This window comes from Actinomadura kijaniata NBRC 14229, assembly GCF_001552175.1.
GTDB classification, from domain to species: domain Bacteria; phylum Actinomycetota; class Actinomycetes; order Streptosporangiales; family Streptosporangiaceae; genus Spirillospora; species Spirillospora kijaniata.
The window spans coordinates 1-55,910 of record NZ_BCQR01000065.1 but is presented as its reverse complement, the minus strand read 5'-3'; the positions used below and the strand labels follow the sequence as shown (position 1 = coordinate 55,910).

27 protein-coding genes and 3 pseudogenes are annotated in these 55,910 nt (G+C 73.6%); 5 read left to right on the top strand and 25 right to left on the bottom strand.

Annotated features, from left to right (window positions below):
* The 12 genes and pseudogenes from AKI01S_RS21260 to AKI01S_RS21205 all read right to left on the bottom strand — a co-directional run.
* Window positions 1-219 (bottom strand): annotated as a pseudogene (locus AKI01S_RS21260) (ABC transporter permease); the annotation flags it as partial.
* Entirely contained in the window at window positions 216-1,142 is a 927-nt protein-coding gene (locus AKI01S_RS21255) for an ABC transporter permease (RefSeq protein ID WP_067820592.1), read from the bottom strand. The gene AKI01S_RS21255 and the pseudogene AKI01S_RS21260, both read right to left, overlap by 4 nt.
* Window positions 1,139-2,653 (bottom strand): ABC transporter substrate-binding protein, encoded by a 1,515-nt coding sequence (locus AKI01S_RS21250; RefSeq protein ID WP_067820589.1) that lies wholly within the window; start codon window positions 2,651-2,653, stop codon window positions 1,139-1,141. Before AKI01S_RS21250 ends, AKI01S_RS21255 begins: the two co-directional genes overlap by 4 nt.
* 21 nt (window positions 2,654-2,674) lie before the next feature.
* On the bottom strand, window positions 2,675-9,385 hold the full coding sequence (locus AKI01S_RS21245) for a type I polyketide synthase (protein WP_067820585.1): 6,711 nt from the start codon (window positions 9,383-9,385) through the stop codon (window positions 2,675-2,677).
* Complete coding sequence (locus tag AKI01S_RS21240) at window positions 9,382-13,257, bottom strand: non-ribosomal peptide synthetase (protein WP_067820582.1); 3,876 nt, start codon at window positions 13,255-13,257, stop codon at window positions 9,382-9,384. The genes AKI01S_RS21245 and AKI01S_RS21240 overlap by 4 nt, the downstream gene beginning before the upstream one ends.
* Before the next feature lie 1,446 nt (window positions 13,258-14,703).
* Window positions 14,704-15,450, bottom strand: coding sequence for a hypothetical protein (locus AKI01S_RS21235; RefSeq protein WP_157419987.1), 747 nt, complete (start codon window positions 15,448-15,450; stop codon window positions 14,704-14,706).
* Window positions 15,451-15,537: 87 nt separating this feature from the next.
* The gene (locus AKI01S_RS21230; RefSeq protein ID WP_157419986.1) at window positions 15,538-16,266 is read right to left on the bottom strand and encodes a hypothetical protein; all 729 of its coding nucleotides are present in this window, start codon (window positions 16,264-16,266) and stop codon (window positions 15,538-15,540) included.
* A 167-nt stretch (window positions 16,267-16,433) separates the two neighbouring features.
* Window positions 16,434-17,261 (bottom strand): hypothetical protein, encoded by an 828-nt coding sequence (locus AKI01S_RS21225; RefSeq protein WP_067820574.1) that lies wholly within the window; start codon window positions 17,259-17,261, stop codon window positions 16,434-16,436.
* A gap of 1,033 nt (window positions 17,262-18,294) precedes the next feature.
* Window positions 18,295-18,480 (bottom strand): MmyB family transcriptional regulator, encoded by a 186-nt coding sequence (locus AKI01S_RS21220; RefSeq protein WP_067820571.1) that lies wholly within the window; start codon window positions 18,478-18,480, stop codon window positions 18,295-18,297.
* A gap of 339 nt (window positions 18,481-18,819) precedes the next feature.
* The gene (locus AKI01S_RS21215; protein WP_281186088.1) at window positions 18,820-19,317 is read right to left on the bottom strand and encodes a chorismate-binding protein; all 498 of its coding nucleotides are present in this window, start codon (window positions 19,315-19,317) and stop codon (window positions 18,820-18,822) included.
* Between the two features lie 1,126 nt (window positions 19,318-20,443).
* Window positions 20,444-20,890 carry a hypothetical protein gene (locus tag AKI01S_RS21210; RefSeq protein WP_067820564.1) on the bottom strand — a complete coding sequence of 149 codons (447 nt, stop codon included), beginning with the start codon at window positions 20,888-20,890 and terminating at the stop codon, window positions 20,444-20,446.
* A 532-nt stretch (window positions 20,891-21,422) separates the two neighbouring features.
* Entirely contained in the window at window positions 21,423-22,805 is a 1,383-nt protein-coding gene (locus tag AKI01S_RS21205; protein ID WP_067820561.1) for an FAD-binding oxidoreductase, read from the bottom strand.
* A 1,352-nt stretch (window positions 22,806-24,157) separates the two neighbouring features.
* On the opposite strand from AKI01S_RS21205, the pseudogene AKI01S_RS54690 reads away from it, so the two are divergent.
* Window positions 24,158-24,754: pseudogene (locus tag AKI01S_RS54690) on the top strand (transposase); the annotation flags it as partial.
* A 118-nt stretch (window positions 24,755-24,872) separates the two neighbouring features.
* On the opposite strand, the gene AKI01S_RS53585 reads toward AKI01S_RS54690, so the two are convergent.
* Window positions 24,873-25,037, bottom strand: coding sequence for a hypothetical protein (locus tag AKI01S_RS53585; protein WP_245681714.1), 165 nt, complete (start codon window positions 25,035-25,037; stop codon window positions 24,873-24,875).
* Window positions 25,038-25,258: 221 nt separating this feature from the next.
* On the opposite strand from AKI01S_RS53585, the gene AKI01S_RS21200 reads away from it, so the two are divergent.
* Entirely contained in the window at window positions 25,259-26,203 is a 945-nt protein-coding gene (locus AKI01S_RS21200; protein ID WP_067820558.1) for a MerR family transcriptional regulator, read from the top strand.
* Entirely contained in the window at window positions 26,200-27,705 is a 1,506-nt protein-coding gene (locus AKI01S_RS21195) for an aldehyde dehydrogenase family protein (protein WP_083999968.1), read from the top strand. The genes AKI01S_RS21200 and AKI01S_RS21195 overlap by 4 nt, the downstream gene beginning before the upstream one ends.
* Here the strand turns inward: AKI01S_RS21195 and AKI01S_RS21190 are convergent.
* The 5 genes and pseudogenes from AKI01S_RS21190 to AKI01S_RS21170 all read right to left on the bottom strand — a co-directional run bounded on the left by AKI01S_RS21190 (window position 27,675) and on the right by AKI01S_RS21170 (window position 31,239).
* The gene (locus AKI01S_RS21190; RefSeq protein ID WP_157419984.1) at window positions 27,675-28,058 is read right to left on the bottom strand and encodes a hypothetical protein; all 384 of its coding nucleotides are present in this window, start codon (window positions 28,056-28,058) and stop codon (window positions 27,675-27,677) included. The genes AKI01S_RS21195 and AKI01S_RS21190 overlap by 31 nt on opposite strands.
* A gap of 104 nt (window positions 28,059-28,162) precedes the next feature.
* A pseudogene (locus tag AKI01S_RS54850) lies at window positions 28,163-28,258 on the bottom strand (IS982 family transposase); the annotation flags it as partial.
* Between the two features lie 178 nt (window positions 28,259-28,436).
* Window positions 28,437-28,592: a hypothetical protein gene (locus tag AKI01S_RS50765; RefSeq protein WP_157419983.1), complete on the bottom strand. Its 156-nt coding sequence runs from the start codon at window positions 28,590-28,592 to the stop codon at window positions 28,437-28,439.
* 101 nt (window positions 28,593-28,693) lie between these two features.
* On the bottom strand, window positions 28,694-29,578 hold the full coding sequence (locus tag AKI01S_RS21180; protein WP_157419982.1) for a serine/threonine-protein kinase: 885 nt from the start codon (window positions 29,576-29,578) through the stop codon (window positions 28,694-28,696).
* A 692-nt stretch (window positions 29,579-30,270) separates the two neighbouring features.
* Window positions 30,271-31,239 carry a Clp protease N-terminal domain-containing protein gene (locus AKI01S_RS21170; RefSeq protein ID WP_169813989.1) on the bottom strand — a complete coding sequence of 323 codons (969 nt, stop codon included), beginning with the start codon at window positions 31,237-31,239 and terminating at the stop codon, window positions 30,271-30,273.
* Between the two features lie 973 nt (window positions 31,240-32,212).
* Here AKI01S_RS21170 and AKI01S_RS21165 point away from each other — a divergent pair.
* Window positions 32,213-35,074, top strand: a complete 2,862-nt coding sequence (locus AKI01S_RS21165; protein WP_169813988.1) for an ATP-binding protein — start codon at window positions 32,213-32,215, stop codon at window positions 35,072-35,074.
* Here AKI01S_RS21165 and AKI01S_RS50760 read toward each other — a convergent pair.
* From AKI01S_RS50760 to AKI01S_RS50755, 6 genes are all read right to left on the bottom strand, one after another.
* Window positions 35,050-36,846 (bottom strand): hypothetical protein, encoded by a 1,797-nt coding sequence (locus AKI01S_RS50760; protein ID WP_067820533.1) that lies wholly within the window; start codon window positions 36,844-36,846, stop codon window positions 35,050-35,052. The genes AKI01S_RS21165 and AKI01S_RS50760 overlap by 25 nt on opposite strands.
* The gene (locus AKI01S_RS21155) at window positions 36,843-41,348 is read right to left on the bottom strand and encodes a hypothetical protein (protein WP_067820529.1); all 4,506 of its coding nucleotides are present in this window, start codon (window positions 41,346-41,348) and stop codon (window positions 36,843-36,845) included. Before AKI01S_RS21155 ends, AKI01S_RS50760 begins: the two co-directional genes overlap by 4 nt.
* A complete protein-coding gene (locus AKI01S_RS21150; protein ID WP_067820526.1) occupies window positions 41,345-46,297 on the bottom strand; it encodes a hypothetical protein in 4,953 nt (1,650 codons plus the stop codon). Before AKI01S_RS21150 ends, AKI01S_RS21155 begins: the two co-directional genes overlap by 4 nt.
* A 1-nt stretch (window position 46,298) precedes the next feature.
* Window positions 46,299-49,730: a DUF6603 domain-containing protein gene (locus AKI01S_RS21145; RefSeq protein ID WP_369688733.1), complete on the bottom strand. Its 3,432-nt coding sequence runs from the start codon at window positions 49,728-49,730 to the stop codon at window positions 46,299-46,301.
* A 5-nt stretch (window positions 49,731-49,735) separates the two neighbouring features.
* Entirely contained in the window at window positions 49,736-53,926 is a 4,191-nt protein-coding gene (locus tag AKI01S_RS21140) for a peptidoglycan-binding protein (protein ID WP_067820520.1), read from the bottom strand.
* 275 nt (window positions 53,927-54,201) lie between these two features.
* Window positions 54,202-54,483 (bottom strand): hypothetical protein, encoded by a 282-nt coding sequence (locus AKI01S_RS50755; RefSeq protein ID WP_157419981.1) that lies wholly within the window; start codon window positions 54,481-54,483, stop codon window positions 54,202-54,204.
* Between the two features lie 278 nt (window positions 54,484-54,761).
* Here AKI01S_RS50755 and AKI01S_RS21135 point away from each other — a divergent pair, with 278 nt between their 5' ends.
* Window positions 54,762-54,989 carry a hypothetical protein gene (locus tag AKI01S_RS21135; protein ID WP_067820518.1) on the top strand — a complete coding sequence of 76 codons (228 nt, stop codon included), beginning with the start codon at window positions 54,762-54,764 and terminating at the stop codon, window positions 54,987-54,989.
* A gap of 356 nt (window positions 54,990-55,345) precedes the next feature.
* Here AKI01S_RS21135 and AKI01S_RS21130 read toward each other — a convergent pair.
* Window positions 55,346-55,910 (bottom strand): pentapeptide repeat-containing protein (locus AKI01S_RS21130; RefSeq protein WP_218009759.1); only part of this gene is annotated, 565 nt, incomplete at its 5' end.

Here is a 55,910-nt window from a genome sequence, read left to right as displayed (position 1 = left end):
CAGCGCGGCGACCAGCGCCACCGCCGTGAGCGACCGCCCGCCCGCCAGCACCCGCGACAGCACGTCCCGCCCGGCGTCGTCGGTGCCCAGCGGCGAGCCGCCGCCGGGCGGGGCCCACGGCGTCCCGACCGAGGCGGCCGGATCGTGCGGGACCAGGAACCCGCCGAGGAACACCCCGGCGAGCAGCACGGCCGTCCAGACGGCGAGGGCCCTCCTCATGCCGCCCGCCGCCGTTCGGTCAGCGCGGCGAGGACGTCGGCGGCGAACAGCCCGGCCAGCACGACGGCCGCCGCGGGCAGCGCCACGGCCTGCACGACCGGCACGTCCCGCACCCCGATCGCGCTGACCAGCAACTCACCGAGGCCGCTGTAGCCGAACAGCGTCTCCACGACGGTCGTGGCGGCCAGCATCCCGCCGGACATGACGGCGAGCACGCGGACCACCGGGGCGGCCAGGTACGGCAGGACGTGCCGCGCCGCCACCCGGACGCGCGGCACGCCGCGCTCCGCCGCCGACGTCACATGGGGCGCGCGGACCGCGTCGGCGACCGCGCCGCCGAGCACGCCCGCGCCGAACGCGGCCGACGGCACCGCCAGCGCCAGCGCCGGCAGCACGAGGATCTCCGGCCGTTCCAGCGGGGATCCGTCCGCCGGGACCAGCGACACCGGCGGCAGCCAGGCCAGCATCCCGGCGAACACCGCCACCAGCCCCGCGGCGAACACCGCCTGCGGCACCGCCGCCAGTACCGTGACCAGCGTGATGACCGGGCCGCGCCGCCGCGACGCCGTGCCGGCCGCCCAGGCCAGCGCCAGCGTCAGCGGGACGGCGACGGCCAGGGCGCAGCCCGCCAGGGTGAGCGTGGCGGGCAGCCGCTCGGCGACCGTCCGCGCGACGGGCCGGTCGGTGACCAGCGAACTGCCCGCGTCGCCGCGCGCGAGTCCGGCCAGCCAGATCCCGTACCGCTGCCAGGCCGGGCGGTCGAGGCCCAGCCGCTCCCGGATCTCGGCGGCGGGCACCCCGCCGGAACGGACCTGCGCCGCGTCCGACGGGAGGAGTTCGGTGGCGGCGAACACCGCCACCGACACCGCGAACAGCACCGCCACGGCACGGACGGCCGCGGCGAACACCCGGACGGCCGTCACCGCGCCAGCCGCACCCGCTCGACGAAGTTGCTCTCGAACCCGGGACCGGTGGGCAGGTCGGCCACGCGGGCGGAGGTCAGGTCCAGACCGTCGCCGAGGCCCCAGACGACGTAGCCGCCCTCGTCGCGCAGCCGCCGCTGGAGCGCGCCGAACGCCGTGCGCCGCCCGCCCTCGTCCCGGGTGGCCAGCGCCCGCGCGAACGCGGCGTCCCATTCGGGACGCTTCCAGGCCGTCTCGTTGGTGGGCGCGTCGGCCAGCAGTGAGACCCGCGCCACGTCCAGGAACGGGATGCCGCCGAAGAACCCGACGTAGAAGTCCCGCTTGGCGAAGACCTTCGTCCAGTAGGTGTCCGGTGGCTCCGTCGTGACGCGGACGTTGACTCCGACCTCGCGGAGCTGCCGGGCGACCAGGGTGGCGGTGGTGTCCATCCCCGGGTAGGAGGTGGTGGTGGCCAGGGTGAGGTCCAGGCCGTCGCCGTGTCCGGCCTGCCGCAGCAGCTCCCTGGCCCGGTCGAGGTCGCGGGGGCGCTGGGGGACGTCGCGGGGGCTGGACGGGTCGGCGGGGGTGAGCAGGTCGTTGCCGATGCCGCCGTAGCCGAGGAACACCTTGTCGAGCAGTTCCCGGCGGTCGGTGGCGAGCTTGACGGCCTCGCGCACGCGCGGGTCGTCGAACGGCTTCCGGTCCAGCCGCATCACCAGCGGGTACATGACGACGCCCGACCGGCGCACGACCCGGACGCCGGTCCCGACCTGGCGGGCGGAGGCGGGGGCGACGCTGGCGGCGACGTCGGCCTGGCCGGACACGACCGCCCGGGCGCGGGCCTGCGGGTCGGCCACGGCGCGGATCTCGATGCGGCGGGTCGGCGGGGCCGGGCCCCACCAGCGGTCGTTGCGTTCCAGCACCGCGTGCTGCGGGGTGCCGCCGGCCATGCGGTACGGGCCCGAGCCGGCCGGGGGCCGGTCGAACGCGGTGGTGCCCTCCGGCACGACGAACGTCACCGACTCCAGGGCGCGCGGGACCTCCGCGTAGGGCTCGGTGGTGACGAGTTCCAGGGTCCGGTCGTCGACGACGCGCGCCCCCTTCATGTCGAACATCTGCAGGCGTCCGAAGTTCTCGGCGGCCTTGGTGTGGATGCGGCGCAGCGAGAACAGCACGTCGGCGGCCCGGACCGGGCGGCCGTCGGTGAAGCGCGCCTCCCGCAGCCGCACGGTCCAGCGGGTCAGCGAGCCGTCGGGGGTGATGGCGGAGGCGAGCCGGTACTCGGTGGCGCCGTCGGCCCCGGGTTTGGTCAGCACGTCGTACAGCAGCGCGAACCTGACCAGGTCGGACTGGTTGCCGATGCCGCCGTGTGGGTCGTTGATCGCGGCGGCCGGGGCTCCGACGGCGACGTAGCGCAACGTGTCGCCGTCGGACGCGGGGTTCGCGGTGCCCTTGCCGCCGCCGCACGCGGGCAGCAGCAGGACGAGCCCGGCTCCCAGCGCGGCGGCGGGCCTTCGGGGAAGGGGGGTCATGGTGGGGTTCTTCCGTTCCGGTCAGAGACGGGCGAGGACCTGGTTGATCAGTTCGGCGACGCGGCTGACGACGGGCGGGCGCAGCAGGCCGTAGTGGTCGGCGTCGACGCCGTGGACGTCGGGCGGGGCGGCCAGGTGCCGTCCCCAGCCGAGGTCGGGCAGGCCGGGCGGGGTGTCGTCCACGCCCATGCCGATGCCGGAGTTGCGGGAGGCGGGGCGGTCGGCGCGCACCAGCAGCGTGCGGGTCCGGTCGTCGCCGAGCCGCTGCGGCGCGTGCCCGGCCAGGCCGCGCAGGTGCCGGGCGAACACCGCGACGCGGTCGCGCACGTCGTCGCGGCGGCCCATCAGGCCGTGCTCGCGCAACCGTGCCGCGACCTCCGCGTACCGGCGGTCGGCCGGCAGCGCGAGCAGGTCCGCGCGCCGCCGCGGGGCGCCGACGCCCAGGTCGACGTTCCGGTACGCCTCAAACGCGCCCAGCAGCCGTGCCATCGCCTCGGCGTCGGCGTCGGCGGCCTCGATCGGGGTGATGTGGGTGGGGTCGTTGGAGTCCAGCATCAGCAGCAGATCGACCCTCTCGCCCGCGTCGCGCAGGTGGCAGGCGACCTCCTGGCCGAGGCTGCCGCCCATCGACCAGCCGCCGAGCAGGTACGGACCGGGGGTCCGGCTCCGCAGCAGCTCGCCGTAGCCGCGGGCCAGGTCGGCGAGGGCGTCCGGCGCGTCGCCGCCGACCAGACCCGGGTCGGTGACGGCGACGACGGAGAAGCGTTCGTCCAGCAGGCGGGACAGCTCGGCGTAGCACATGACGTCGCCGCCCGAGGGATGCAGCAGGTACAGCGTCCGGCCGCCGCCAGCCGTGCCGTCGCGGAGCGGGACGAGCACGTCCTCGGTGATCGCGTTCGGGGTGACCGTCTCCCGAGTGGGCGCGCCCCTGCTCGGCACGTCCCTGCTCGGCGCGCCCCTGCTCGGCGCGCTTGGGGTCGGCGCACTCGGGGTCGGCGCACTCGGGGTCGGCGCGTCCCTGCTCGGCGCGTTCCAGGTGGGCGCGTTCCAGGTGGGCGCGTTCCAGGTGGGCGCGTTCCAGGTGGGCGCGTTCCAGGTGGGCGCGTCGCCGCTGGGCGTGGCGGCGGGCGGGCGCTCGTCCCAGGCGTCCGGGTCGGTGGCCAGGCGCCGCAGCCGTGCCGCGTACCGGGCGAAGACGCGGTCGACCTCGTCGGCGGGCAGGACGTCCTCGACGAAGTCCCACTGGACGAGCAGTTCGCCGCGCTGCACGAGCACCTGGTGGTCCAGCCAGGTCTGCGGCGTCTGGCTGAGCGCGTACACCTGCTCCCCCACCCACTGCAGGTCGGGTTCGCCGCCCACCAGGTCCTCCAGCCCGAGCGCGCTGGTGAACACCACCGGCACGGAGGCGACCCGGCCGGTGCGCGCCGCGCTCTCCGCGAACAGGTCCAGCGCCGAGTACGCGCGGTGGTCCAGGTCGGAGAACAGCCGTTCGTGCGTGGCGCGGACGTGCTCGGCGAACGAGCCGGGGCGGCGCCGGTCCGCCTCGTGCACCAGCAGCGAGGTGAAGTCACCGACCACCGCGTCCACGTCCGGATGCAGCGGCGGCCGGTCGAACAGCGTCAGCGTGACCGCGAAGTGGCGGCCGCCCGACCACTCCGCCAGGGCCTCGGCGTAGGCGGTCAGCAGCACGGCCGTCGGGGTCGTGCCCCGCCGGGCGGCCTCGGCGCGCAGCCGGTCCCACTCGGTCGCGCCGAGCCGCGCGGTGCGGCGCGCGAACCTCGGCGGCCCCTGCGGGTCGGAGACGGGCAGCGGGGGCGGCCCGGGAACGGTGTCGAGGCGGTCCCGCCAGTACGCCGCGGCGCGCCGCCGGTCGTCGCCGTCACGCGCGGTCTCGGCCGCGCGGACGCAGGCGGCGAAGTCGACGCCGGGTTCGGGCAGCGGAACGCCGGGGTTCTCGTAGAAGTGGCGGACCTCCCGGTCGATGATCCAGTAGCTTCCGGCGTCACAGACCAGCACGTCCACGCCGATGAACAGCCGGACGCGCCCCTCGGGCAGCCGGGCGGCCCGGATCTGCACCAGCGGCCAGCGGTCGGGCGGGCCGGGGTCGCGGGACACGCGTTCGCGCAGGCGCCGCAGCCGTTCGGCGCGGACGTCCTCGGAGACCTCGGCGAGGTCGTGGACGCGGATCCGGTACGGCGGCACGTGGTCGAGGGTCCGCAGGCGGCCCTCCCCGGTCACGATCGTGCGGAGCATCGGGTGCCGCGCGATGACCTGCCGCCACGCCGCCTCGTACCGGGCGACGTCGAGGCCGTCGCAGTCGTATTCCAGGTAGAAGTGGCAGGCGATGTCGCCGAGCGCGTACCCGCCGCCGCGCCCCACCCAGTAGGCGTGCTGGACACGCGTCATCGGGAACGTGCCGTCCTCGGCCGCACCGCCGCCGGGCGCGCGCGTGGCGGGCGGCGGCTCCCCGGCGCCCGGCCGGTCCAGCAGTTCGGCGAGCCCGGCGACGGTGGGCCGGTCGAACAGGTCGCGCAACCGCAGCTCGACCCCGCAGGCGCCGCGCAGGGCGGTGAGCATGCGGGTGGCGAGCAGCGAGTGGCCGCCGAGCGCGAAGAAGTCGGCGTCCGGCGAGGTGACCGGGACGCCGAGGACGTCCGACCACAGGTCGGCGACGGTCCGCTGCGCGTCCGTCAGCTCCGTGGAGCGGTCGCCTTCCTCCGTCGGCCGGGGCGGGGTGTAGGAGGCGGCGGGCATCCGTTCGCGCAGGTCGGTGATCGACACCGCGACGACCGGGGGGACGTTCGGGACCGCCAGGATCCGGTCGAGGGCGGCCATGCCGGTGGCGGCGTCCAGGGCGTAGGCGAGGCGGACCTCGCGTTCCCCGCCCAGCGGGCCGACCTTCCAGGCGTCCCACACGACGCTGGTCCACCGCGTGGACCGGTCGGCCGGCCCGTCGGTGGACAGGGACTCGGCGAACGCGTCCAGGTAGCGGTTGGCGGCGCAGTACGGGCCCATGCCGACGCCGCCGACCAGCGTCCCGGCCGAGGACATCAGCACGGCCGCGCGCGGGCGGCGGTCGTCCGGCAGCCCCTCCACCGCCGCCCGCAGCGCCAGCGCGCCTTCGATCTTCGCGTGGACGTGTCCGGTGACGTGTTCGTCGGTGACCTGCCGCAGGGGGCTCAGGTCGGCCGTCGCGACCACTCCGGCGGCGTGGACGACCAGCGCGAGCGGCGCGCGTTCGGCGAGGTCGGCCAGGAGCGCGGCGGTCGCCTCCGCGTCGGCGGCGTCGACCTGCCGGACCTCGATGTCCAGTCCCTCGTCGGCGAGCGCCCGCAGCCACCGCGCGCGGTCACCGCCCGCGGGCGGCGCGGAGCGGGAGGTGACCACGACGCGCATCCCCCGGCGGGCCAGGTGCGCGGCGGTGGTCAGCCCGACGTCGCCGAGTCCGCCGATGATGAGCGCGAGGTCGCCGCGCCGGATCCCGGGGTCGCGCGGGGCGGGCCGCCACGGGCGGACACCGCGGATCCAGCGGGTGCCGCCGCGCAGGGCGATCTCCGTGCCGGACTCCGCGCCGGATCCGAAGGCGTCGCCGAGTTCGGTGAGGACGGCGGGGGCGAGGTCGGTGCGGTCGTCGAGGTCCAGCGTGCGCCAGCGCAGTCCCGGCCGTTCCTGGGCGAGGACGCGGGGCAGCGCCTGCGACGCCGCCGCGACCGGGTCGGGCCGGTCGGCGCTCTCGACGCGCTGGGCCGAGCGGGTCACGTGCAGCAGCACGGCGGGCGGTTCCCCGGCGGCGACGACCTCGGCGAGCCGTGCGTACAGCAGGATCTCCGGGGTGACGTCGTCGCCGTGGGCGAGCGTGACGACGCCGTCCCACGTCCCGGCGTCCGCCTCGCCCAGGGGGACGGCCTCGGCACCGGCGCGTTCCAGGGCGGCCCGGATCTCGTCGGTGTCGGGGGCGTGACGTCCGGCGACCAGCCAGCGGCCGCGCAGGCGTGCGGCCGGGTCGAGGGGCGTGACCTGCCGCCACACCGGGACCTGCAACGGTTCGGTCTCGTCGGGCGGCTCGCCGTCGGTGGCGTGGACGGCGGAGCGGTCGGGCGGGTCGATCCAGAGACGCCGCCGCTGGAAGGCGTAGCCGGGGGCGGCGACGCGGCGGCGGCCCGTGCGGTGCATGGCGGGGAAGTCGACGTCCACGCCGTGCGCCCACAGGCGTCCGGCGGCGGCCCGCACGGCGGACAGATCGTCGTACGGGTCGTCGACGGCGAACGTGCCCAGCGCCTCGCGCAGCGCGGGCAGGCCGTGGCCGCGCGCGAGCGTGGCCAGCGCCGCGCCCGGTCCCGCCTGCACCAGCACCACCGGAACGCCGTCCGGGCCCTCGACGGCCGTGCGCAGCGCCGCGGAGAACCGGACGGTCCGCCGGAGCTGGCGGGCCCAGTGCTCGGCCGTCGCGAGCTCGTCGCCGGCCGCCGCGCCCGTCACCGTGCTGATCAGCGGGACGGCGGGGGCGGTCGCCTTCACTCCCTCGGCCGCCTCGCGCATCCGGGGCAGCGCGGGCTCGACGAGGCGGGAGTGCGCCGCTCCGTCGAAGCGCAGCCGCGTCGGGGCGAGACCGGCGGCGCGCAACTCGGACTCCAGGGCGTTCACGTCGGCGCGCGGCCCCGAGACCACGCAGCTCCCCGGGCCGTTCACGGCGGCCAGGCCGACCCCGGGATGCCGGTCGAGGACGGCGCGCGTGTCGCGTTCGGGCAGCGGGACGGCGAGCATGGCGCCGTCACCGGCCGTCTCCGCCATCAGCGTCGAGCGGACGGCGATGAGGCGGGCCGCCTCCGCCGTCGGCAGGGCCCCGGCGACCACCGCCGCCGTGTACTCACCGAGGCTGTGCCCGAGAACGGCGTGCGGGGCGATCCCCCAGGAGCCCAGCAGCCGCGCCGTCGCCAGCGACACGGCGAACAGGGCGGGCAGGCCGTGCACCGGGCCGTGCGCGGCGTCCGGTCCCGCGTCGCCCGTGACGACCGCCCGGATGTCGAGCGACAGCAGGCCGGCGAACAGCTCGGCGCACTCGTCCACGCAGTCGGCGAACACCGGCTCGGCCGCGTACAGCCCCGCCCCCATCCCGGGGCGCGCGCTGCCGCCACCGGGGAACGCGAGGACCACGCGCGGAGAGGTGGAGACCGGGGCCGTGGGAGCGGCCTCACGGAGCGCCGACGCCAGGGAACCGCCGTCCGCGACCACGGCGAGCCGGTGCGGAAGGTGCTCGCGGCCGGTCTGCAACGTGTACGCAAGGTCGGCGGGGCCGGTCCCGAGGCCCGTGTCGACCGCCTCGGCCAGGTCGGCGGCGGTGGCGCGCAGCGCCTCGGGCGTGTGCGCGGACAGCACGATCGGGTGGGGGCGCGGGTCGGGCGGGGAGGCGGGCCGGTCGGGCGGAGGCCCGACGACGACGTGCGCGTTCGTGCCGCCGATGCCGAAGGAGCTGACGCCCGCCAGCGGCGGGCCGTCCCAGGGCCTGGTCTCGGTGACGACCTCGAACGGGGAGCCGTCGAGCCCCAGCAGCTCGTTCACGGGACTCGCGTGCAGCGAGGCCGGGAGCGTCCCGTGGCGCACCGCCAGCACGGTCTTGATGAACGAGGCGATCCCGGCGGCGGAGTTGGCGTGGCCGATGTTGCTCTTGACCGAGCCGAGCCCGCACCAGGCCGGTCCGGTGTCGCCGAACACGCGCCGCAGCGCCGCCACCTCGATGGGGTCGCCGATGCGGGTGGCGGTGCCGTGCGCCTCGACGTAGCCGATCCCCCGCGGCTCCACCCCGGCGACGGCGTGCGCTTCGGCGATCACCGCCGCCTGCCCCTGGAGGGAGGGGGCGGTGAAGCCCGCCTTGGCCGCGCCGTCGTTGTTGACCGCCGAGCCGAGCACCACGGCCAGGACCGGGTCGCCGTCGTCGAGCGCGTCGCGCAGCCGCCGCAGCGCGACCACGCCGACGCCCTGGGTGTAGACGATGCCGGTGCCCCGCGCGGAGAACGGGCGGATCCGGCCGTCGCGGGAGTAGATCCCGTCCGCCATGGCCAGGTAGCCGCGGCCCTGCGGCACGATGAGCGAGACCCCGCCCGCCAGGGCCGTGTCGCACTCGCCGTTCAGCAGCGACTGCGCCGCCAGGTGCACCGCGACCAGCGACGTCGAGCAGGTGGTGTTCACCGCGACGGCCGGGCCGGTGAGGTCGAGGCGGTAGGCCGTCTGCAACGGCAGGTAGTCGGTCTGGGTGGCGATGGCGGTCTGCAGGCTCCCGGCCGGGTCGGCGCCGCCGCCGGTCGGGTCCCACCGGTCGGCCAGGTTGCCGGCCAGGTAGGCGCTCTGCGCGGCCCCGGCGAACACCCCGACCGCGCCCGCGCCGCGCCCGCCGCCGTGACCGGCCTGCTCCAGCGCCCGCCAGGCGCACTCCAGGAACAGCCGGTGCTGCGGGTCCATCAGCGCGGCCTCGGCGTCGGCGAGCCCGAACGGCCGGGGGTCGAACGCGTCCTGCCCGTCGATCAGGCCCGCGACCGGCACGTAGGCGGGGTCGCGGCGCAGCCTTCGGGGCACGCCGCGTTCGGCGAGCCGGTCGTCGGTGAGCCGGGTCAGCCCTTCGCGGCCCTCGACGAGCATCCGCCAGAACGCGTCGGCGTCGGGCGCTCCGGGAAAGCGGCAGGCGAGCCCGGTGACGGCGATGGCGGAGTCGGGGTCGAGGCGGTCGTCATGGTTCATCGGGCCACCTCGGCGGCCCTCTGCCGGGCGAGACGCCGGTTGCGGGCCCGCCGGGCGGCGGGCCCCTCGGCGGACAACTCGGAGGGCGGCTCCGGAGGCGCGTCCGGTTCCTGCCGCGTCCCGTCGCGCCGGGAGGTGATCCAGGCCGCGAGCCGCCGCACGGTCGGCCGGGTGAACAGGTCCACGACCGACAGGTCCGGGTCGAGCCGTTCGACCAGCCTGGCGTGGGCCCGCACGAGCGTGAGCGAGGTGGCGCCGAGCCGCAGGAAGGGCGTGTCCACGTCGATCGGGGCGCCGCCGAGCAGCTCGCTCAGCGTCTCGGACACCACCCGTTCCACCTCGGGGTCGGTCTCGTCACGTGGCTCGGGGGCGGGCCGCGCGGTCTCAGCGGGCGTCGGTTCCGGCGAAGGAGTCAAGACCGGTGCCGGTGCCGTGACGACGCTGAGCTCGATCAGACCGTCAGCGGGCAGGCGCGCGTGCAGTGTGACGCCCTGGTCGACGGCCTCGGCCGACAGCCGCCCGGCCCACTCGCCCGCCGCCGTCAGCGCCCGCGCCGGGGCGAGCGTGCCGCCGGAGATCCGCAGCGACACGTCCAGTCCCTGTTCGGCCGCCTGCCGGAGCAGCGCCGCGAGGGGGTCGGCGCGTTCCGGCGGCCGGGGCGCGGGCTCCGGTTCGGCCCGCGCCGCCCGGCGGTCGTAGGGGTTGGGCAGAGCCTTGTAGTCGACCTTGCCGTTGGCGGTGACCGGAAACGACTCCAGCCACAGCAGGCGGCTCGGCACCATGAAGTCGGGGACGCGGGCGCGCAGGTGGTCGACCAGGTCGTCGTCGGACGGGCGGCCCCGCGGGTCGGCGGCGACCAGGTAGGCGACCAGCCGGGGCCGGTCGTCGGGACCGCGCACCGACAGCGCCACCGCGTGCCGCACGCCGGGCGCCCGGTCCAGCGCCGCCTCCACCTCGCCCAGCTCGATGCGATGCCCGCGGATCTTGACCTGGCGGTCGAGTCGGCCGAGGAACTCGATGGTGCCGTCGTACCGCCATCGGCCGAGGTCACCGGTGCGGTAGAGACGGCGGCGCAGCACCGGATGGAAGACGAAGCGCTCGCACGTCTGCCGGTCGTCGCCGATGTAGCCGCGCGCGAGTCCGTCGCCGCCGATGTTCAGCTCGCCCGGTTCCCCGACGGGGCACGGCCGCCCCTCCTTGTCGAGGATGTGGAACGACTGGCCGCGCAGCGCCCGCCCGTACGGGATGCTCGGCCACGCCGGGTCCACCTCGCCGATCGGGTGGCAGATCGACCAGATGGACGCCTCCGTGGCGCCGCCGAGGCTGACCACCTGCGCGCCGGGGGCCAGCTCGCGGATCCGGTCGGGCAGGGTCACCGGGATCCAGTCGGCCGACAGGAACACCAGCCGCAGCGACGCCAGCACCTCCCGCGCCCGTTCCGGCTCGATCTCGGCGTACTCGACGAGCATCTCCATCAGCGCGGGGGCGGTGTTCCAGACGGTGACGCGGTGGCGTTCCATCAGGTCGAGCCAGTGGCCGGGGTCGCGCTGGCGGTCGGCGTCGGGCAGCACGAGCGCGGCGCCGGTGCCCATCACGCCGAAGACGTCGTGCACCGACAGGTCGAAGCTGAACGCCGACAGGCCCAGCACCCGGTCGTCGGGGCCGACGGGGAACCGGTCGATCAGGTCGTCGATCGTCGTGCGGGCGGCGCGGTGCTCGATCGCCACGCCCTTGGGGCGTCCGGTGGAACCCGACGTGAAGATCACGTAGGCGAGGTCGTCGGGGGCGGGGCGCACCGGGGACGCCGCTCCGTCGGAGGTCCCGTCCGCGGCCCCGTCCAGGGGGAGCGTGCGCGCGTCGACGTGGTCGGGCCACACGACGTTCGAGCCCTCGGGGACGAGCGCCGTGGTGACGCCCGCCTGCGCGCAGACGGAGGCGATGCGTTCGGCGGGCCAGGACGGCTCGACCGGGACGTACCCGGCGCCGCCGGCGCACACGCCGAGCATGGCGACCACCTGGTCGATCCCCTTGTCGAACGCCACCGCGACCAGGTCGCCCGGCCCGATGCCGCCGGCGGCCAGGGCCGCGCCGACGCGTGCGGTCCGTTCGGCCAGCTCCCCGTGCGTGAGACCGCGGGTGGAGCCGAGCAGGGCAGCGTTGCCCGGAAGGTCTCGGGCGGCGGCGCGCAGTGGGTCGTCCAGCAGCGGCCCCGCGTCGCCGAACGGACGGCGGTCCAGGGGCTGGTCCGGCAGGAAGGACGGGTCCCAGCCCAGAGCGGGGTCGTCCCAGGCGTCCGGCTCGGCGGCGAGGCGGCGCAGCAGCCGCAGGTGCGCGTCGCGCATGCCCGCCACGAACCCGTCGGGGAACGCGCCGTCGACCGCGTCCCACGCGACGCGCAGCCGCCCGCCCTCGTCGTGCACGATGTGGTCGAGCGCCACCTGCGGGGTCTGTGAGATCCCGTGGACCTCCTCCCCCAGCCACGCGGCCGGGTCGCGTTCGGGGTCGGACAGGCCGAGGCCGCTGGTGAACACGACCGGGTGCGCGGGGGTCAGGTCCGTGGTCCCGGCGTCCCGCAGCACCTCGACGCCGGACACCGCGCGGTGCTCCATGTCGGTCCAGAACCGCCGGTTCAGCCGCGCCGCGAACTCCCCGAATCCGGTCGGCTCCGGCTCCGGCACCTCCACCAGGATCGTCGAGGTGAAGTCACCGACCAGATGGGTCAGCTCCGGCTCGTCGGGCCGGTCGAACAGCGTGGTGTTGAGGCAGAACGGGGCGGGCGCGCCCCACCGGTGCAGCACCAGCCCGAACGCCGCCAGCAGCACCCCGGTCGGGCTCAGCCCGCGTTCGGCCGCCCGGTCCCGCAGAGCCCGCCACTGCTCGGCGGTCAGCTCGGCCGACCAGCGGCTGAACCGGTGCCCGCGGAGCCCGGCAAGGTCGGTCGCCCAGGGCAGGCGGGGCCCCGACGGCAGCGTCTCGGCCCGCCGCCGCCAGTACGCCAGGTCGCGGTCGCGCCGCCGGGCCTCCTCCGGATCGGCGGCGCGGCGTTGGACCAGCTCGGCGAAGGTGAGCGGAGCGGCCGGCAGCTCGGCCGCCGGATCGGCGACCAGCTCGCCCCACTCGCCGAGGATCTGCATCCATCCGGCCAGGTCCAGGGCCAGCACGTCGATGCCGAGGAAGATCCGGGTGCGGCCGCCGGGCAGGAACGCGGCGCGCACGTCGAACAGCGGCCAGCGTCCCGGGTCCCGCACCTGGTGGGACCGCTCGTGCCGCAGCTCGGCCAGCCGCGTCCGCGTCTCCTCCGACGTGGCGGACCGAAGGTCCTCGACCTCGATCTCATAGGGCTCGACCCGGCGCAGGATGCGTTGCCGCCCGTCGCCGTCCACGACCATGCGGAGCATCGGATGGTGCTCGACCAGACGGTTCCAGGCGACGGTGAGCCGCTGGAGGTCCTTCTCCGGCCCGTCCGGTCCGGGCGCCCGGTCGTACTCGCGGTAGTAGAACGTCGCCACCCCGCCGAGCGGGAAGGCGGGATCGCGGCCGATCCAGTACGCGGTCTGCAGGGGCGTAAGCGGAGCGCCCTCGCCCTGCTCCTCCGCCTCCTCGTTGGAGACCTCACCGGGATCGACGACCCCGGCGGCGACGCCGCGCACGGTCGCCGCGCCCAGGAACGCGGTCATCGGCAGGTCGAGCCCGAGGTCGCGCAGCCTGCGACGCAACCGCACGGCGGTGAACGAGTCCAGGCCCAGGACGGTCAGCCGCACGTCCGGGTCCACGGCGTCGACCGCCAGACCGAGCACTTCGGCAACGACCTGCGCGACCTGCTCGACGGACACCGGGGCGGACGGGGACACCTGCTCATCGGGGACACGCATGAGTCTCCTTCGGGGGGCACGGAGAAACCCAGTGAACATGATAATGATTATCATATTCTTCCATGCGAAGCCGGACAGGAGCCGCGTTGCCCCACGGCCCACCTCACACGCGGCCAGGAGTCCGCAGCGGTTCGCACCTGAGCGGCAACCGACCCCATCGGCCTGCCGGACGCAGGCTGCCCAGAACGCCCGCTCCGGCGTTGACCGACCAGCGCCCTGCCACGTTCACCGGGTCACACGTCGACGCCGGCGTCCCGATGGAACGCCAAACGATCAAAGGCTCTTGGCCCAGCTGACGGCTTGGTCGACTGCGTGGCAGGTGAGACCGGTTGTCCCGATCGATGGGGATGAGCACGGTGGGTTCGGGGCGGCCAGCCCAGATGCGAGCTTCGGGAGTGCGGGCGTCGTCAATCCAGGCGGTGAACCGCATCGGACGAAGTCAGTGATGAGTGGAACCTTGGCACTGGGACGAAGGAAACCGGCGGCACGGCGACGACCGACAGTGGGGTCATGTCGAGCGTGGGAACCAGAAGGCGGTTCGCGTCCCGGTCCCATGTGGTCACCTAGATGACGTCGCAGACGAAGGCGCGTTCAGTGATCCAAGTGCCGTGTTCTGGATTGATCAGGACGGTTTCTTCGCGGGGAACAGTTGGCGTTCGGCGAAGCCGAGAGGGCGGCGGACAGCGGTTCGGGCTGCGGCTCTGGTTTCGGTTCACCCGTTTTGATCTCCCCAGAGCGCCTCGCGCATCCCGTGCCCAACGTCCTGTATGAGCTCTCCGGCGACCACGATGTACAGCCGGGTGATGGCCACCCGAGCGCCCGAAGGTCTCTTGGATCACCCGTATGGGAACACCTGTGCGACCAGCGGCGTGACGGGCGCCGCGAAGGCGGCCGTCGTGGACTCCGGCGTGCCGGAGAAGCGCCTTCCGCGCCTTCCCACTGCTCCGCCGGTTGAGCGGCGCCCGTTACGCTGGCAGAACATCCCAGTGCTCGTACTCGGCCTTCTGGCGCTCGTGGTGCTCGCGCAACTGCAGAAGCAGCTCGGGCGGATGCATCAGAACAAGCTTGCCCCTGCCCTGCACTCATGGAAGACCGGCTCGCCGCCCTGCCTATTGGGACAGCGGTGCGCGTGGCTGGTGCAACCTTCCCAACAGGCCCGCTCGGGCAGACGTGCCCCCTCTTCGTACAGCCTTCCTTGCAGCTGGCCAGACCTTGGAGAAGGCATCAGAGGAAAGATCTGTGGGGTCCGGCCGCCCGGGACCTGCTGTGCGCGCTCTTCCTGGCCGCCGCCACGTCCGGCCGTCACCTCCACCACGCCGCCCAGTGGCTGGACGAGCCGCCGTCCCCACCCCGATCGAGCTGCTGTTTCCGCCAGCGGATGTGCCGGCTGGTGAAGCGAGGGCAGAGGCGGGAGAGGCACAGGCGGTGGGTGGCGGAGCTGTCGCGTTAGTGCACCTCGGCGCGTTGCCCACCGAGTTTGGTCTTGACCTGCTGGCGCAGGGGGCCTTTGGCGGGTTGGGAGTGGGCGTACTCCTTGGTGATGTGCTCCAACTCGGCGGTGGAGACCTTGACGGTGTGCTCATCGGGGTCCAGCGAGGTGGTGAGCAGGTTTTCGTCAGGTGCGGGGTGGGCGTGCCCTGCGGCGATGATCATGCGGGGTCCGGACCGGCCGGTGGTGACATAGGCAACGATGACGCTGCCGTGGGTGAAGCGTTCGGGGTCGGTCGGATCGGGCTGTTCGTCTTCGCCGTCGGTGGAGGTGTCGGGTGGGCCGGCCAGGGTTTGGGTGAGCTGGTCCAGCTGGCCATCGCTCAGCCGGCCGGTCAGCATGTTGATTACTTCGTCCCGCAGTTCGGCGGTCGGGGAGTCGCCGGTGGTGAAGGCGAACGATTCCTGGGTGCGCCACATCCCCGGCTTGTTCAGGACGTGCGCCCAGGCGGTGAACCATTTGGTGTCGGCGGCTGGGAGCGGTGTCTTCTTGGTGATGGCGCGGGTGGCCAGCAGCACAGTGTTGTAGGTGTCCTCCCACTGCTGGTCGGTGATCTCGGGGTCGAACACCAGCAGCACGGCGTCGGCCATGATCACCAGCGGTGCGGTTTCTCGCACCGCCGGAGCCGTCGGTCCGGTGCTGGGAGCTGTGCCGGTTGCGGGCACAGCACCGATGGTGGCGCTGGTAGGTGGATGTGTGGACATGGTCGTCCCCTTCTTCGTGGGTTGCGCTGGCGCTGACAAGACGGCGACAGCGGTGATGACAGACAGCGGTGGCGGCGCGCAGGGGTGTCAGATCTGCAGGTCCTGCAGCCCCTGCTCGCCGCTGGTGGCCAGGGCCTGCTCCACTCGCTGGCGCTGGGTGTCGTACTCGCGGCGGTCCAGGCGGCGGATGCCGTAGGAGGTCGACACCACGGTGGTGGCGTCCCGGATGGTGTGGAACAGCCCGTTGGTGAGGTGCTCTTGGGTGTCGTACCAGAAGTTCACCATGTGGAAGACCGGGCCGTTGGCCTGGTGATCGACGTGGGTGAGGTAGAAGCAGCCTCGATGGGCGCCGCTGGGCGCGGTGCCGAATCTGGCCAGGGCCGGGGTGCCGGAGGTGCGGGCCTGGCCGAGCCTGGCCAGGGCCCGGTCGACCAGATCGTGCATCTGCGGCGCCGATCCGGGGATGGCGGCGAACCGTTGCCGGATGATCTGGTGGACCTCCAGCGGTCCGGCCGGCCGGTCCCACTTGGCGTTGCCGCTGAGGTACTCCCAGCCGACCTGGTCCAGGTACTGGCTGTGGTTCTCGAACCACTGCCGCGGGTCGCCGAAGATGTCACCGTAGGTGTCGGCGGTGTTTTGGGCGTACAGCAGGCTGGCGTCCACGTCGTGGCGGTCGCGGGCCTCGGCGGCCAGCCGCGCGGTGGTCACCACCGCGCCGGTGCGTCCCAGCACGCGCAACCGCGCGGTGGCCGCGCCAGCCGCGGCGGTGCCGGGCATCGGGCGGCCCGGCCGACGTCGGGTGTGGGGCGGGTTCATGGGCACCTCATCTCACCAGGGGATGGAACCGGCCAACGCCGGCAGTCGATGCTGCTCGACCACAGCGTCAGCTATGGGAAAGGACCCGCAGGCCAACCCTGACCGGTGGGTGGTGCGGTGCCGGTCGCCGCGGTGGAGGCCCGGCACCGCACCTGCCGGCGGGCCGGTCAGATCTCCAGGTTCTTCAGCTCGTCCTCGGCGGACTTGCCGAGCATCTCCCGCACCAGCTCGCGCTGGGGCCTGCCGCTCTTGGGCTGCGGCCTGGTGAACAGGTCGGTGGACTGCTCCATCTCGGCGCTGGAGTACCACACCCGGGTCTCCTGGGTACGCCACTTGGCCACCAGCAGGTTGGTGACGTCCTTGGTGGCCTTGAAGTAGAACGCCGACATCACGATCCGCGGCCCCGACTGGCCGGGGTAGGCGTACCCGATCGCGAGCTTGGCCGCCTGGTCGCCGTCGTGCCCCCTGCCGAAGATGTTGGCCTTGGGGTCGCCCTTCTCGGCCAGCTTGACCAGCTTGTTGATGGCGTCGGCCACCGTGGTCCTGATGCTCGCGGCGTTGGGCAGGTTGCGGACGATCTGCTCCAGCACCTCCAGGGCGACCGAGTTCAGCGAGAAGGTCGCCTCGCTGCTCTTGTACTCCTTGAACTCCAGCCCGTGGATCGACCAGTAGCAGACCCTGCCCATCACCTTCTTGTAGTTGGTGTACCACTCGGGCATCTGCGTTTCCTGGTTGTACAGCTTGTCGGAGTTGGCCTGCGCCAGCAGGGTGGACAGGTCCACATCGCTTTGCTGCTGGGCCGTCAGCTGCGGGTCGTTGACCAGGAGCATCCGGTTCTTGACCACCGTGGCGGTCTTGGCCTGGCCCTCGCCGGAGTAGACGACCGCCCCCTCATCGTCGAAACGCCCGCCCGGCCAGCCGGTGAACTCCGGCAGCTCCAGCGTCTGCAGCAGGCTCTCGGCCTCACTCGCCGACGTGACATCGCTTTGGGTCATGTCTTTTCTCTCTTTCGACGGTTTCCCGGCGCCTTGCAGCCGGGCTTCCGCGCCCACTCCTGCCCCGGCCGCAACATCACCTAACCGCCAAAAGAGCTCCTGGTGGCGAAGTTTGCCCAGATGACGCCATTTCCCGTCGAAGGGCCCGGCACGAAGATAATCCTTGGAACGGCGTTATCAACACGGTGGCGAGGTTGGCCCGCCACGATCCTCCCCCCAGAAGATCCGATGCCGACATCTGATTCCGCAGGGGCATCGAAGTGGCTTTCGACCGCGCTCGCCTGATCCACCACCTCATGCAGCCGGTCAACCTGAGGTGGTGGATCAGGCGGCCGAGCATGTGGTTGAAGATGCCGGCGCAGTGCTGGAGCGCCTGTCGTCGACCGCGCCTGCAGTCACAGCAGGCACGGACTTCAAGGGGGTCTGCGGCGAGGCGAAGACCCAGCGTCCGCCCGCCGCCCGCCAAAGACGCCCTCGATCAGCGGGAACCCGTCGCAGGCGCACCTTGCTCACGATGGCGCGGCTCGTTGGCCGAAAAGGAGGAACTTGGCCAAGCCCCTGGCACCGACTTTTGAACGGTGGCCTCAAACCCTTGACGGCACATGGATATTTCATATGGTGAAAAAACAATGATGCCGACCGGGTTGAAATGGCAGAGGACGAAGCCCATGCCTAGATGGCCGCCCCTGCCTTGATCAGGAAGATACTGAGCAGACAGAGCCACATTGGAACGCCTTTAAGCTTCATTCGGCAATCAGGGCAAAACTCAAGACCAGGGTGGCGAACCTGGCGATCACTGGTTTCACGAGGCAATCGGGCCGACCGGGAAAGGCAATGGGCAGCCCATGGAGAACACCGGCGCCGGCCAGTTCGGCCCTCTGCCCCCGAAGGTGTCCCCAGACATCCGAGCACGTTGTGGTGTCAAGCAGCAGCTGCCATTCGGGATGGGAACGCGATGGGTGCAGCTCGTTGCGAGGGACGCTGCGGGCTGGGCGCTCGTCGCAGGTGAACACAGCGGCCCGGAACAAGATCGTCAGTGTCGGAGCAGCCGGGCGAGGGCGGACTCGGAGGGGCTTCCCGGCGCCGCCTGGTAGACGATGATCACTTGCTGTTCCACGCCGCCGACGGTGAGTGCCTGCCGCCGCAGGGCGAGCTCCCCGACGATCGGGTGGGCGAACCGTTTGAGCTCGTCGCGGGAGGGGCGCGCGTCGTGCCACACCCACAGGCGGCAGCCTGTTCGCCGGGAACCGCACCTCCACCGGCTGGAGCCAAGCCCACCAGGCCGACAACCGGAGCCCCTACCCGCAGGATCGGCGACCTGGCGGGCAGGGCATTTAGGCCAGCCGGTAAGGAAGCGACGACCTCGGCGGCGAACCGCCGTTGGCGGCCGTCAGGGACACCGTGCCGGTCCGGCCGAATCCCACTCCGATGACTTCCAGCATCGGCTGCCCCCAGAATCTCCCTAACGCGGCCAGATGGCTACTGATAGTAGTTGCCGATGGGATGCGGGTTCGATCGGCCTCCGGCGGCCTGTTGCATCGCTGTCGTCTGGCGACCTTTACCTGGTGGCTCTGTGGCGGGCTGAAGGTCGGGGAGCGGACGGCCCGGCCAGGTCCGCTGCGGCTGGACTCAGGGCGCTCAGCGCGGTGCGGAACTTGGCGCAGGTCTCGGCCGGTTCGGCGTGCGGGTCGCTGTCGGCGACGATGCCCGCTCCAGCGTAGAACGTGAGGGCTTGGTCGTCGGCGACGGCACAGCGCAGGGCGATCGCCCACACGCCGTCGCCGGCGACATCCTGCCCACCGACCAGGCCGGTATAGAAACCGCGGTCGAACGGCTCCAACTCGGCGATCAGCCGCCGGGCCACGCTGGTAGGTGCGCCGCAGGCGGCCGGGGTGGGATGGAGGGCGGCAGCCAGTCGCAGGGAGGTGGTGGCCAGGTCGGTCAGCTCGCCAGTGATCTGGGTGGACAGATGCCACACGGATCCGGCTGCCACCGGAGTGGGATGCGTCGGCACCGGCACCGGACACCGCACCGGTGACTGTGCCGGAAGCCGCATGGGCCGTGATGCCGAAGTCCGCGCCACCGCCATTACGCCCCCGTCCCGGCGCGGGACCAAAGCACACGTGTTGAGGGACGAACAGGTAGGGGGCCGCATCACCAGCGAACGGAATCGCTCCCACCACAATCGGCGCCGAGTGCCCGGACGCCAGCGCAGCGCTCAACGCGTCGCCAACCCGTTCCGGGAGGTCCTCCAACCCCACCGCGCCTTGTTTCGCGCTTCCAAGTTCAGCCCGAGGTGGAACGGCGACCGCCACCCCGGCTGCCCTCAGCGTGCCGCGCGGGGAGGCGAGCAAGAACTCTTCCGCCCTCACAGCCCGACACCTGGCCATGCCGTAACCGGTCCCCGCTCAGAAGTGCCGTTCAGCATGAGACCGGTTTCCAGGTCCATGCTGTCGGCTGGACGCCTTCGGCCTTGAACGCCGCCACCAGGGGTCCTTTGACGCTGCGTTCCCTCGCGGCTGTGTCCTGGGCATCTCGGTCGCTTGCGCAGACGCTCCCGCGTGAGCCCGGACTCCGCCTGTCGGCCGTGTGCGGCGGCTCCACCGGCTCACCCGCCACGGCGCGGGCCGCAGGTCCCGATACGGCGGCGGCTGGAGGTACGGCTGTCGAGATCGCGGATACGACGGTGATGGTGGCATCGATCGCTGGAACCTCTTGACGGGCAACGCCCCTCGAAGGGACGACCGATCGTGACCATCCAGGGCCCTGTCCGCCTTCCGGTGATGACCACCGCTGATCAAGTTCCATGCCTTCCCAGCCATGGCAGATCACCCTGGGAATTCAGGGGCGTGGCGCGTGTCGATCCAGCGCCCGGCTTGAAGGAGGGCGTGCATCAGGTGTGGCACCGAGATAAAGAAGGGCCGTTTTGCCCGACTTTCGCCGGGAGGCCGCTTTCCATCCCTTTTATGATCACGCAGGGATGGAAAACAGCCTCCTGAACGGGCTTCGGCTGTCACCGGAGCGCTCCCGTCGGCTCCCCGTCGTCTCCGGCTTGATCGCCAGCATCGAAGGCCACGCCAGTCGAACCCAAGAGCTCGGGACCGGCGCTCTCGCTCTCAGCGCGTTGCGGCCGCCGGGCGAACCGAACGTCGGCTCATCGCCTGGCGGTGGGCTGGCGGGGATCAGCTCAGTGTCATTGAGTTGTTGACGTCGCCGACGAGCAGGTAGCTGCATTGTCCTTCGACCAGCAGCAGGTTGGCGCCGACGGTGGCGGCGGCGTTGCGCTGCCAGGTGCCGGTGAAGGGCTTTCGGGGCGAGGCGATGATGTCAGCGGTGTGGGAGGTGCCGTCGCAGTCGGGGGTGGTGACGCCCGCGCCGATGCGCTCGTATTTGGGGGCGGTCCCGGTGCGCGGCGGTTGCGCCGCCGCCACCGCCAGCTGAGTGCCCTTGGTGCAGATGTAGGTGAGGTTGACGGTCAACTGCCGGCCATCGGATCCCACCGTGGCGGTGTTGACCTTCACGCTGGCCTTGGGGTCCCTGTCCACGGGCTTGCAGGGCGGCGGCGCGGTGCCGGGCGCGCCCGCGAGCAGCGCCGCCAGCGCGGTGGCGGCCAGAGCGGTGTTGATCATCGCCGGTTTCCTTTCGCGCAGAAAGACCGACCCAGGCGAATGCCGCCATCACCGACGCGGTCACCGCCACCCTCACCCCTCCGTCACTGGTGCTGTCACTGGCGTGCCACGGGCGGCTCCGCGGTCGGCGGGATGCCGATCCGCCGGTCGGGCTGCGGTGGGTCGCCGCAAGCACACTTACAACTACCCAGTGGAGTGAATTGATTACTCTTCGTGAGTAGATTGTTGGGAGATTCCCGGTTCGGAGCCAGGACGCATGCGGTCGAAGTCGGCCACCGGTCATGGCGACCTCAGAACCCCCTCCCAGAACGCCGAGTTCGGGAGAGGGCTCCGCGAACGGCGACCCGGATGACTTCGGCATACGCCTCATCGTCCGTACCGCTCTCCCTCAGGAACCTCCCTGACGGTGCGCTGCTAGAGACCGTCCAAGCGGTAGCTCACCCGGGTCCTGAAAACCGGATAGGTCTGGCCTGCGCGGGTTCCGGCGGCCCGCGGTCTTCGCTGTCTGCCCGGTGCGGGGGTGGTGCTGGGTTCAGGCCGGGTGGATGCCCTGCGGGTAGCGGAACACCCAGTCGGGGTCGTAGTGGCGTTTGACGTGGGTGAGCCGTGTGTAGTTGTCGGCGTAGTAGGCGGTGGGCCAGTCGTGCAGGTCGGGATCGGTGAAGTTGACGTAGGCGGCGCGGGTGCGCAGTGCGTCGCTGAGGGCGTGGTGGGTGGTGTGGGTCTGTGCCAGTAGGGCGTTGACGACATGGTCGGGGGTGCCGGGCTTCCAGGAGGTGCCGATGTCGATCACGAATGTGGCGCGGCGGTGCGGGTAGGCGGTGTCGGCCGGGTCGAGGCGGGCGATGGCGCCGCCCATGGCGAACAGGGTGACGAAAGCGCTGTTGCCCCGCCGTCCGGGGCGCCAGCCGCTGATCTGGTGGGTGATGAGGTGAACGGCGTCGTCCTCGAGCCACCGGTCGGGCACCAGGGAACGGGACGCCATGGCCTCGTGTTCGGACTTCATCGACAGCCGCTGTTGCGCGGTCCAGAAGCCGCTGTGGCGCAGGCGGTGCTTGGAGGGGCGCAGCCGCAGCAGCGGTTTCAGTTCGCGGCGCAGGGCGTCGATGTCGCCGAGGTACTGGCCCAGGACGGCGATGTGGGCATGACCGGCTCCGGTGCCGGGGTTGCCGAACCCCACTCGCACGTCCAGGTTGTGGCGGGTGTCGCGGGCCAGCAGGTGATGCTGCAGGATCCGCATGACCTTCGTACCCTGGTTCAGCCGGAAGGTCAGGGCGAAGACGGTGGCGGCGGTACGGGACACATCGACGGTGTCGAACTCGAAGCCGGTGTTGATCCCGAAGTTGCCGCCGGCGCCGCCGCGGCAGGCCCACCACAGGTCCTGGTCGTGCTTGCGGCTGGCGCGCACCAGCGTGCCATCGGCCAGCACGACGTCGGTGGCGACAAGGTGGTCGCAGGTCAGGCCCCATTTACGGTCGTTGAAGCCGAGCCCTCCCCCCAGCGTCAGGCCGGCCACCCCGACCCCGAGGCAGCGTCCGCCGGGCACGTACAGTCCGGTTTTGTGCTCTCCAGCGTCGAACACATCGGCGTTGGTGGCTCCGCCGCCGACCCACAGGCGGTCGCCGCGCCGGGTGATCCGGCGCATCGGGGCCAGGCTGATGAGCAGGCCCGGAGTGGTGGAGTATCCGGCATAGCTGTGGCCGCCCGACCGCGGCATCAGCGGCATGCCGGTGCGGCGCGCCCACCGCACCGCGACCTGGACGTCCTTGGGCGTGGCGCACACGACGATGCCGGCCGGCCTGCGGTCGGCGTAACGCAGGTTCCACGGTGGCGCCAGGCGCCCGAACTGCGGATCCCCCGGCCGGTACAGGCGGCCTCTGGCACTCAGCTCGCGCCGCAGGTGCCGCCAGTCCATCTCACCAGCCGACCCACCGTCCGCCGGGCCGCTCCCCGACCGGGCAGGCGGTCTCGCCGCAACGGACTTGGTGCTGTCGGTCGCGGCGTCGGCCGGTTGCCGACCCACCACACCGGTCACCAGCCCTGCCGCCGACAGTTGAGCCCCCACTCGAAGGAAGCCACGCCGATCCTGCATGTTCGTCCCCTTCTGCACCGCCATGGTCGTCACTCGCGCACCCCAGCACGAGGACAGAGCCGACCGGCGGACATCCCGAGACCGCAGTCGCCGACACCGGCGATCACGAAAGCGGGAACCCGTCAGATGTGAACGAGCGGCGGCTCCGAAGGAGATATGGCCGACCGGCGGAACCGAAAATCACCGCGAACGGTAAAACTCGGGCCCGGGCGGTGAGGGACTACCCGGCCGTCAGCGAGGAACGGCCGAACCCTTACGGGGTCGCGGTCGCCGGGCGGACCGGGATGGTCGCCCCTCGGCTCTTGACAGCACCGGTTCCATCTGTGACCGTGCGTGATCTTGGCGGATTCCGGCCACCTGACCAGCACCCCAGCGGACCCGCGCGGCGCCGGTTGGACATGGCCGCGACATGATCATTACCGGGCGACTCCCGGCCCACTGTTCTTCAGGACGTCTCTTCATACCGGTCCGTTGGTCACGTCTCGCCTCCGCCGGTTAAGCATCCCGCTGGATCCGGAGCACCATATGGCGCTTATCTGTCGACAGTAACGAATACGGCACAAACCTTGGCTTCGACCAAGGGTCGCAGCGGGTCCGACCCTGGAGGCTCCACAGGGCCAACGCGGACCACCCACCCGTCCAGCGAGAATATGTTGCGCTCTATTGATGGACGTCACAGCTACGCGATATGAACGGCGCACCCGCCTGCACCCCGCGACCATCAGGGAGTCTTCATGACGAGTCGGGCCGGATTCTTGGGACTGCTCACCACCCGCACAGGGCTTTCACTGATCACGGCGTGCGGCGGGGCGAGCCTCGGCGGCGACGCGGACGCCGCACGCACGGGACCGGTCAAGCTGGGGCTCCTCGTACCCCGGTCGGGCATCCACAAGGCGCTCCGGCCCGTTGTCGCTCAGGGTCCTCTTCGTCGTCGCCGTCTACGCCCTGCCCAAGGGGCTGGCGGGTGTACGGCGGTCACCCCTGCCGACCAGGGGGGAGGACGACACGGACAGGAGTACGGGCGGATGCGGTGCGCATGCAGATCCTCCTGATGCTCAACGAACCAACACCCCTTCTCTGACTGTCTGCTACTGGTCGATGACGGTGAGTAGGTAGTTTGTCGGGAGAACACCCCAGGCAGCGGGTGCCGGCCGGCGCACGAGGGTGATGGCGGCCACGGCGCGTTGTCTGCGGGTTCGAACCAAGGTCACATCGACGTGATCAGACTCCGCAGGCCGCTGGCGACGTTGCCGTTGCCGCGAGCTGCCGACGGCCGCCTGGTGCTGGCCGTCGACGTCTCACCCTGGCTACGCCCGGACGCCGCGCCCTGCCCGGACCGGTCGTTCTGCCACACCTACGGACGTGGTGAGGGACGGCACCAGATGGTGCCGGGCCGGCCGTATTCGTTCGTGGCCGCTTTTGGAGGCCGGGCCGACGTCCTGGACGGCGTTGCTGGATGCGGTCCGGTTGGGCCGGGCGCCGACGTCACCGCCGTCACCGCCGCCCGGTTGCGCGAGGTGGTGGAACGGCTGATCCGCGCCGGACAGTACCGGAACGGCGACCTGCCCATCATGATCGTGGCTGATGCCGGTTACGACCTGCCGCGCCCGGTGTTCCTGCTGGAGGACCTGCCGATCGAGGTGTTGGAAAGGATGCGCCCGGATCGGGTGCTGAGCCGCACCGGCCCGACGCGGACTGATTTCCTGCCGGCCAACCCGCTGGGCGGACGTCCACCCAAGCACGGCGGCGAGTTCGTCTTCGGCGACCCCACCACCTGCGGCACTTCTCCAGTGACATCCTGGTCGGGGACGGCGGTGTGGCCATGCGACCCCTCGGTTCGGACGTGCCCACTTGCCGCGTCGGGTACGTCATCACCCCGAGATACCCAACTCATCGGCCGTTCGCGCGCCGATCGCCGAACTTCTCGTACAGATTGCGAAGGGCACCGCCCGACCAGCAACTCGTCGAGTCGGTCGCGCCAGAGCGGCAGTGAGCGTCGCGTACGACGAGCCAGGTGTCCTCGCCGTGCTCGGTGTCCTCCAGCAGCGTCTCCATCGCGGCCGTCGGCGTCGCCGAATGCCGAGCCGGATCGGGATGCGGGCGGGCGGGTTCCTGCCCTTCCGCCCCTCCATGCCGGATTCGGGGTACTGCGCGATCGCGTGCGGCGGGGCGGGAGGCTTGCAGGTCAGAAGCGGGTTGTACCGATTTCCGAGATTCGGTGTTGACCTGGCCCTGCGGGGCCAGGTTTACGGTCGGTCACGTGCGAGGGAGTGAACATGCGGGCTAGTGAGGCGGCCAAGGCCGCGGGCGTCACCAGGAAGGCCTTGCGGTACTACGAGGAAGCCGGGCTGCTCACGCCCGGCCGTCTGGCCAACGGCTACCGGGAGTACTCACCGACCGACGTCAGGCTCGCAGCCGAGATTCGCAGCCTGACGGCGATCGGGCTCACCCCCAAGGAGACCAGACCCTTCCTGGACTGCCTGCGCGGTGGGCACGACAGCGGTGACGCCTGCCCGGAGTCGCTGGCGGTCTACCACCAGAAAGTCCGCGCGCTCGACCGCCTGATCACCCGTCTCGCCCACACCCGCCAACAACTGGCCGAGCAGCTGCGCGCCGCAGCCGGCCGACCCATCACCGACGAGCAGGAGGACTCCATGCTGCCCAAAGCCGACCCCCTACCCGGCGACCTGCCCGCACCGACCGACGACGGAGCCGCCGATCACCTGCCCGGCCGGCAGCTGCCGCCGCTGACGTTCCTCGCGACCGACGGCTCCCAGATCCGTCTGGACGCGGTCAGCGCCGGCCGGTGGATCCTGTTCATCTACCCGCTCACCGGTGATCCGGCGGCCGACATCCCCCAGGGATGGAACGAGATTCCCGGCGCCCGCGGATGCAGTCAGGAGGCGTGCGGTTTCCGCGACAACCTCGCCGAGCTGCGCGAGTGCGGCGTCGACCAGGTGGTCGCGCTGTCGTCCGACCGCGCGGAGTACCAGCAGGCGCTCGTGCGGCGCCTGCACCTGCCCTATCCGCTGCTGTCGGACCCCGACCACTACCTGAGCCGGATCCTGGACCTGCCGACGTTCGAGGCGAACGGCACGACCCTCTACAAGAGGATCACCCTGGTCATGCTCGGCACGACGATCGAGCACGTGTTCTACCCGATCTTCCCGCCGGACACCCACGCGCAAGAGGTCGTGCAATGGCTGCGTGAGCGGGCATGAGCGGGGTGCGCCCATTGCTGTGCGGCGGCCGGTGGGTGGTCGGCAGCCGCAGCACGCTCGTGCTCGACCCCGACACCGCGGACGTCGTCGCGGAGGTGGCGATGGCCGGGCCGGGCGAGGTCGAGCGGGCGCTCGGCGCCGCCGCGGCCGCCGGGCGTCGCGACTGGCCGCCCGACGCGCGTGCCGCGGCGCTGGACGCCGCGGCCATGTCGGTGGCGGAGTCCGCAGAGCACTTCGCCGTGACGATCGCCACCGAGGGGATCAAGACCATCCGGGAGGCCCGGCGGGAGGTCGCGCGGACGATCGGCACGCTGCGGCTCAGCGCCGACGCGGCCGACGGCACCGCGGCAAGCGATCCTGGTGCCGGGTGGCGGGGGTTCGTGCGTCGCGATCCGGTGGGGGTCGTCGTGGCGGTCACCCCCTACAACGACCCGCTGAACCTGGTCGCGCACAAGGTCGGGCCCGCGCTGGCCGCGGGCAACCCGGTCGTCGTCAAACCCGATCCCCGGACACCGCTGTCGGCGTTGCTGCTGGCCGCCACGCTGCTCGACGCGGGTGTTCCGCAGGATCGGCTCAGTGTCCTGCCCGCCGACGGCGCGGTCTCCGAGCTGCTGGTCGGCGATCGTCGCGTCCGGTTGGTCAGCTTCACCGGCGGACGCGCCACCGGCGCGCTCGTGCGCCGTGCGGCGGGCGGCAAGCGGCTGGTCATGGAACTGGGCGGCATCTGCCCCACGCTGCTGCTGGCCGGCACCGACCTCGACCGGGCGGTGCCGGCTCTGGTGGACGGCGCGTTCGCCGCGGCCGGGCAGAACTGCTTGCACGTCCAGCGGATCCTCATCCACGATTCACTGTACGAGCAGGCCAGGGCGATGCTCACGGACGCGACACGACAGGTGCGTTCCGGCCCGAAGGCCGACCCCACCACGGACATGGGGCCGATGATCGATCTGGCGAGCCGCGAACGAATCGGCCGCATCGTCGACGAGGCGCGCTCGGCCGGGGCCCGCATCCTCACCGGCGGCGCCCCGGATGGTCCCCGCTTCCGCCCGACCCTGATCGAGGGTCTGCCGCCTGGGACCAGGCTCGCCGAGGAGGAGGTCTTCGGTCCGGTCACCGTACTGGAACGCTTCCAGACCACCAGGGAGGCCGTCGCGATGGCCAACCAGGGCGACGGCGGCCTTCAGGCGGGCGTCTTCGCCGCCGACCCCCAGGCCGCCATGGTCCTCGCCCGCGAACTCGATGTCGGAACGGTCGTGATGGGCGGGACCAGCGACAACCGCTCCGACGCGATGCCGTTCGGAGGCACCGGCGCCGCCGGTATCGGGCGCGAGGGCGTACCGTACGCCGTCGACGCCATGACCGAGCCCAAGACCGTCCTGTTCGCAGAGCCGTCCTGGGCGTCGCCGACCAGCGACCCGGACTGGATCATCGACGCATCTGTCAACGGGCAGGGCGAAGACCTCCGGTCCGTTCACCCGCAAGGAATCCCGTCGCGCAACTGATGGCTGGTCGGCAGTAGTGCCTTGCTGAGGATTACCCGGATGTGGTTCGGGTCGGCCTCGTAGCCGTCCAGGAGGGTGGCCGTGCACAGGCCGTCGGCCAGGGCGACGAACGCTTCGGCCGCGTCCGGGTCGTCGGTCCGCGTTCGGACGAGCTCCTCGACGTTGTCGTGCCACAGGCCGTAGCGCGGGCTGGCGGGCCGCCAAGGTCGCCAGCCCGCGTTCGGCGAGCGCACGCTCACGGCCCCGGATCCGGCGGATTCGGCGATGAGCCGGGCGAGTCCGCCGAGCGGGCCGTCGTCCTCAGCGTCGATGAGCTGACGGATGCGCTGGGTATGGGCGAAAGCCGGCCGCATGAACCTCTGGTGCAACACATGTTCCCCTGGTTCCGCACTAACGGGTCTGAACGTCCGGACGGTGGGAGCGGCGCGCGCCCCGGGCAGCGGCCGGAGCGCGTCGAAGGCCGTCCCCGCCGAAGCTGTTGTCGCGAGGGCAGGACGTGATCGTCCAGGCGGACGTGGAGTGCGGTCAAAAGGGCGTCCAAGTCAGTCTTCACACACCGGCCACGGGCGTCCTTCCCCATGCCCGCACCCGGTTCAGCGATCTTCCATCAACGATCCGGCTGCCCACGCGTGTCTCTCCGGCCCATAGCGTGGACGTCGAGGTCGGACCCGCCAGGCTCGACGGTGACGGCCGGTGTCTCCCGCACCCGGTCATCAATGCCGGATCGTCGGTCACCGGCCGGTGAAGACCGATGGTTTTCCCGCGGCGAGGTCCCAGACTTCCAAGATCTTGTCTCCACCGCCGTGGATGCTGGTGGCGCCGTAGGTGACGGCGATGGCCTTGCCGTGCGGCTGACCGACGGCCATCGCCGTGGTGCCGTCGGGCAAGGGAAGCATTCCGTCCGGGGCTCCCCACAGGGAGGTCAGGGCGGTGCCACCACCGATCGCCGCCGTGGCCGTCGCCGCGGGGACCAGCACCCGGCGCCGGGTCAGGCGGGGTGGCGAGGTGATCTCGCGGAAGGGGGCGGCGGGGTCGGCTCCGCCGAGGCCGTCCCCGGCGGTTCGGGGCTCGGGGGCCGGGTCGTCGTCCTGGGCCGGTGGTGGGCCGCCGGGAGCGCAGGTGCTGGGAGCGGGGGGCATCGTGACGTTGCGGGCCGGGCGTGGCGGCGTCCATTCCGGGCGATCGGATGTGGTGTCCGCCGGGGTGCCGGGATCACCCAGCTTGGCGACCAGGGCTGAAGGGGTGTGGGGCGGTCCTGGGGCTGCTGGGCCAGGCAGGCGGCGATCACGTCCCGCAGGGAGGAGGGGACCCGTTCCAGGTCGGGTGGTTCGGTGATGCGGCGGGCGATGAGGGAGTCGGAGGGAGCGTCGAACGGGCTGCGGCCGGTGGCCGCGTAGGCCAGGACGGCGCCGAGGGAGAACACGTCGCCGGCCGGCGTGAACGCCTGGCCGTTGAGATGCTCGGGGGACATGTGGGGGTAAGTGCCCAGCAGGGCTCCGTGCCGGGTCATGGTGGTGCCGTCGAGGTCACGCACCGCCTCCTCGCCCAAGGGCCCATGTTCGGTCACGGCCTGGTGCAGGGAAGGCCCCGGGGTGTAGGCGGTGACCATCCAGGGCGGGTCGGCGTCGGGGTCGCCGTCGATGACCCGCGCCGCGTGTATTCCGCCGACCCGCCCGGCCGCCTTCACCTCCCGGGCAAATCGGGTGCGGAATTCCGGCCTGTGGGCGTGGTCGAGCCGGATGATCTTCACCACGACCAGGTGCCGTCCGGGCGAGCGGCCCAAAAACACCTGTCCCATCCCGCCCGCGCCCAATCGGCCCTCCAGGCGGTAGTCACCGACCCGCCTGGGATCATCGGGCTGCAAGGGATCCATCCAACGCCCACCCAACGTCGAAGAGAGAACCGACAGGCCCCAGGTGCCGCCTCGGCCCGCATCGTGTCAGGAAACAGACCTTCCATGAAGTGATTTGGTTCCATGCCCGGTCCGGGTCCTGCCGGCCACCCGCGACGGCGCGATCGCCCCTGCACCGCGGCCGTCAACCATCAGGCCCTGGTCGCCTACCGCGCCCGGCCGACTTCGGATCCAGGCGCTGCGCGCCGAGGTCAAGGCGCGGGAGGAGGACCTCGCCCTGCTGGTCCAACAGATCGAGCCCCAACCGCTGGGACTCCCCGGAACCGGTGGGCTGAGCGCCGCCCAGATCCTGGTCATGCGGCAGCCCTCCCCGCTTCCTCCGGTCTGACCGGCGAACATCGCCTCGACCACGCTGGAGACCGCCGACTCAACCGGGCCCTGCACACCATCGGGCCGGTCCGCATCCGCGTCGCCGCCGCCAGGCAACTGTTCAAGGTCCTTGAACGACCAACCGGGTCCTCAACCGGCACAGCACAACCAGATGCCCGAGTGACTTGACGGGATGGAGCAACCCCGGTCAACGGCGATAGCGGCCCGGGAGAGGGCCGGTTACCGCCACCCAGCGTTCTGATGTGGATGGTGCCGTGGCCCTCGGTCATCAGCGCGGAGTCGGCAGGTGTCGGCAGGTGTCGGCTGTCGGGGATCAGTAGCGGTCAGGATGCGGTGGGGCGTTGTAGAGCGGCCGGTTGTACGCCCAGTGCCGCCAGCAGCCGGACGCTGCGGTTGTCCGGCTCGCTGAGCAGCCGCTCCAGCAGGTCGAAGGTATCGCCGGTCATCGTGTCCTTGAGTAGTTCGCGCGGCGGTACCGTGTCCTGCCCCAGGTCGGTACTGGCCATCACCGCCCGCACCACCTGGTGGTCCACCCCGGCCTGGACCAGGGCCCGGCCCCCGTCGTAGTGGGCCTGGGTCTCTTTGATCAGATGCGGATAGGCCTGCGCGACCGCGTAGGTGCGCAGCATGCCCAGCAGGACATCGTCGGTACGGACCTTGCCGCCATGCCGGCGGGCCAGTTCCCCGGCCTCCAGGCGCGCCCACAGCACCGGATGGGCGGCGGCGTTGATCGGCATCGCCCTGACCAGCAGCGTCGTCCAGAACTGTCCCAGCTCACGGGGCTTGTAGCGGCGCCGGCCCACCAGGGCGTCGCGGGTGGAGCGCAGCTCCGGCGGGACGGCGTCCTGCACGGCGGGGGCCTGTCCCGACCGCACGGCGCGCTGCAGCGCCGCCACCTCCACCCCGCAGTCGTGCAGGTAGTGCACCGCGCCGCACGACGGGTCGTCCAGGATGGCCACCAGCAGATCGGTCGGTGAGCGCTCGGCGCCCGAGCTGGTCACCGACGGTTGCTCCTGGCACCGGACCAGCGCAGCCGCCCCAGCCGTGCTGAGCGCAAGCGAGCGGTCCTGCTTCCCGGCCACCAGGACCTCGACCGTTCCAGATTCCTGCTCCATCTCCCCGACGCCCCGGCGGATCACCTGCGGCGTCAGGTCGTAGGGGGCCAGGAACCGCTGAACATCCTGGTCCCCGCTCAGGCAGGCCAGCAGGATGTGGGTGCTGGCATGACGCATTGCGTAGATCGGGCCGAAGACAGAGCGCAGGGCCTGGTCAGCGCAGAAAACTGAGGTCATGCGGAAGATCATGGCCAAGGGCGCGGAAACGCCGCATCATCCCATGGTCGAGACCAGCACGCCGAAAGGAGGTATCGACCCTGGGGAAAGTCGACACAGCAATGAGGGGTAATGAGGGGCAGAGCAGGTGACCTGCGGCGATATCATCTCCCGACCCTCCTCAAGGGCCGGGACGAGCGGGTGTGGAACCACGGCCCCGCCCACGGCATGCACACCTTCCGCGCCCCGCCTCACCGGAAAGCGCGTGCTGCGGCCGGAGCCGGCGGGCCCGCGGGAAGAATCCGAGCGGATCTTGATGGCAAAGGCTGCTGCCTGCGGCAACGCAGAGCCTCACATCGGACGGGGTGGACTTTCTATCCGGTGCAAGAGGAGGGCGACCGAAACCTTCTCTGCACGGACGATGCGGTGCGACATCGCACGGTCGTGCGAGGGGACGCCTTGCGACTCCGGTACGACCGCGAGGCCGGCCCCGGCCGCGCGCCGAGGCGCGCACGGAGCGCCCAAAGGCGAAAAATCTTACGCCACGGGGCGTTCAACGCGACGTGACGCCAGGTGCCGGTGAGTGGTCGCAGCACGTGCCGCCTCGATGCGCCGGTTGCGCAAGCCGGCTCGACGTGAGGCCAGCCCGTCGCGCCGCCCGCGTCCAGGGTGACGGCCGGGGTTTCCGGCGGCGAGGTCCCGTCAACGGTGATCAAGGCGATGACGTGGCGCTGCCGGGGAGGGGCCCCGCCGTCCTGCCAGGACGCGGCCGTGGATCCGCTCGGCGGGGCCGCCGCACCGCTCGTGGCGGGTGCGGGCCCGTGCCCGGCTCCTGGTCCCTGGCCTTGCGCCGGTTCCGGACGGTGTGCTTCGCGCGGGGCACGGCGTCGGGGTCTCCGTCCGGGATCGGCCAGAGGCGCTCGGTGGCCGGGAGAACCCAGGCATGATCCTTTCGTCCTGGAGATCGATTGTGGCGGATTGCGAAGAGGTGACCGTGCAGGAGCCTTCGCTCATCGGGCGCGCCGCCGAGTTCGGCAGGCTGACCGAGTTGCTGGACCGCAGTGCCGAGGGGGCTCGGCAGATCGTCTTTCTGGAGGGGGAACCCGGGATCGGCAAGACGCACCTGCTGGAGGCACTGCTGGCCCGGGCGGGACGGCGGGGCGCCCGGACGCTGTCGGGGGCGGCTGACGCGATGGGCGGGAGCCGGCCGTTCGGCACGCTCGCCACCGCGTTGGGCGAGGAGGGTCTGCTCTCGCCGGCCGGCGCGCCGGCGGAGAGGGGCCTGCGGGGTCTGCAGGTGATCGAGGGGTTGCTGGCCGGGCTGGAGCGGCTCGCCGCGCGCGGGCCGGTGGTGTTCGCCCTGGAGGACCTGCACTGGGCCGACCGGGAGACGCTCCGGGCGTTCGACGCCGTCGTCCGTCACCTCGGTGCGCTGCCGCTGCTGCTCGTCGGCACCTTCCGCACGCAGCCGCGGAGCTCGGACCTGGCGGCCCTGCTGGACCGGGTGACCTCGCGGGGGGCGGAGGTCCTGCGGCTGGAGGGACTCGGCGAGGAGGCGGTCGGGGCGCTGGGCGAGCGGGTTCTCGGGGCGCCGCCGTCGGCGGAGCTGCGGCGCCGGCTGGCCGCCGCGGGTGGCAACCCCCTGTTCGCCGTCCAGCTCCTGCGCGCCTTCCAGGAGGAGGCTTCGGTGACCGTGGCCGACGGTGTCGCGGATGTCGCCGAAGGGCCCTTGCCGCCGGGACTGCGCGAGGTCATCGTCCGGCGTTTCGGGCATCTGCCGAGGGCGACGACGGAGCTGCTGCAGGTGGCGTCGGTGCTCGGGGCGTCGTTCGCGCCGGGCGACCTGGCCTGCGTGCTGGGCAGGCCGCTGGCGGGGTTGCTGCCGCAGCTCAACGACGCCGTGGCGCACGGGCTGATCGGGGAACGCGGGGACGCGCTCGCGTTCCGCCACCCGATGATGCGGGACGCGCTCTATGAGAGCCTTCCGTCGGCGATCCGGCGCCGGCTGCACCACGAGGCCGGTCAGGCGCTCGCCGCGGCGGGCGCCCCCACCGCGCAGGTCGCCGCGCACCTGGCGGAGGGCGGCGAGCCGGGCGACCCGCAGGTCGTCGGCTGGCTGCGCAGGGCCGCCGAGGAGGTCTCGGCCTACTCGGTGGGAATGGCCATCCGGCATCTCGAACGGAGCCTGGAGCTGGCGGGCACGGACGAGGCCCGTGCCGCCGCGGTCCGCGCCGACCTGGTGCCGCTGCTGGCGCTGGAGGGCCGGTTCGCGGAGGCGCGCGAGGTCGCCGCGGCGATCCCGGCCGGGCGACTGGCTCCGCAGGACGAGATCAGGCTGCGCAGCGGCCAGGCCCGTGCCCTGTCCCGGCAGGGCCGCTGGGCGGAGGCCGCGTGCGCCTTCGAGTCCATCGCGGAGCTGCTGCCCGCCGGTCCGCTGCGGGCCCTGTTCGAGGCTCGGGCCGCATACGCGCTCATCTACGCCGGGGACGTCGCGGCCGGGCGGCGACGTGCGGAGGGGGTGCGGGCCGAGATCCGGGGCCGGGAGTACGAGCAGGCGCTCGGGGCCGCGCTGACCACCCTGAGCCTGGCGCTGGCCGCGGCGGGTGACCTCCGGGAGGCGCTGGTGCTCGGCGAGCGGGGGCTGGCCGCCGTCGGGAACTCGCGTCCCGCGCCCGGAGCGTTCCTCTTTCCGCACATCCCCGTCGGGTTCGTGCTGCTGGACGCCGACCGGCCGGCCGACGCCGAGCGCGTCCTGCAGGACGGCCACACGCTGATGGAGGAGGTCGGCGCGCTCAGCTTCCGGCCGTACTTTCCCGGCGTGCGGGCGCTCGGCGGGTTCCATTTCGGGGACTGGGAGTCCGCCCTGTCGCAGGCCGAGTCCGGCCTCGTTCTGGACGAGGAGATCGGCACCCGTTGGCTGTTCTTCGCCGAGACCGTGATCGGGCGGATCGCGCTCGCCCGGGACGACCTCCGGACGGCCGGGCGGATGGCGGCGGAGACCAGGCGGGCGCTGGAGGCGTCCGACGCCCCCGAGTTCGCGACCGGCCGGGGGTGGTCGTTGTGGATCGAGTCCCTGCTCCGGGAGGCCGGGGGCGAGGCGGACGCGGCGGCGCGGACGGCGGCGCGCGCCTGGCGGGCGCTGGCCGGCTGCGGGATGCTCGGCAACCGGCTGCCCGCCGTGGACGCGGTGCGGCTCGCGGTGGTGGCCGGCGACACGGGGTCCGCCTCGGCGATCGCCGAGGCGGCCGCGGTGTACGGCGGACGCGCCGGCACTCCCACCGCCGAGGCCCTGGGCCTGCACTGCGTCGGCCTGGCCCGCGGGGACACCGGCACGCTGGTGGCGTCGGTCGAGGCGTATCGGAAGGGGTCCCGCGGCTTCGAGCACGGGCTGGCGGCCGAGAGCGCGGCGGTGGCGCTGGCGCGCGATGGCCGTCCGGCGGACGCGCGGCGGATGCTAGCCGAGGCGCTGGAACGTTTCGAGCCGCTGGGCGCGAAGCGGGACGCCGCCCGCGCCACCGCCGCGCTCCGGGCGCTCGGCGTGCGGCCGGGGGCGCGGCGGCGCCGCCCGGACCGTCCCGCGCACGGCTGGCAGGCGCTGACGCCGACCGAACGGAACATCGCCGCGCTCATCGCCGAGGGCCTCACCAACCCGCAGATCGCCGAGCGGGCGTTCATCTCCAGGTACACCGTGGAGACGCACCTGAAGCGCGTCTTCACCAAGATGCGCGTCCGCAGCCGTACCGAACTCGCCGCGCTGCTGCTCTCCGGTGCCGCCTCCCCGGATCCCGACCGGCGCGCGGCCCGCTTCCCGCCTGCCGCCGAGCGGAGGGGTCAGCGTGGTCCGACGGCGTCGTAACGCAGGCCGCTGGAGGCGGTGCCGCCTCCGGTGCGCTTGGCGCGGGCGAGCCACAGGCGCACCGAGCCGTCCGTCCAGCGGGCGAGCCGCCACTCGCGGACGACGCGGACCCCGGCACGGCCGACCTCCTCCTCCGGGATCTCCAGCCTCACCACCCGCCCGGTGGCGGGGTCGATCGTCCAGTCGAGGACGCGGCTGTGCCCGATCACCGGTGCCGGGGTCCCGTCCCGGGTGGGCTGCCGCAGAGGGAGGCGGCGCAGCCGGACGTCACCGGGCCGCCCGTCGTGCGGCGCCGGGACGAGCGGCACCCAGTTCTCCGGCACCGTGGTCGCGAAGGTGTAGGTGAGGTCGGGCAGGCCGGGGACCTCGGCGCGCGGGGGGATCCCGGCGCGCGGGGTCTGGCCGTCCCGGTCGATCGGCTCGCCGGTGACGCCGGTGACGGTCCGTTCGACGGCCCAGGCGAGGTTGGCGGTCTCGTCGCGGAGGAACCTCACCTCCTCGACGGGCGCGGACCGCTGCGCCGAGAAGGCGGCCGGCGGCAGCACGAGCAGGGGCACCGGCGGCCCGTCGTGCGCCGACGCGGGCCGGAACAGCCCCCAGCCGCGCCCGGGGACGGTGTCGCCGTAGGGCGCCGGGGGCACGAGGGTGCGGATGCCGAAGCTGTCGGTCACCACGAGCGAGCGGACGCGGGTGAGGGAACCGCCGGGCACCTCCACCGGAACGACGAAGTGGTCGTTGGCGTAGACGGTGGCGTACTCCAGCAGGATCATCCGGGCCAGGTCGGTGGTGCCCGCGCCGACCTGACCGAGGTTGACGTCGGCGTCCTCCATCTGCCAGAACCGCGTCGCCGGCATCCCGGGATAGGCGGCCACGGTCGGGACGACGACGTGGGTGCGGCGCTCGGTGGCGGCGGGGGCGCCGAGCGACACGCCGGGATCGTGGTCGAGCTGGTACCAGTCGAGCCGGTCGCCGTCGTACTCGGGAGCGGTGAGCACCGTCTCGCCTCCGGAGTCCGAGGCGGCGGCCGCGAAGGCGTACTCCATCCGTTCGCGCCGCCAGGCGCCGGCGTCCGCGCCCGGGGTGTCGACCAGCGGCAGGAACCCGTCCGGCACGGGGCCCTCCCCCACCCGGAGCCAGGCCAGCCAGTCGGCGACCGCGGCGGCGACGGCCGCCGACAGCTCGGGCGGGACACCCACCGTCCCCGGGAAGCGGCCCCTGGCGTGGTCGCGCAGGACGTCCGTGCCGTGGGGCACCCGGCCCGCCATGATCCGCAGGTAGCCGGCCGTCGTCTCGTCGACCGCGGACGGCCCGGCGGCGGGCGCGCCCGGGACCGGGTAGCGCGCGACGACGCTCGCGCGCACCGCGCCGGCGCCGTGCTCGGCCAGGAACCGCAGCAGCTCCTGCCCGGTCTCGGCGGCCCAGCGCAGGTCGTGGGCCCCGAACGCGTCCTCGGCCTCGACGGCCGACTCCAGCGGACGGTCGGCGGGCAGCGGCGCCACCGGCGCGCCCGAGGGCCCGTACCGTACCGCGGTGAACCGTGCGGACTCGACGTCGAGTCTGGCCAGCACCGGCGTTCCGGCGTCCTCGCCCTGGAACTCGCCGAGCTGCCACTGCCGGGCCAGCAGCCAGAGCGGGTCGGCGGTGCGGGCCTCCAGCGCCGGGCTGAGGTCCTCCGCGCGGGTGCGCGGCTCCAGTCGGCTCCAGGTGGTGATCGACGGGACGTGCTCGGGCTGGGCGGGCTGAACGGCGTCCCGGGTGTCGGGGGCGGTCATCTGGTTCCCTCCGTGGTGGCCGGCTCCGTGGTGGCCGATGCCGTGGTGGCGGCGGGGTCCGGCGCGTCCGGGACGAAGTCGGTCGACGTCTGCGGTTCGGCCATGTTCACCGGGAAGTAGGCGGCGGGCAGGATCTGCCCGGCCGCGCCGAGCGAGTCGAGGTCGGCGGCGCGGGTCCGGGTCAGGGCGAAGGCCCAGTTGAGCGTCTGCAGGATGGCGTCCGGATCCCAGGTGGGCGCGTCGTCGGCGGGCACGGCGACCAGCACGGCCTGTGGCGCGGCGGCGCCGGGGGCGTCATGCTCGAAGGCCAGCCCGGTCGTCTGCCGGGCGGCCGGGACGGCCTCGGTCCACTCGTCCACGACGAGACCCGACACGGGCCGGGTGAGGTCCAGGTCCCCGAGCGTGACGACCACCATGGAGACGACGTCCCCGTCGGGCGGGTTCTCCCCGGCCCACCGGTCGCCCGGTTTCCAGGGGAGCTGGACGGCGCGGACCGTGGCGGGCACGGCGGTCGCGCCGACCCCGGTCAGGGCCTCGGTGTAGATCAGCGCCTTGTGGAGGTTCGCCAGCTTCGGCCGCACCCGGCCGTACTTGGCCAGCCAGCGCCGGACGGCGCGCGCGGAGCCGCCCTCCAACCCGGCCGCGAGCGCGGCGGCGAGCGGGAGCGGGCCGGGCACCGCGACGGACTGCAGGACGGGAAGGTCCTGGCCGAACAGCGCCCTGAGCCGGGCGGCCTGGAACTCGCGGCGCCGCGCCGGTGGGCCCGCCGGGAGGTCGAAGTCGGCGATGGCGCAGCCGCACGCCTCCGCCGTGCAGGTCAGCGGGCGTTCCCGGAACTCGGCGACCAGCCGGCAGTGCGCCAGCCTGCGCTGCCGGAGCTCCGTCCGCGCCGACGCGGCCTGCTCCAGGACCTGCTGCGCGGTGCCGGCGCGCGGCGGCGGGGCGACCGCGCCGAGCACGCCGAACCCGGCGGCGGTCCGCAGGGCCGGGCGCACCGCGGTGTCGTTGGCCCCGGCCAGGCCGGTGATGGCCGTGCCGACGAGCTGCCAGGCGAAGTCGGCGCGGTTGCGGGTGGCCTGGTCGAACCCGGTCTCGGCGGCGGAGTCGGGACCGAGGAGGTCGGCGGCCTCCAGCTGCCGGGACTGCGTGAGCAGCCGGCGCACCGCCGAGGCGGCCTCCAGGAACTCGGCGAGCGACACCTGGTCGTACGGCCATCCGGGATCCCGCTCGAAGCCGGGCTCCAGCGTCCAGTCCGCGCCGATCCTCGCCGTGTCGCGGCGCGCCCAGGCGGCCGCCTCGATGCGCCGCTCCAGCTCGGCCCCGGTGTCCGGACGCGCGCCCCGGACCGGGGCGGCGATGTGGTCGATGGCGGGGATCTGCAGGTAGTCGAGGCTGAGCGGCGGCTGGACGAGGCTGGTCGTCCCGTCCGGGGACCGCCAGGTGTTGCGCCACCTGACCCGCCAGTTCGGCGGCAGCAGAGCGGTGGCGACCGCGTCGGCGGGGGCCGCCGCGACGACCCGTGGCTGGTCGGTGACGCCGGCCCCCCAGCGCAGCTTGTCGAACCGGGCGTCGTGGTTGAACAGCAGGAGCACCCGGTGGGTGACCGCCGCGCCGTTGTCGGCCGTGCGGCAGAACTGGAGCTCCGGCGGGGTGCTCGCGCCGTGCGCGGAGGCGTCGAGGGCGGCGGCGGCCCGCGTGGCGTTGCCCTGGGCGATCTGGTGGACGCCTTCGGCGAGCAGCGCGTCCCCGACCGCGTCGAGCGCGCCGGCGACGTCGGCCAGGATCTCCTCGACCGCCGTCCGGTCGCCGGAGGGAAGCGACGCGAGCTCGGCCGTCAGGTCGCCCGCGCGGTACAGCCGGTGCAGTTCCAGCCCGTCGGTCACCGCGGTCGACTCGACGGCCGGTTCCGCGGTCCCGTCGGGGGTGACGGTGTGCGCGCGGACGGGCGCGGCGGCCCGGAACAGCGGCAGGTGCTGGTCGAGGGGCCCGTCGGGGTGCTCGTGCAGGCCGCGTTCGAACCGGTAGCCGAGCAGCAGGCCGAGGGGCTGCCCGGCGCGGACGCCGGCGATGAGCTGCTCGGCCAGCCGCACCCGCCGCGACGTCAGGTCGATGGCCAGCGGATTGCCCGCTTCCTCGGCGGGAGCGGCGCCCCCGGGGACGGCGTTCCCGCCGCCGTGGGAGCGCCAGCCGCTGCGCAGCACGGCCGCCGTGACGGCCTGGGCGAGCGAGGGCGCGTGCACGTGCCCGGCGCCGTCGGGCGCCGGGTGGAGCGCCCCCTCCGGAACCCCGTCGGGCAGCGGCACCTGGTCCCTCGTGCCCGAGGGCGGCGTCAGGTCGCAGACCCACCCGTAGCCACCGATGTGCGTCCCGGCGGCCTCCCCGGCGGGGCGCTCCCGGACGAGCCGTTCCAGCCGGCGCGCGGGGAACGAGGTGATCCAGGCGTCCAGCCGGTGCGCGGTCAGGGCCAGTGTCCCCGCCACCTCGCGTTCCAGGCGTTCGGGAGCGACGTCGAGCCGCACCAGCCGGTCGAGGGCGGCGCGGAACTCCCGGATCCCGGCGGTGACGGTCGCGTGCCGCCCGTCGTCCGGCCGCCGGGCGGCGGCGAGGTAGTCACCGACCGTCAGCGCCGGGTCGGTTCCGCCGCCGGGCAGCGGGAACGGCTGGGCGAGGCGCCTCGCCAGCGTCGAGGTCACCTCGCGGGGGAAGATGTCCACCAGCTCGGGGTCGGGGATCTGCCCGACGCCCTCGATCAGCCCGGCGGCGTTGGAGTGCTCCCCCAGCAGCGCCGCCCGCAGCAGCCGCCGGAAGAGCGGCACCGGGCCGGGCGGCACGGGGACCTGGTCGGCGCGCAGCCCCGGCGCGGCCAGTTCCGTCAGGTACGCCCGGATCGCCGCCCGGTCGGCGCCCGCCACCGGCGTGCCCAGCCGGATCGACTTGTCGGCGAAGACCGCCGTGGCCAGCCGCGGATCGTCGGCCGTCGCGAGTTCGAGGTCGGTGAACAGCTCCCGGGACGGTCCGGCCACCTGCTCGCGCCAGCCGCCGCCGAGTTCCAGGCGGGCGAACCGCCACAGCCAGGCGATGTACTCGTTGCCCAGCATGCCGCGCACCCGCATCTCGCGCGGGAGCGCGTCGGTGGCCAGGATGTCGAGCATGACGCCGTCGGGGTCGTCGAGGCCGGGGCGGACGCGCGGCACCGGCGACCGCGCCCACACCCGGTTCAGCAGCCGGACGAGCAGGCCGACCGCCCTCGCCTCGCCCGGGCCGCCGGGCTTCCACCGGGCCATCGCCGCGACGGGCAGCATCCCGTAGACCTGGGCGCCCACGCGCAGCGTCGGCAGCGGCCCGTCGGGGTGGACGTGGGAGACGAAGTGCGAGCGGATGGCGGGAAGGTCGGCGGTCCAGCCCACCTGCGCGCCGTCCATCAGGTGGCGGACGAGGTAGTCGAGCCCGACCGGCCAGAGCAGCCGCCGCACCTCGGCTCCGGGAAGACGCAGGTCGTCGGAGCCGTTCGGGGCGCGGCCGAGCGCGGTGGCCGCCCCGGACGGGACGGGGCCGCACCGCGTCCGTGCCAGGACGTCGCCGTCCGGAGGGGTCAGCGGGAGGCCCAGTGCGTCCGCGAGCAGCGCCGCCGCGCTCTCCGGGCGGGCCGCCGTCGCGGGCGTCCCGGTCACCCGCGCCGAGAGCGCCGCCTCGCGCGACCGGGGCGCGTAGCCGCTGGACGCGGTCTCGGTGTTGTTGGTCGGGGTGCCGGGCGGGACGAAGCCGAGCCCGGCCGTCGCGGCCTGCGCCTCCAGCAGCTCCGACAGGATGGTGGCGCCCCGCGCCGGGGTGGCGCCCTCGTCCACGCCATACACGGCGAGGAACTCGACGTGCTCGGTGACGCCCTCGATGACGGCCGCCATCCCGGCGTCCACCGCGGCCGGGAAGTCGACCAGCCACCGCATGCCCTCGTCGACCGGAGGGTCCTCGTCGGTGAGCGGGCGGGCCGCGCCGTCCTCCGCGCCGTCCTGGGACCCGGTGGGCGACGGGCCGACCGCCAGGTCCGCCCGCACCTCGTGGGGGAAGTCCGCCTCGATGGCCCGTCCCCCGGCGAAACGGGCGAAGAACCTCCAGCGGGTGGGCATCGCCCGGGCGAGCGGTGCCCGCGTCCAGGTGCCGGTGCGATCGAGGGGGTCGGGGAAGTCGCCGGTGGCGTCCGGCTGCATCACCCGGGCGATCCAGGTCGCGCGGGGCGCGCCGTGGTACCGGACGAGCTCCTCCCATGCCTCGGACGTGCCGGCGCCCTCCCAGTAACGGCGGCCCGCCTGCCGTTCCGCGGCGGTCAGCTCGGCCTCGTGCGAGTCGACGTGGATCTGGTCGGGGTAGACCCGGACGAGCAGCCGGGTGCCGTCGAACCTGGTCTCCAGGCGGACGGGCAGCAGCGTCACCGGGTACCGCGTGGACAGCGACCAGCCCGCGGCCTGGTCGGTCGCCGGGGCCTGGTCGGTCAGTGATCGGGTCATCCGAGGGCTCCAGGGGCTCGCAGGGTTCCGGCGGCTCCGGCGAGGGCGGCCGGCTCCGGCTCGGCGGGCAGCAGGTCGCTCGCGTGCCGGGCGACGAGCGCGGGACGTTGCAGGGCGACGCGGGCCATGTCGGCGGCGTTGCGGCCGAACACCGCGCCGTCCAGCGGCTCGGTGCCGAAGCCCCCCGCGCCCGGCGACAGGAACAGCGCGTCCGCCGGGAGATGGCCCCAGTGCAGGTCGTCCCAGTGGGCTCCCGACCAGGGCGTGCCCGGCACCCAGTCGCCGGGTGGGCCGTCCACGCCGAAGCGCGGCGCGGTGGGCTGCTCGCGCAGCAGGAAGAAGTGGCCGGGCCTCCCGGCGTCCGGGTCGGCGTCGCCGCGGGCCTGCTCGGCCGTCAGCGGAAAGCCGAACAGCAGCAGGTCGGGCTCCAGCCGGGCGTGGAAGATCGGCAGCACGTCCGGACCCGTGACGTCGCGCCGCCCGGCCGCCGTCCAGGTCGCCGCGCGCATCGTGACGGCGGTGGCGGGGTAGCGGCGCAGCACCTCGCCGCGGACGACGAGGATCAGCGACCGCTCCCCCGGCGCGCCGACCGCGGTGAGGTGGGAGCCGAGCGGCCCGGTGCCCCACGCGGGGTCGGTGAGCGGCGGGATGTCGGTCAGCGGCGCGCCGGCCGAGACCGCGTTCCGCACGTCCCAGAACTGCCGGAACCAGGTGTTGCGCGGGTCGGCGGGGAACTCCCGCCAGAGCATCTCCCGGCTCGTCTCGTGGTTCAGGCCCACCATGAACGCCTCGATGAAGCGCGGGTTCGCCGCCAGCGCGGTCAGCGTCTCGGGCGTCACCTCCGACAGGCCGGGGACGACGTTCTCCTGCGACAGGCCGCGCAGCAGCTCGTAGGCGGGCACGGCGAACGACACGCCCGCGAGCAGCCGCCGCAGCGGGTCGCCGGTGTCGGGGATCGCCTCGGCGAGCGGCCCGTCCCCGAGCGTCAGGCCGGCCAGCACCTTGCGCGGCACCGTCCGCTCCGGCCGGAGCCGGTCGCGGACGGCCGCCGCCGTGGCGCCGACCGGCACGGTCGCGCCGCGCGCGTCCCGGGCGAGGGCCTGGGCGGGGGCGAGGTACCGCTGGTGCCGCAGCGCCGCCTTCATGAAGTCGTCGCCCATGGCGGCGCGGTCGGCGACCAGGCTCGGCCGCAGGTCGGCGAGCGCGACGCCGCCGCCGCGGACCGACGCGCCGGGCAGCCGCTCGACCGGGCGCGACTCGCTCCAGCCGGTGGCGGACCCGTCGGGATCGAGGTCGAATCCGATGCGGTAGGCGGCGTCGTTGCCGTCGGCGGTCGCCCCGACGCGGTAGACCAGCAGGTCGGGGCGGCGGGTTCCGCTGAAGTCGGCGACGACGATCCCCGCTCCGTGCTCCCAGCCGGCCTCCCGGTCCTCCGGGACGGTGACGGGCTCGCTCCAGCCGCCGAGGACGACGCCGCGGCGGTTCAGCGTCCGGCCGAAGCCGTACCTGGCGACGACGCGGCCCCACTCGTTCCAGCCGGTCCACAGCACCACCAGGTCGGGCCGCAGGTCCTGGCCGAGGTCGGCGACGTCGACCGCCACGTCGCCGAGCCCGCCGACGGTGTAGGGCAGCGTCACCGTGTCGCCCCAGCCGCCGGTGACGGCGCCGTCGTCGGACAGCCGCCAGCCGATCCGGTAGCAGATCCTGTCGCCGGAGGTGTAGACGAGGACCAGTTCGGCCCGGCCGTCGCCGTCCAGGTCGGCCAGCGCGATGTCGGCGCCGCTCATGACGGTGCCGAACGGGTCGTGCACGGGGCGCGGCGGGCCCCAGCGGGCGGGCACGCCCTCGGCGTCCAGGTCGAAGCCGACCTGGTAGGTGACGCCGCCGAGATCGGTGCCCAGCACCACCATGGCCTGCGGACCGGACGCGGTGATCCGTCCCACCGCCACCGCCATCACCCCCACCTGCATGCCGCCGAAGTCGGGGCCGGTGCGGGCGGCGGAGAACCCGCCGAGCCGCCCGTCGGCGTCGAAGCCGTGCGCGACCCGGTGCCGGACGCGCCCGGCGCCGCCCTCTCGGGAGAAGTCGGCGACGATCAGGGACGAGAACAGGCCGACGCGGGCCGCCCACCGCGTCTCGGCCGGAGGGACGGCGTCGGGGGCGCCGGTGCCCCGCACGTCCCGGGGGAAACCGTGATCTGTCCACTGGGCGTTGTGGTCGACCGACACCATCCGTCCGTCGGTCGTGACGGCGAACAGCTCGGTGTCGCGCCCCGCCCGCTGAACGACCGGGCCGGGCTGCCACAGCGACAGCCCGCCGGCCGGCGGGCGCAGCCGCGTGCCGCTCCAGTTCCACTGGTCGTCGATGGCGTGGTCGAGCCGGCACAGCGACACGTCGTCGGGGTCGTTGCCGGGGACCACGAGCACGCCGATGGTGGAACGGCCGTGGGAGTCCTTGCCGCTCTGCCGCGCCACCGACACCACCGACGTGCCGTCGTAGGGCGTCCAGAAGTTCCGGATCGGACGCAGGTCGCCGCGGGTGAGGATCAGGTGGCCGTCCGTGGAGGCGTAGGCCATGCCCCGGAAGCCGGCGTAGCCCGGATGGGCGGCCGAGAGGTTGCCGTTGATCAGCGGCACGGCGCCGTCCCCGACCTTGAGGTCGAGCCAGATCGGGGGGCTCGACTGCCGGACGCACGCGTGGAGCCCCCCGAGGTTGGTCTTCACGTAGATGAAGTCGCGGCTGCGGGTCGCGAGCGGGCCAACGGCCAGCTCCTTGGGGCTGATGGTGGAGGGCTTGCCGAGCTCCCGCCACGTCCAGGTGGAGGTCGCGGGATCGAAGTCGCAGGCGTGCAGGCCACGGTCGCCGCCGATCACGTAGACGCTGGTGCCGTGGGCGTGCGGGTCGCTGCGCAGGCCGCCCGGCGGGGATCCGCGGTCCTCCCACACCCAGATCCCCGGCAGCCGGTCCCAGCGCCGCTCCCACAGCCTCCCGTCGGCCACGCGGACCAGCACACCGAGCCGCCCGCCGTCGCCCAGCGCCACGCCGTGGGAGATCACGGCCGCGCCGCTCGGCGGCCGGCCGTGGTCCAGCCACAGCCAGCGGCCCTCGATCCACCGGCGCTCGAACAGGTGGCCGTCGTCGGTGGCGATGAAGAACCGGCCCTGCACCATGTCCCCGCCCGACGAGGCGACCGTCCGCGCCACGTCGTCCGACACCGCGGGGGACTCATCGTCGGACGCGGCCGTGGGGTCACTCGCGGAGGCCGTCGCGCCGGTCCGGGTGACGTCCCACCAGGGGTCGGCCATCGCTGCCCGGAGGGACGCCTCGTCCAGTGTGCCGAGGGGGCGGCCGGTCACCTGCTCGAACGGGGCGCCCCCGGCGGGGACGTCGGCGGGCGGGACGGCCGTCTCGCCGGTGGCGAGCCGTTCCACCGCGGCGGGCGCGGCGCCAGCGCGCGTCGCCAGGGGGCCGCGGGGCCGCAGCAGCCGGCGCATCGGCACCGAGGTGGCCGCCCGCAGCCCCGCGTTGTCGGCCAGCTCGTCTCCCACCGACGGTCCTTCTCCGGCGGGAGCGGCGCTCGCGGAAGGGGCCTCCACCGCGCCGAGGACCGGGCCTGTGACGGCGAGCAGCTGCGGATCGCCGAGGGCCCGGCCGGGCCGCTCCGGGTCGAGCCGCTTGGCGTGCAGCTCGGCCGACACCTCCCGCGCCGCCTGCCCGGGCAGCAGCCGCTCGTTCAGGTCCCGCACGGCCGCCGCCGCCTCCCACGCGGCCGCGGCCAGTTCCTCCTGGTGGCGCTGCACGACCTCGGTGCCGAGCGCGGCGGCGGCCCGGTGGCGCGGATCGAGGTTCAGCTCGCGCAGCCACGCCGGCTCGCCCGCGGGCAGGCCGGTGGCGTCCGCGTGGACGGCGCCGTACAGCGGCGGGGTGAGCCACTCGTCGGTGTCCTGGAGCAACAGTTCGATGACCTGCCGCCAGGACGCCCGGACCTGCTCGTCCCAGACGGTGGGTTCCATCGACGGTGCGGCCAGGGCGCCCTCGAAGCCGAGCACCGAGGTGCCCTCCCGGCCCGGGGGTGCGGTGACGGGCAGGCCGCCGCCGGGGGCGGAGACGTCCACGGGCCGCTTGCCGGCCTCCGGCGGCAGCGGCCGGGCGCGGAGCCGGCGGACCAGGGACTCGAAGTCGCCGGCCGGGCCGGTGGTGAACGACCAGTGGTGGTAGGCGGGCAGCACGACGACGTCCTGCGCGCCGGGCCTGGGCGATTCGGGGCCCCAGGCGGGCACCAGCGTTCCGGTTTGGGGAGGCCGACCCCCGGTACCCGCCAGCCGGCCCGCCTCGAAGGCGGGGACCACGGCCGCGTGGTAGCGGGTACCGGCGCGGAGCCGGCGCGGGCAGACCAGCCGCGACAGGGACCGCTCGGGGTGGTCGCGCAGGACGGCCGCGACGTCGTCGCCGTCCCCGGTGAGCAGCACCTGGGCGTGTGCCCACGCCCACGACTCGGCCAGCGGCGGCAGCTCGCCGACCTTGCAGGTGAGGGTCGGCAGCGCTCCGGCGGGCGTGGCCATCTCGGCGTCCTCGGCCGGGACGGCGACCAGGACCAGCCAGGGACGCAGCCGTCCCTGGCCGTCGGCCTGGGCCGGGGTGAACGCCCAGGGCAGGTCGGGACGGTCGAACTCCACCGCGGCGAACAGGGTGTCCTCCGCGCCGTCGGTGCCGGGCGCGGGGAAGCTCCGGATGATCTGCCGCTCGTCCAGGCCGGTGACGTCGCCGGGGCCGTGGACCACCGCGGTGGTGTCGGCGGGGATCACCCGCCCGTCGTCGGCGGTGAACTCCACGTGCAGCGGGACCTCGCCGCGCACGCGCGGCAGGGACCCGGTCCGCGGATCGGTCCCGGTGACGGCGCGGGCCACACCGTCGCGGACCCAGGGCAGAAAGCGCAGTCCGGCCGCCATGTCAGGACACCTCCGAGTGGTCGATCCGGGCGGCCGGCGGCCGCGCGGCGAAGCGGGCGGAACCGGTGCTCCGCGTCCGGGCGTTGGCGGCCGGGCCGTGGCCGGCCAGGGCGGCGAGCAGGGCGCCCTCGCGCGCGGCGGAGCGGTGCCCGCCGGTCGTCGCGGCGGCGGTGTCCGGCATGGGCCGGCCCGCGGCGTCGGGGTCGTCGATGACGATCCGGTCGTAGGACTCGTCGCCTCCGGCGGCGGCGAACACGGTGAGCCCGGCGTCCGGCAGGTCCGTCCCGGCCGGGACCACGAGTCGCCGGCCGGCCTCGCGGCGCTCGGACTGCGGCCGCTGGACCATCTCCGGCATCGTCAGGTCGAAGAACTGGCCCGGCGCGTAGTAGTCGTGGATCGGGTCGCCGAGAGCGCCGGGCCGTCCGCCGAAGCGGAACGAGGTGATCTCGAAGCGGTGGGCGCCCCGGACGCGGCTGGTGCCCAGGCGGTCCAGGTCCACGCCGAGCGGCAGCAGGTTCTGCCGGACGCCCAGGACGGTGCCGGGGTGCATGACTACCTGCCCGGCGGGCGGCTCGGGAGTGCTGAGCGAGGCCATCTCGGCGCCGGTGTCGGGAGTCGTGACGTCCCAGGTCGCCGGCTGCTTCAGCGTCTCCAGCAGGAGGAGCGCCGCGTTGACGGACGCCGGCTGCTCCTTCTCGGTGGGGTCGCCGAGCACCTTGTCGATGCGCTTGCTGATCTCCCAGCACAGCAGGTGGACGGTGACCTCGCCGTGCGCCCGCCACGGGCCGGGCCCGCTGATGCCGGCGCGCAGGGTGAGGGCGAGCAGGGTCCGGTCGCCCCATTTGACCGACGCGGTCACGCCGAGCTCGGCGGTCAGCCAGAACGGTTTGAACTGGATGAGCGCGTCCAGCCAGGCGCGGCCGTCCACGGTCAGTTCCGAGAACTCGAAGTGCAGGATCAGCGCCCCGCCGAACTGGACGTTGTTACTGGTGACGGCCAGGTACGCCTCGACGCGCAGCAGGTCGCCGCTCTTCTTGAGGTTGATGGAGAAGCGTTTGAGCTCCGGGAAGCCCACCGGCCGGGGGAAGGACGGATGGAAGCCTCCGATGGAGATCGCGAAGTTCTTCTCGCCCTTCCACCGCAGCCGCAGCGCCATGTCGCCGCTGACCGGGCGGCCGAACAGCTTGGAGTCGACGAGGCTGCCGTCGAGGGACACCTCTCCCGCGGCGGGGTCGAGCGTGCCGACCACGTCGAGCTGGAACCGCCCCGCCTCCCGGAAGTTGATCACCAGTCGGCCCAGCGTGATCAGCCGGACCGGCTCCGGGAACTCGACCATGATGCCGAGATCGGCGCGGACGACCCCGGCCAGCCATTCCAGCCGGGCCATGATCCCGACGAGCGTGCCGGTGGGATCGGGCGGGAACATCCGCCCCAGCGTGGCGATGACGGCCGGCGCGTTGCCCACCGGATCGGCTGGGAACAGCACCGCGTCCAGGCTCCGCGACCGCGTCGCGTTGCGCAGCTCCTCCAGGTTGGCGCGCCGGTTGAGGCCGAGGACGGCGCCGAGCCCGGTGAGGGTGATGCCGGCCGGCAGCACCAGGCCGGGACGCCACTGGAACGATCCGGACACCAGCAGCGAGTAGCTCTCGCCCCCGTCGCGCCCGGTGAGCGGTTTCCCGTCCGGGGTCCTGGTGTTGAGGACGGCGACCGCCTGGAGGCGGAACCCGCTCGAACCGGGCGCGACGCCGCCGGCCATCCCGAACTGGAAGGCCCCCGAGTACATCCCGCGCGGCTCGTCGATGGACAGGTACCCGCCGCCGTCCACCACGCCGAGCAGCAGGTGGAGCCCGAGGCCGGACGGCGCCTTGAACCGCGGTGCCAGGTTCGCCCCGCCGAGGTTGCCGCCGTCGTCGGGGAAGGTGAGGTCGGCGGCGATGCCGACGTCCTCGACGACCGCGGTGAGCCTGCCCACCCGCACCGAGACGGTGGCGGTCGCCCACGCGGTGACCGCCTCCTCGGCGAGGGACGCCTCAACGCCGATCCGGACCAGCTCCGGGCTGATCCCGAGCACCGAGCCGTGCACCGGGAACTCCGCGATCAGGCCGGCGGCTCCGGTGAGGTGCAGGCCGGCGCGGTGCGACCACGCCACCCCCAGCTCGAACGGGATCGACACCTTGCGGTGCGGCAGGACCCGCTTGACGAAACCGTCGCCGTCGCCGCCGGCGAGGACGACCTCCGCCCGGCCGGCCCGCACGCCGATCTCGATGTCGTCGCGCCCGAGGCCGAGCGCGGCGCGCAGCGCGAGCACCAGCTCGCCGACCGCCAGGTGCACGCCGTCGGGCGCGCCCACCACCCAGGCCGGTTCGTCGGGCGCCGAGATCCGCGCCACCTCCGCCGCGATCCGCACCCCGGGGTCCGGGCCCGCCACCGTGACACCACCGGGGCCGAACGCGAACGCGTCGGCGGACACCTCCATGTCGCCGCTGACGTTCCAGTCGCCGGCCCGGCCCACCACGTGCGCCGCCACCCGCGGGATGACGATCAGCGCCGGTCTGCCGTCGATGAGGCCGAGGCCGAGGTTCGCCCCGAGCTCCACCTCGTTTCCGCCGGCCGTGTCGGGGATGCGGGCCCGCACCGACAGCAGGTGGCCGGCCAGCCGCTCGCCGTCGGGCCCGAGGTCGGGTCCGATGCCGGGCCGGATGCCGCAGTCCGCGTCCAGGCCAAGGCCCCGCAGCAGCGCCGCCGCCTTGGGCAGGATGCGGGCCGCGGCCCGGTCGATCGCCTCCGGCGTGTCCAGCCCGTCGGGGACGTACAGCGACCGGAAGTACGCCCCGGGGTCGGACAGCAGGTCGATGAGCCGCTCGGGATGGACCTCGGTGCGGCGCCGCGGCAGCCGGATCGGGTTGTCGCCGGGCGGCATCGGCGGGCTGGGCTCCTCCTGGTCCGCCGCCGGTGTCACAAGGCCCAGCAGCGCGGCGGCCGGGAGCGTCCAGCGGGCACGGCGCGCCAGGTAGGCGGCCGGCAGGTGGTTCAGCAGGTCGCCGACCATGGCGTCGAACAGCTCGTCCGGCACCTCGCCCTCGATCTTGGGCGGCAGGGCCTTCAGCGGCCCGGCGGCCTCGCCGAGCTTCTGGAACGCCTTGATCACGCCGCCGAGCGAGTCGCGCGGCAGTTCGGCGGCGACCTCGGCCATGTCCTCGACCGCGCGGCCGATTCCGTCGGCCCACTCCTGGAACGCCTGCGAGTCGTACCCGATCAGCGGGCCCAGGTCCCAGCCGAGCGCGCGCAGCAGGTGGTTGCGCCGCCACGGGTCGGCCGCCGCCCGCGCCGGCTCGACGTAGAGGGCGAACTCGGTGAGGATCTGGGCGAGGACGCTGCGCTCCGGCTCCGCCGCCGCCCCCGCCTCCCCTGGCGTTTCCGTCGTGTCCTTCATCTCCGTCACGGCTGCCTCCTGGGCAGGTCGTCGATGTCCAGCAGCAGGGAGCGGCGCAGCCCGGACAGGTTCCGCTCGGCGGGGGGCAGCGCCTCGACCGGCAGGGTGTAGCGCGTCCCGGTGGGCCAGGACGGCCAGTTGCGCACCGACTCGACCGGTGCCGCGAGCGCGGCGTGCGTCGCGGTCGCGGCCGCCAGCGCGGTGATGAGCGCGGTCTCGTGGTCGTCGGTCCAGTCGTGCGCGGGACCCGAGAAGTCCGGGCCGGTGGCCTTGGCCGCCTCCAGCACCTGGTGCAGGGGCGTCGCGGCCCGCCCGGCGAACCGGCTCTCGGGCGGCTCGGCCGCGCCCGGATCGGCCGCCGACAGCACGAACCCCGGTTGGAGCAGGTGCGCGCAGCCCAGCATCCCCGCCGCCCGCTCGGAGGTGAACAGGTCCCCCACCCGGGCCGGGCGCGGGTTGCCGTCCGCGCCGCGCACGTGCTGCACGGTCGCCGGCGCCGCCGGGCCGTCCCACGGCGCGGCCAGCAGGTCGTGCAGCCGCTGCCGGGCCGGTTTCCAGAAGCTCCGGCGGACCGCGGCGTCCGTGCGGGTCGCGGCGACGAACCGGTACACCCAGTGCCAGTCGCGGAACACGCCGAGCGAGAACTCGTGCGCCAGCGGGGCGCCGGGCTTGCCGTTCTCCCCGGTGAGCGTCGGGCGCGACCGGGGCACCCGCAGCCCCGTGTCGAGCAGCCCGCCGCCGTCGGGACCCCAGCCCGGCAGCGGGACCAGCCCGCCGCCCGTCAGCGCGTCGAAGGCGTCGCGGTCGGTGGCGCGCAGGAAGGCCAGGTAGGCCCACAGCTCACCGGACCATTCCCGGCGCGGCCGCACGGTCGTGACCGGCGGGAACGGGCCGTCGCCCGCCCAGCCGAACGGCCCGAGCCGCAGCAGCGCCGCGTCGTTGGCGGTGACGGCGTCGAACCAGGCGCCCGCCGTCGCCTCGGCGGCGGCCCGTAGCACCTTGAACGTGGACAGCCGCCTGGCCACGCGCTCGTCGGAACGGCCGGCGACCAGCTGCGCCAGGGTCGGCCCGGACGGACCGTCGGGCAGCCGCGGCAGCAGGTGCTCGGGCAGCAGCTCCGACCGTCCCGGCACCACCGGCCCCGGCCCCTGCGGGTACGAGGGGTCGACGGCGACCGAGCCGAGCGGCGTCAGCTCCGGATGGCCGGGCGGCGCCGGACCCACGACGGCGCCCGCGACGTCCCGCGCGAACAGGGCGGTGGACGCCGACACCTGCCCCGTCCCCCACACGTTGGGGTCGACCAGCTCGGTGAGGGCCGTCCCGGCCGTCCGCCAGCCCTCGACCACCACCGGGCAGCGCCACCGGTTCCGCTTCCATCGCGCGATCGCGAGCTGGGTGGCCAGGTCGGCGACCCCGCTCACCGGCCCGGCGTACCGGTCGGCGGCGGGCACCTCCACCGGCGCCAGGCGGTCGGAGTAGCGGACGGCGGCGGCGCCGGTGTCACGCGCCGCGCGGGCGCGCCGGGCATAGGTCTGGAACTCCCGCACCATGCGGACGGTGTCGGTGTCGTAGTTCCCGTAGAGCGGCGGCGGGGCGCCGAAGCCGAGTTCCAGCAGGTCCTTCTGCAACCGCTCGACGGCCGCCCCCGCGGTGACGACCGACGCCGGACGGCGCAGCCCGTCGTAGACGGCCTCGTCGGCGCCGCGCGCGTCGTGGTCGAACTCCCGCAGCACGAAGCCGTAGGGGATGTCCTCGGTGAGGGACGCGCCGAACTCCATACCGACCTCGAACGTCGTCAGCGGGCCCGGCTCCGGCCGGTCGCCGAGGTGCCACCAGAGGGTCTGCGTGGCCTTCTTGGCCTCGCCGTCCCCCCACGAGAAGCGCAGCTCCCCGAGGTTGCAGTGGCCGACGATCTCCTTGCCGCCGCCCCAGTCACCGAGGTAGCCGTCGAGGTCGCGGGAGGCCGCCAGGTACTCGGCCAGCGCCTCCGGCCCGGTCTTGCCGGTCGGGTCGCCGACCGGGACCGGAGTTCCCGCGGGCCGCCGCGGATCGGCCTCCTCGTGCCGGACGAACCGCGTGGCCAGCCGCCAGTCGGGCCGGGCGGTCAGCATCCGTCCCGGGGTCAGCTCGCCCACCGACGGTTTGCCCTGCACCCACCAGCCGACCGGATCGCCGCCGGTCAGCGGCACCTCCACGCCCACCTGGCGGCGCGCCCCGCCGCGGTCCTCGGCGGCCCAGCCGACGTAGTGCAGGTGCGGGACGCCGTCGCCGATCTCGTAGCCCGTCCGGTGGAGCATCCTGGTCAGGCGGGCCTCGTTGCGCAGCGCGCTCGCCACGAACGTGGCCAGCACCGCCTCGGTCCGGTTCTGCCCCTCGTACGGCCTGCTCCGGTCGGGGCCGCAGGCGTACGGGAGCACCGCCGAGAACCGGGTCCGCTCGGCGAAGCCGTAGTGGATGTCCCCGCCGATCAGGACGAGCCGGCGCCGCCGTACCCCGTCGGCACCGGGCGGCGCCGCGGCGCAGAGCCGGCCGAGCGTCTTGTGCATCGAGGCGTCGTCGTGGAACCAGGCGTCCTCGGCGTCGGCCTCGTACCGGCCGGCGAATCCCTTGACCAGGGGCTGGACGATCTGCTCGACGACCGGCACCCCCAGGAACGCGGTCGGCTGCGCCACGATCGTCACCGCGTCGTCGCCGAGCGGCGGCTCGGCGCCCAGCATCGCGTCCAGCGGGCCGTCGTCGTACAGCAGCACGCCCCGCTGGCCGAAGTAGCGGCGCCAGGTCCGGGTGTCCAGGACGACGAGCTGGTACCGCGGCCAGGTGATCGTGTAGTGGTAGGCCAGCATGTCCGCCGCGGGCGGCTTCACCTGGACGCCGTACTTCAGCTCCAGCGGCAGCCCGAGGCCGGTGCGCAGCACCAGGTCGTCGGCGGCGCCGGGCGCGGCCAGCCAGCGCTCCAGGGCGCCGAGCACCGCGCGGCCCGGCGTGCCGTCCGCGAACCGCCCGGGCGTGTTGCCCCAGTGCTGGAACACCGCGTAGGCGGCCAGCGCGTTGCGCACCATCCGCCGACCGAGCCCGTCGGCGATGACGGCCTTGGTGATCCAGTCGGTGCCGATGTTCCAGTCGTCGGAGACGTCGTGGTCATCGAAGATCATGTATGTCGGCGTGTTCGCCAGCGCCCGGCGGACCAGGCCGAGCCCCTCGCGGAACTCCTCCAGCCGCACCGCGTCCTCCCGCCAGCGGACGAACCGTTCGGCGATCCGCTCCTGGTGCTTGAACGGCCGGTAGGGCAGTCCCCGCACGATCAGGCTGTGGACGTCCTCGCCGGGCCTGCGCCGCGCCGGATCCTTCAGGATCGCGGTGTCCTCGGGGAAGACCTCCTCGAACCTCGGCACGGTCGCGTCCCACAGCACGTCCGACCAGACCAGCAGGTACATCCCGGCGTACTCGCGGAACGACATCAGATGGCTGTCGCAGTCTCCGGAGGTGAAGTGCGCCTGCCCGCGCACCACGCCGGCGCGCAGCCCGGGGCGCAGCGCCGTGTCGGCCGGCCCGCCGTCCGCCGGGAGGGTCTCGGCCGCCATCCCCAGCCGCGCGGTGACCCGCTGGATCATCACCAGCAGCGGATCCGCCACGTTGTCGGCGTAGATCTGGTCCCCGGTCATGATCATCTGTTGCGGTCGCCGGTGCGGGTCGGCGACGTCCACCCGCACGATGTGGTCGAGCGCCGGCAGCAGGTCCCGCCCCTCGGCGTGGGGCCGGCGGCACGACCCGTGGAAGACGCGCAGCCTGTTCGGGTCGTCCGGCGGGGTCGGGAAGGTCGGGTAGCCGGGACCGCCCGGGTAGGTGAGCGCCCGCGCCGCCTCGGCCGGGTCGGCGTGCACGACACCCGCGTCGAAAAGGCTCGCCCGGCCTGGACCGAAGTCGAGGTCGTAGCCGTACAGGCGTCCCGCGGCCAGCGCCCCTTGCACCGTCACCGCGACGATGTGCAGCGACTCCCCCAGCCGGACCGTCGGCATCACGGCCGCCATCTCCGGCGCGCCTCTCGGATACCCCGGCCCGTCTCCGACGGGGAACACCCGGAGCGTCACCTGGCAGCGTTCCCGCACACCGACGATGACGGTGACGCTCGTCCGGTCGACCCGCCGGACCATCGGCCCGAACAGCACGAACGGCGTCGTGGAAGCGGTCTCGCCCACCTGTGGCCCCCTCGCGTGCGCAGGGGAGCCACGCCACGAGAGAGGCCGGGTTCCCGCACCCGGCCCCCTCGGCCGCCGCCGATCACAACGGACTCCCCCTGAAGTCCGCCCGCCCGGCAGGGCGCGTACGCCGTCCGGAACGAACGCCCCAACCCTGCCGGTGGCGGCCGCCGCCGAACATCCCTGACCTCAGGTATTCAACGCACCCGCTCCACTTGCGGGTGGCGGCTCAAACCGGTCCGGCGCCAAGAACTCCCCACACAATGAGATCTGGTTCATGAGCTGGTGGGCGTTGGCTGGAGGCCATGGGCCGCAAGCGACGGCCACCCCCATGGATCGCGTCCGACGAGCTGCGGGCCCGGCTCGAACCGATGCTGCCGATGGTCCGGCGGCGCTACCACTACCCGGGCCGGGATGGGTGGGGAACCGGCGTGGTGCGCGGCCAGGTCGACGTCGTCGGGACTGCGGTTGGCGTGGGACAGGCGGTAGCCATAGCCGGTGGCCAGGATGGTGGCCAGGGTGGTCTTGCCGGTGCCGTCACAGCTTTCCAGCACCATCACCGGATGGTGCGCCGCCCAGGCCGCAACGAACCGGTGCGCGGTCCTGGTGGAGAACGCGGGCGGGTCACTCACGACGCCTGTGCCGCCGTTGCAGTCGCGGTGAGGTGGATCAGTTCCACGGGATGGCGCATCGAGCCGAGCCATCGCGGCACGGGCCAAGTGGTGGCCGACAGTCCCTCGGGGACCTGACGGCTCGCATGCGCATATTTCTTCAATACCGCCGACGCGGGTTCCCTCCATGATCATGCGGTCCGCTTCATCAGGGAAGGAATGACGTGAAACTCAGACAGACCCTCGGCGCGCTGGCCGTCGCGGTGTCGGCCGCGACCGCCCTGCCCGTCGCGGCGACGCCCGCGACCGCCTCCAGCTGGCAGCTCGTCGCCAGATACGGCGAACGGGACGAATGCGAGTACAGGGCTCTGTACTACATCGACGGCTCGATCGGGCACGAATGCCGGTGGAACGCCTACGACGTGTGGTGGGAGCTCTGGATCGGCCCCTGACGACGACCGCCGCCGGCCCCTCCGGGTCGGCGGCGTCCTCGGGCACAGCCCAGCCGGCCGGCGCATCCTCCGCCCGGGCCGCCAGCATGGACGCTGGCGCGGAGGACTCTCTGCCATCGAGGAGCGCGTGCAACGCGCGCGCAGGCCGATCCAGATGAACACCACGCTCACCAGGGCCACGGCCAGGTTCACGCCGAGCGCCATGTGAATGCGGGTGAGCTCCGCGCTGCGCGTCGCGGCGACCGCACTCCGGCTGTTCTCGGCGACCACGCATGACGCCTCGGCAGGGACGGTGGCGGGTATGGAGGTGCCGCGCCGGTCGGTGCGCCGATCGCACCCAACCGCCCGCGACCGGTTCAGAACCGGCTGGTCTCGTCAGTGCGGGCCATCGAGCGCACCTGCTCAGCTGTTTTCCCCTGGGTCCTACGTAGGTCTGCGCCACACAGGTCCGCACCGGTCAGGTCCGCACGGGTCAAGCGCGCGCGGGCCAGGCGCGCGCGGGCCAGGCGCGCGTCCCACAGGTCCGCGTGGATCAGGTTCGCGCGGGTCAGGCGCGCACTGGTCAGGTCTGCGCCGGTCAGATCCGCGCCGGTCAGATCCGCGCCGGTCAGGCGGGCGTGAGCCAGGTGGAGTTGACCCAGGTCAAGGGTGCGGCGTTCGGGCCGGTGGGGGCGGGTGGCCAGGGCGGTGAGGGCGGCCTGCACGTCGGCGTCGGGCCGGTCAGGCAGCCGCGGCCGCCAGCCCAGGCGCGGGCCGTCCTGGTCCTGGTGCCGGGCGGCGGGGGCGCGGCGGCGGATGAGGGTCTCCAGCACCTCGATCACATCGTCGTGATGGGGGGCGGAGTCCCGGGCCACGTGGTCCAGGGCGTAGACGCCGCCCGGTCGCACGTCCATCTGTTCTGAGCCTAGCCGTTCCAGAGCC

What these genes read in the sequence shown, in the direction of transcription:
- AKI01S_RS21230 (WP_157419986.1), bottom strand. Translation starts at nt 16,266, where the DNA reads ATGAACCCGCCCCACACCCGACGTCGGCCGGGCCGCCCGATGCCCGGC.
- AKI01S_RS21155 (WP_067820529.1), bottom strand. Translation starts at nt 41,348, where the DNA reads ATGACCCGATCACTGACCGACCAGGCCCCGGCGACCGACCAGGCCGCG.
- AKI01S_RS21170 (WP_169813989.1), bottom strand. Translation starts at nt 31,239, where the DNA reads ATGACCTCAGTTTTCTGCGCTGACCAGGCCCTGCGCTCTGTCTTCGGC.
- AKI01S_RS21250 (WP_067820589.1), bottom strand. Translation starts at nt 2,653, where the DNA reads ATGACCCCCCTTCCCCGAAGGCCCGCCGCCGCGCTGGGAGCCGGGCTC.
- AKI01S_RS21240 (WP_067820582.1), bottom strand. Translation starts at nt 13,257, where the DNA reads ATGCGTGTCCCCGATGAGCAGGTGTCCCCGTCCGCCCCGGTGTCCGTC.
- AKI01S_RS50760 (WP_067820533.1), bottom strand. Translation starts at nt 36,846, where the DNA reads ATGACCGCCCCCGACACCCGGGACGCCGTTCAGCCCGCCCAGCCCGAG.
- AKI01S_RS21195 (WP_083999968.1), top strand. Translation starts at nt 26,200, where the DNA reads ATGAGCGGGGTGCGCCCATTGCTGTGCGGCGGCCGGTGGGTGGTCGGC.
- AKI01S_RS21210 (WP_067820564.1), bottom strand. Translation starts at nt 20,890, where the DNA reads ATGATCAACACCGCTCTGGCCGCCACCGCGCTGGCGGCGCTGCTCGCG.
- AKI01S_RS21205 (WP_067820561.1), bottom strand. Translation starts at nt 22,805, where the DNA reads ATGGACTGGCGGCACCTGCGGCGCGAGCTGAGTGCCAGAGGCCGCCTG.
- AKI01S_RS21150 (WP_067820526.1), bottom strand. Translation starts at nt 46,297, where the DNA reads ATGGCGGCCGGACTGCGCTTTCTGCCCTGGGTCCGCGACGGTGTGGCC.
- AKI01S_RS21200 (WP_067820558.1), top strand. Translation starts at nt 25,259, where the DNA reads ATGCGGGCTAGTGAGGCGGCCAAGGCCGCGGGCGTCACCAGGAAGGCC.
- AKI01S_RS21215 (WP_281186088.1), bottom strand. Translation starts at nt 19,317, where the DNA reads ATGCGGCTTCCGGCACAGTCACCGGTGCGGTGTCCGGTGCCGGTGCCG.
- AKI01S_RS21190 (WP_157419984.1), bottom strand. Translation starts at nt 28,058, where the DNA reads ATGCGGCCGGCTTTCGCCCATACCCAGCGCATCCGTCAGCTCATCGAC.
- AKI01S_RS50755 (WP_157419981.1), bottom strand. Translation starts at nt 54,483, where the DNA reads ATGGTGCTGGAAAGCTGTGACGGCACCGGCAAGACCACCCTGGCCACC.
- AKI01S_RS53585 (WP_245681714.1), bottom strand. Translation starts at nt 25,037, where the DNA reads ATGGAGACGCTGCTGGAGGACACCGAGCACGGCGAGGACACCTGGCTC.
- AKI01S_RS21245 (WP_067820585.1), bottom strand. Translation starts at nt 9,385, where the DNA reads ATGAACCATGACGACCGCCTCGACCCCGACTCCGCCATCGCCGTCACC.
- AKI01S_RS21180 (WP_157419982.1), bottom strand. Translation starts at nt 29,578, where the DNA reads ATGGATCCCTTGCAGCCCGATGATCCCAGGCGGGTCGGTGACTACCGC.
- AKI01S_RS21225 (WP_067820574.1), bottom strand. Translation starts at nt 17,261, where the DNA reads ATGACCCAAAGCGATGTCACGTCGGCGAGTGAGGCCGAGAGCCTGCTG.
- AKI01S_RS21235 (WP_157419987.1), bottom strand. Translation starts at nt 15,450, where the DNA reads ATGTCCACACATCCACCTACCAGCGCCACCATCGGTGCTGTGCCCGCA.
- AKI01S_RS21145 (WP_369688733.1), bottom strand. Translation starts at nt 49,730, where the DNA reads ATGAAGGACACGACGGAAACGCCAGGGGAGGCGGGGGCGGCGGCGGAG.